This window comes from Paenibacillus xylanilyticus (genome assembly GCF_013359935.1).
Classification (GTDB): domain Bacteria; phylum Bacillota; class Bacilli; order Paenibacillales; family Paenibacillaceae; genus Paenibacillus; species Paenibacillus xylanilyticus.
On record NZ_JABMCB010000170.1, the window covers coordinates 1 to 57,671 of the forward strand.

Sequence of the window (57,671 nt, forward strand, 5' to 3'; positions counted from 1 at the left end):
GGGTTTACTAACTATAATGTAACTTTTAATTATGGAATAATTTCATTTACCAATTATAATGTCAATTGAATTTATGTCAGAATGCTGAAAAAGCTTGATAATACACGTTTTTTCATTTACCAACTATAACGTCACTGAACACGAGTTCGAATAATAAAGTAGTAAGATTAATAAAGCCTTTTAACTAAAAAAGTTATCTATAAGATGATATGACTTAGTCATATCATCTTTTTTAGTTGTATACTGAACGTAAGGTTTTTGATTATTGAATTGATAGTAAATCGTACAGTCTCAAATTAGAATGAATATACTTATTTCAAAATGAAAGAGGTTAAAAATGATGGGGACTAGTGCAGATGTGTTAATCGTTATCGATTTACAAAATGGTGTATGTTTCAGTGGAGAGCATTTATTTGACTTGGATAATTTACTCAGTAGAGTAAATAGCAGAATTACTTTTTATAGAGAATTACATAGACCAATCATTTTTGTTCAACACTGTGATGAAGAATTAGTACCTGAAGAAGAACCATGGGCTATTCATGCGGATCTGGATGTTCAAGAGCAGGATTTTTTTGTGAGGAAAGTACATGCGAATTCGTTTTACAAAACAAACTTAAAAAGTCTTTTAGACCAATTCGCTGTACATCGTATTGAGTTTTGCGGTGCCCAAACAGAATACTGCATGGATGCTACAATTAAATTTGCTCATGGATTGGGATACGAGAACGTTATGGTACCGAAAGCAACATCTACTTTGAATAATTCATTTATGTCTGCTGAAGAGACGATAGATTTTTATGAAAATATATGGAACCATAGATTTTTAAAATGGATAGGAGATGAATCCTAGTAGGAACAATTATTTAAAATCGATAATTGGAATCCTCTACCAGTCTAACATTAAACGCCTTAATCCTTTTATTCAATAACATCTAAATAATGTAGTTCAGGGTCCTGATGACAAAATATTGTCATTAGGACCCTTTTTGTTATGAAAAAATGACGAGTCAAAAAATTATAAGTATTTCATCCATACTGCTGTCACTTGAGAATAGCTGTGGATTATACCCAAGTCGCGATCGTTTCAACCGGAAGGCGATAGGAAGGATAGCCTTCTTTGGCTGCTTTACCTATGGAGATTAACATCACGGGTTGGAACCGTTCTTTGTCCAAGCCGAAGACTTCGGCGATCTGATCCTTATCATAACCGGCCATTGGATTGGTATCATACCCGTGGGCACGGGCAACGAGCATTAGCTGCATGGCAATGAGGCTTGAGTCGATGAGATTCATATCACGCAGATCAGATGGGCTCATGCTCGCATAATAGGGTTTCGCCTGCTGCATCTGCATTTCCTTGATGTCTTGTGGCATATATCCAAGTTCCACTGATTTGCTGAAAATCTCGTCCATATATTCAATGTTGTTAGCATCATAAAATACGGCAATAACAGCTGAAGAGGTAAGGGCCTGCGTTTGATTAAAAGAGGCCAGTGGTGCAAGCTTCTCTTTACCTTCAGTACTATCGATGATAAGGAAACGCCATGGTTGCATGTTGATGGCAGAAGGAGCCCTGGAGGCTTTCGCCAATATTTCAGTCATTTCCTCGCGGCTGATTTTCACTTCGGGGTCATAGACTTTCACGGAATGACGCTCCAAGACGATTGTATCAAAATCATTTGTTTTATTAAATTGGCCAGTAATTGTATTCATGTAGATATCTCCCCTCAAATTATATTTGTGAGTTGATTAAAGCTTCAATCCGTCTCACTATGAGGAGTGTAAACTATGAAGTATACTTTATAGCAAGAGAAAGAATCAGGGGTGATCCATATGAAAATTAGTGAAGTAGCCAAAATAGCAGAACTTCCGATATCAACTATTCGATATTATGAAAGTATAGGAATTATCACGGATGAGTATGTGCTAAGAGACCAGAACAACTATCGGAAATATGCTCCAGATATCATTCAATATCTTGAAGTGGTCAAACAATGCTTGGCTGTTGGTTTTACGATTCAAGATTTACAATCCATGATCTCAAAAAACGGATTCTCCAAAATGGAACAAACCTCCATTATCCAAGAGAAAATATCAGAAATTGAAGAGGCTCAAAAGAAATTGGAAATGTCCAAACAAAATCTGTATAACATTCTTGAATCGGATATTACGTGTGAGGATGGGTTTGGAAAATATTAAATCACGTGAATTAAATATGATTCAGCAAATCCAGATAATACTGTCTCAGTGCGTCCTTCAGACGGGCTGGCTTCACAATCTGAATTGATTTGCCATAGCCCGCAAGATATCGAACGATAAAATCAAGCTCATGGGGCTCATACGAACCAACAAGATACGTCTGTTCTTTACTCTCTTCGAGCTTCATCGATGGAAAGTGTTCCTGTTGAAAAAGCTCCATCCCCACTTCATCAATCTGACATTGAAATGGAATGGCATGCCTGGATGGCTCCCAGAGGGAGTGGGTATCCTGTAGGTTGAGTTCCTTGATATGGGCTAAGGGTTCAATGTCCGTCACTTCTGGCGATATAATTCGATCACATCGGAAAACGCGGTATGCATCTTTGCTCAGATCATAAGCCTGGCAATACCAGTAGCCTTTCATGGCATATAGGGCAATCGGTTGGATGGTGCGAACACGGGGTGTGGATATGCTTGAACGTGAACTTTTATCCTTTTCAGTGGTACGGCCATTCTGATATTCAATCTGTATCACTACATTCTGGACTGCAGCCATCAATAGAAACTCCAGGTTTTTACTATCCTTAATTTGTTCGGTATGTTTGAACGACACCCGGTGCTTTATGTTTTCAATATCCTGCCTTTGTTTGTCGGATAACGCGCTCATAAATTTCTCGTGAATCGTACGGAACGTCGCCTGAAAGGGCAAGCTGGAGAAGCTGCGGAGGGCCTGCATGGCAAAATAAAGGGCATGCAGCTCGCCCGTGTTAAACGAGATGGGAGGCAGCTGCATGTGCTGAAGCAGACGATAACCGCCATACCGACCATACTCCACATAGATGGGGGCACCAAGCTCTTCCAATGAGGAGATATCTCTTAGCGCGGTTCGCTTGGAGATCTGAAACTCCTGCATTAAATCTTGCAGAGTAAATTGCTGTTTTTGATTGATAAAGCGCAGCATCTGGTTCATGCGTTCTGATTTTTTCATTATGGAAGCCTCTCAATGGTGCCATGGATTGGCACCTTTCATGGTTATAGTGATAAGTGTAAACCAATCGAACCAAGGAGGCAAACCAATGAATTTTGAAGTAATTCCATTTTTGTCGATGAACGGGGACGCGGCAGCTGCCATTGCATTCTATGAGGAATATCTGGGCGCCAAGGTACTCTTCAAGAAAAATTATAAAGAGATGAAGGAAATGAATCCGGGTTTCGAATACCCTGCGGGCCAAGAAGAATATATTACGCATTCAGTATTGGAAATTGGGGTCAACAAAATCATGATTGCCGAGGATGCAATGGACACGGAGAGACCGTGGCAGCTCGGAAACAGTACGTCTCTATGTATTCAATCCAAAGATAAAAGTACAATAGATCAACTATATGCTTCACTTGTGCAGCATGAGGGTGTGAAGGTGCTTGTGCCTTACGAACAAAATGAATTTAGCCCGGGCTACGGCATTGTGCGGGATCCGTTCGGGATTGCGATTCAGCTCTGTGTGACCGTACATGATTTCTAAAATAAACATAAGGGATGAGCTCCACTCACTCGGTATGTAGATGTATGTAGACCATAATTAAAATGCAACAAAAAGAAGAGACATTGATCCCAATGTGCTCTTCTTTTTTTTGGTTTCTTTATTAGTGGCGTTCTATTAAGAACATTCAAGCAATCTGAAGATCACTTAGTCGAATCGGATACCGAAGTGTACCACTCATTTATTTGCTAAGCGTCGCCGATTGAGCTTCATCATGTTTTTCACTGAAAATTAAAGCCAGTGCAGCCAACATCAGTACGAGGGATACAGCCCGCTGCCAGGAGAATTCGATGAACTCACCACCGAAAAGGCCTGTTGCGTCGATAATAAAACCGGCAACAATCTGACCTACAATCGCGGTGAGGTTGGCGGGGGTCACACCCAGTTTATTTACGGCCAAGGTGGACAGAAACAGATATCCGAAGCCCATGAAAACCGCAGAGAGCTGCAATTTTGGTGCATGAAGCAAGTCGAGCAGATGCCCACTGCCAAAAAAGTTGATCAGTACCGCCAGAATTAGTGTGCCTGACGCAAATGTGAAAAAAACCGTCTCCAGCAAGCCGATATTCCGGCTAATGGTACCATTAATGGAGGACTGTGCACTAAGCACAGCTCCACCAATCAAAGTGACGACAACAATCAATAAACCTATGCCCATCGTAATCCTCCTCTAGAATAAAGTAAGAGCCAGCGCGCCCAGCATCAGTACCAAGGCGGCGATTCGTTTGCTTCCTACCGGTTTGCGGCTGCTGCCCAGCCATCCGTAGTGATCGATCAGAATACTGGTCACCATTTGCCCGACGACAATGGCAATCATGGAGATGCCCACACCCACAATGGGAACACCAATAACCAATGTAAGCAGGTAGGTAACTCCGAGCAAACCACCAAGCAGGTTCCACTTCGGAAATTTGGTGATGGCAGAGAGGTTTCCTTTTCCGAAGAAAATTAACAAAATCAGTGAAATAATCGCACCCATGAAGAAATTATAAAAATCAGCTTCCAGCGTGCCGACTTGTTCTCCAAGCTTGCCGTACAGTGCACCTTCAAAGCTTAGAAGTGCTCCTGTTGCAATGGCGATCATATAAAAAATCAGCTTTTTCAATCGATCCTCGACTCCTTGAAATGTGATGGATTTACAGGTGCATGACTCATCATAAAAAATTGGGGAGGGGAAGACAATGAAAGATCTTGCTTTGTTTTTCTGAAAAATTATAGATCTTGCTGTGGAAAAAGGGGTATATTAGTACAGCTAGAGGAGAATCATGCACGGATGAAGGGAAGATACAAGAATGAGTAAGACAAGAAAAGAAACATCCTCCCGATTGCTGTATATAGGCAAAGTGAACGGCAATCCGAATTGGAATTTTCCAAGTCACATGCATGAGGATATCAGTGAAATGGTGTATGTGTCTGATGGAGAAGGCATTATTAAAATTAATGAACATCCCTATACGGTCAAAAAAGGCGATCTCTTAATCTACAATCAAGGTGTCATTCATGAACAATGTACCTCTCCCGTCTGTCCACTCAGTCTTTATTATTGTGGAATAGCCAATATCTATTCGGATGGAACGCATACCAAACATTTAATTCCCGAAAACGCATCTCCGTATATCCAAACCAAAGCGTATGCTGGCAGAATCGGTGAGCTGTTCGAGTTCATGTATGAGGAATCCTCCAATCAAAAGACGGGTTACGAGAAGATCTGTGAGGCGTTACTTGATGTACTACTTGTCTTAGTTCAGCGGTTGGTTCAACCCAATGCCTCAAAAAAACAAGATTCGGATCATCTTGCCGTACGGATCAAGGAGTATCTGGATGAGAACTACCTTCAACACCTGAAGCTCCAGGATATTGCTGCACACTTTCACATGAACCCATACTACCTATCTCATGTGTTCAAACATAAGTACGATGATTCCCCGATCCGTTATATTGTCTATAGAAGAATGGGGGAAGCGAAGCGGCTGCTGAGCACAACGGACATGAAGGTGAGTGAGATCGCACATGTTCTGGGCTATCAGAACGCGAATTATTTCACCAATCTTTTCACCAACACGATGGGCGAATCACCTACTCAATATAAGAAAAATGAACGTGCAGAACGTGTGGATCTTCAGAAAACCTGAGCCTGGCCATGTCCCTTTGATGGTTGATAACACGGTCTGCTTAATTAATGCACATAGGTTATGTATAATTAGAGAAGGGCCTAACGTCAGAGGCAAGCCCTGAGTAGAGAGGGGGCAGAGGACTGGATTGCGAAAACAAGGGGTTATCGGTAAAGAGAGCAGACTTCGACTGCTGGAGGCTGCCGCAGAGGAATTCGCGCTAAATGGATTTTATCAGACGAAAATAAGTTCCATCGTTGCCCGTGCGGGGGTGACACAGCCTGCATTCTATCTGTATTTTGAGAGCAAAGAGGCTGCTTTTGCAGAGCTGGTCGATGGTTTTCGGACTGGATTAAGTCAGGTGGTTCGTAATAGTCATATCCAGCCAGGAAAGAACAGGGATGATCTCAAGGAAGCTGTTGTGGAATCATTGGGACAGATCTACCGGTATCTTGGAGAAAATCCGGCGCTGACCCGAATAGGACTGTACCAGTCCGCGGAGTCTGTGAGAATCAAGGCCGAGATTGCCGGACTGATGGAACAGAATCTGATTGCAGAACAACAAGCCGGATATTATCGGCATGATCTCGACACGGTCTTCTTCGCTGAATGTCTGCTGGCCATTGTGGAGCGGTTAACACTGATTAAGCTGTTGCCTGGAAATGAGACGCCATCACAGCTGGCCCGGATCACGCAGGATCTCTTTTTCTACGGTATATTGGATACGCAGCATCGGGATTAATATTTTTTGCAAGCAGCGAGATATCGTTACCCAATGACGTTGATCGGTCGTATTTTACGTTACGTTATATCATTGGTAGAAAAAGAGCCAGACTCCGTATTATCGAAGTCTGGCTCTTTTAGAGCTTCCTTTAGATCGCACTCGCAGCATAAAAGCCAGAGCGAATGGCAGTACCTACTTTGCCAATGTTAACGCAATCTCCTATAAGGCTTGTTTTGGATTCAAACTTGGCCCGGATCAGTTCGGCTATCGTTGTATTTTTCTTCATCCCGAACGCATTAATAATGGTCTCAGCCTCAATGAATACCTTGGTACCATCGCCCTTCTCTGCATATAAGCCATTTGCTTCAAAGGAAAGAACCTTGTGACCCCCGAGTATCGTAACCCCGTAGCTATCCAGCATGGGCATCAGAGCTGCACGGTTAATGTACATCACGTCCTGTCCCGCTTCCGGACGCATCTCCACGATGGTGACTTTTTTGCCTTCCATGGCCAGCTCAAGCCCCAGATCACAACCTGTTAAGCCGCCGCCTGTAATGACGATCTGTTCGCCGCGAACAAGCTCCTTCTGCAAATGAGCCTCAATGGCCCCAACGACGTTATCATTATCAATTCCTGGGATAGGCGGGATGAGAGGGACTGCCCCTGCCCCAATGAAAATATGATCTGCCGCCTGGAGTGCCGGATCATCCGGTGTGATCTCATGATTGAGCTGTACTTGCACATGAAGCTGCTGTAACTGCCGTTCATACCAGCCAATCAAGGCACGCAGCTGGCCTTTGAATTCCGGCGTAGCCGCACTGGTCACCTGTCCGCCAATTGCTGCCTCTTTTTCATACAGAGTAACGCTATGCCCTTTGAGTGCGGCAACACGAGCTGCTTCCAGTCCGGATGGACCCCCACCTACAACAACGATGTTCTTGGGTGTCTCTGCCGGCTCGATGGTGAAGCGTTTCTCGTTCGCAGCCTGAATGTTGACCGCACAGCTGATCTTGGTATTGCGTTCAATAATGCGACCGATGCATTCCTCGTTACACCGGATACATGGACGAATATCCTCCCGCATATCATCGCGCAGCTTGTTCGGAAGCTCGGCATCGGCAATGAGCGCACGACCAAACATGACAAAGTCGGCATCTCCGGATTCAATTAACCGGACTGCACTCTCCGGAGTATGACTGCCCGAGTTCAGGATCGGAATGTTGACCACTTGTCGTGCAGGTCCACACATGTAATCCATACAGGCATCACCCAGATAGGCTGGCGGGAAAATATAATCGATTCTCTCGTAGGAGCCTGCATCGATATCAATGGCGTCCACACCAGCCCGTTCAAGAATCTGAAGCATCTCCAGACTGTCTTCAACAGTACGACCGCCTTCGAAGCGATGATCCAGTGCGATTCGGAACAGAATAGGCATATTGGGACCTACTGCCTTGCGAATCGCCTGTACAATCTCAACGGCGAACCGCATCCGCTTCTCGGTACTGCCTCCGTACTCATCCTCACGTTTGTTCCAGATCGGGGACATGAACTGGTCAATCAGATAACCGGCATGGGCATGAATCTCGATCCCATCGAAGCCCGCCCGTTTCAATCTGGCTGCCGAATCGGCAAATTGATCCATGATCGTCTGAATTTCCTCCACCGTGAGAGGATGGCACAAAACCTCCGGATTGTAGATGGCAGGGATGGCTGAGGCTGATACCGGAGGCTTGCCCGAACGGTCTGGCAGCGCATTACGTCCGGTGCCGCAGCTTAACTGAGCGATGATTCGGGTGCCATAGCGCTGCACCGCATCTACCAGGTCCGTGAGCATTGAAACGACATAATCCTTTTCAACGATGCCTTCCAGCACGCCTTGAGCCAAATCTTCTGTCAGAAATTGTGCACCTAGGATGATCATGCCTGTACCCCCTTTGGCACGTTCTTCATAGTAATCAATCTCTTCAAGGGAGATCCGACCATCGGGACCGGCAGAGTTTGTACCCATGGGGGACATGACAATTCGATTCTTCACTTCCATGTTTCCGATGTGGAATGGGGTAAACAGCTTCGTATAAGGATGACTCATGTTTGTGTACCTCCTGTTGTTTGGGTTCATTCATGTACTTCATCGATAAATAGGAATGTTCATCATTTTAGGCTCATGTTACTCGTGAGTAATATAAGTGATAAAATCATCGTAATCGTTCCGGTTCAGAATAAAAGTGAAAAAAATCACAAATCTAGAAATCGGCGATGAACTTATTAATCCTGTGATGGTAGCTGAATTAAGTAGATGGTATTAGCGGCGGAGGATCTTACAATACACGGAGGACTTACATTATGAAACATAAAAAAGGACCTGCAGGACAGTTCCTGCAGGTCCAATTCATTTAATCGTATCATGCAATTGACTACACTTCCTGCAAGCTGGCGGCTTCGAGCTTGGCAAGACGTTTCATCACTTTTTTCAGCATCACCGAAGCTTTCACGCGGAGAGGAAGATCGGGGGAGATTTCAATATTGTAGCTTCCGGCAAGGATTAGCTCTTTGAGTTCGGCAACCGATGTACACGGGTGATCCAGAACATTGAAGACACTGCCGTATTGCAGACATTGGTGTGTGTCGCTTCCAGCTGTTACGGGTTTGCCAAGAGACTGGGCGAACGATTCAACCTGAGTTCGGCAGGTCTGGATGCCGGATTTGTACATATCCTTGGCGTTCAAGTCGAAAGCATCCAAACGTGCAAGCAGATCGCGGTCCAGCTCATACAGGGGAGTGGATTCCCTGAAGGGGTGTGCACCAATTTTGAGCAGGGGCCAGGCTTCTGCCAGATCAAGCAGTTCGGCAAAGGGGATGAAGGACCCCTTGGATGTATAATTCTCCAGGCGGGCACGAACGGCGAGGATATGTTCTTTTTGACCCATCAGCAAAATATGTCCTGTCTCCTGAATATCCACTTCCATCCCGGGAAAAATGCGCAGTCCGTCCGCATCATAATATTCCCCGTTGTAAGGGTAGAGGCGATCCAGTGTTTCATAGACATCGTAGAAGTGCCGAGTGTTGAAATGTTCGGTAAGCGCGAGGGCGTCCAGTCCGCTGGCTTTGGCCTCGGTGACCATTTCGGTGAAGTAATCGACGGAGAAATCAGAGTTTTTGGATAATTTGCCGTGGGTATGAAGATCAATACGCATATGAGACACTCCTTTTATTCCATGAATGGTTAAGTATATGAATTACAAAATTTCATAATGTCCGCCCAGCCAGAACAGCAGAGCCGCATAGATGGCTGACCCGGCAAGAAAACCGATGTCACGCGAAGTGATCTTCAGATGGGCCAGCTTCAGCCGTTTGGACTCAGGATGCTTCATCCCGTAAGAGAAACCACGGGTTTCCAGTGCTTCAACGGTGGTGCGGGAACGTTTAGCCGTAGCCAGCATTAACGGGAAGAAGGACACAACAAACAGTTTCATATAATAGACAACGAGCCGCCAGTATAGCCAGCCAGGTCTGGAAGGAACCTGACCCCGCAGTCTGTAGGACAGCATAATGTTGCGGAATTCACCAAACAGCACAGGCAGAATGCGGTACGCATACGAAAGGCTGAATGAGAATGCCGCAGGCATTCCGAGTGCCAGTAATCCATCCCCAATCCGTTCCGGGTCCATGCCGGAAAAGACAGTGATGCTTGCCAGCGAGACGATCGACAGCTTCAGGGTCAGCAGCAGCAAGGGGAAGGCGGATTCCAGGTTGCCTCCGAAGAACAGCGAAATAATAAACATCCAGCCCACCTGACCGATCAGCCCCAGACATAGAATGATGATAATGAAGGGAGCAGCCCGGGACAAAATGGTCGTGGTGACCATGAGCAGAAACATGCCAAGCAGCACCGTACCGTTATGAATAAACCAGGGCACGATGGCAAAGAAGAGGTACCAGATCAGCATGACACGGGGGTCAATTCGTGACAGGCTCGCATGACCGCTGCCGTACACGGTATTCATCAGCTCCAGCTGAATGCGTTCAATCGATATTTTGTCAAACCAGCTGCGGACAAGCTGCATGAATGTCATCCTCCTTGGTAAACGAGAGATTCCGAAGGTTCTCAACAAAAATCTCGGGTGTTGGACATAGTGCAGACAGACCCAAGCGATGCGAAAGTTCCATCATCTGAGTAAGCGAAAGTCCGGAGCGACGCAGAAGCGGTTCATCGGCAAACACCTCGGCAGGTGATCCATCGGCTTCTACTCGTCCATTGTGAAGCACGATGACACGACTGGCCCATTGGGTAACCAGCTGCATATCATGGGTTGCAATCACGGTTGTTCGCACATGCTGATCCAATTCATCCAATACTCCGATCAATTCTTCCCGAGTGGCCAAATCCAGATTGGCAGTAGGCTCATCAAGCAGCATAAGGGCAGGTTTCATGGCTGCACCGATCGCAAGGGTGACGCGCCGCTGTTGTCCACCGCTGAGGAGACGGGCGTCCCGTTCCTGCAGCGGCGTAAGACGGAAACGATCCAGCACATGTGTGATTTGCTCATCCGCTCCCTGGATGCGGCGGGTTCTCAGGAAGTACGAGACTTCTTTGCGGACACTGTCTTCGATAAACATCTCGGCCGAATGCTGAAAAATATAGGCGACCCGGCCTGCCAGCTGTTCCAATGATGAACGATGTGTAATTTCTCCAAGCACGCTGACACTGCCTTCCTGAGGCAGACTGATGCCGGCCATGAGTCTGAGGAGTGAGGACTTGCCCGCGCCATTGTTGCCGACCAGGGCGATCCGTTCTCCTTCATGGAGTGAAAAGTTAACCCCACGAATGACTTCATGCTCCTTTTTGCCAAGCCCCCTGTACCGCAGACGTGTATCCTTGAATTGAACAATCGGAAGAGAATTGGCATTCTCGTGTTCAGAACGTGACTGGACCATGTTCTCCGCGACTTTGGGTGGTCTACCCTGTACCAGTAGTGCTGATATCGCAGCAGGGTGTTGTTCCTTAAAATAAACGGCTGCTTCCTCCACCGTGGTGGGGAAGAGCTGACTATCCTCCAGAGGTTTGGAGGGGGATCTTGTGAATGATTGTGCAGCCTGAATGGCTGCACGGGTCACCTCAGGAGGCTGGATACCCATTCGCTCCAGATCTGCGATCCGATTCAACCCTTCTTGGACTGGCAGGTTCCACAGCACACTTCCTTTGTCCATCAGGACCACATTCGCACAGAAGTCGGCGATAAATTCGGTATGATGCTCGATGACAATAATGGTCTTGCCATGCTCTGCGTGCAAGCGAGACAGGCATTCATAGATCAGTCTGGCATGTTGTGGATCCAGTTGTGAGACAGGTTCGTCCACGATGAGAATATCCGGGTCCAGCGATAGTGCGCCAGCCAGCGCGAGCAGGTGCTTCTGGCCGCCGCTCAATTCCCAGATGTACCGATTATGGATGGAGTCCAGACCACACATCGCCAGCGCACGTTCACCCAGCTCCTTATAGTTGGCGAGCCCGTAATTCAGTGGGGCAAAGCATGCTTCATCCAGTACGGTTGGACGCACCAGCTGATTATCAAAATCCTGATAGACATAGCCGATTTTTCTGGATAAGTCTGCAACACTTTGTCCTGCCACTGGGACACCGAGCACATGGACTTCACCCGTGAAGTCTCCCGTGTAGAACTGAGGAATGAGGCCGTTGAACAATTTGCACATCGTTGACTTGCCGCATCCATTGCCTCCGATAATGGCTGTGAAGCTTCCACGGGCAAGCTCAAGTGATGCTCCGTTCAGAACAGGTTCTTCCGAACCCGGATAGGTAAAAGTAACGTTATGAATAGCAATAGCGGAATCCGATGAAGAAGCTGACTGAGAAGAATGTATATTAGGCATAAGGGCGGTTCTCCGTACCTGGTGCCGTTTTGTTTTTGCTCCGTTTGGCCCGCATGATCAACAGGGTGACTGCTGCAATCAATGCAGCGGCTCCGATACTGATCCAGATCGATGTGGAACCATATTGATCGGCATAATCCGTTTCCCATACCGCGAAGTTGATGTCCATCTCGGACAGGGATTCTGCGCCAAAGGCCAGTGCGAGCAGCAGCAGACCGATCAGAATCAGTTTCGGACGAAAAAAAACAGCCCCTTCATATTTCATGCCAGGATTACGAGGCTTTATGCCCAGCAGCGGTTCGATTTTGCCATAGAGAAGTGGAACGAGGTACAAGGTAGGCAGCAGAGCGAACAGGATACCCGAGAACAATACGTCATTCAGGAAACCAACCCCTTCGATGAGCACAACACTCTCGGCAAGCCCAGGAACGGCTTCGAGCTCTTCCACACCAATCCATACTTTACCGATATCGACCAATGAACTTAGAAACTGATGGATGATAACCCCAGTCATGGCGGCCACGCCGACCTGTCTGCGATTGCGCGGATCACTGACCATGCGGCCTGCGACATACATGGCGAAGGAAAAGGTAATGAATTTCTCCAGTTCACCGAGCCCGCCGAATTGCCCCAGCATCAGCTCACCGAAAATCACTTCTCCAAGTGCGGCCCCAAGGGCGGCAATCATGGGATGGAACAAAATGCAGAGTGTCAGTGGAATAAAAACAAAATATTCAACGGACAATTCAATCGGTCCAAGCTGAAGCTTGGGGATGAGCTCGGTGAACATGTTGGACAAGCCGTACAGTGACATGGAAAGCACAAACACCATCATTTTCTGTGAAGACGTCAGCGTATAACGCTCAGTCATCTTCTTCATCGATACATACCTCCCTGAATGTTGTTGAGCATAGCCACAGTCTAGGGGCAGAGTATTAACGCAAAGGGAGACATTTGTAAATCAGATGTAATATTTATTACAAAATAAAATTTAAATGAAAAATTTATTACATACATAAACCACTAGAGCCTGAGTCAGCTGTTATACTGATAGCAGAGCGAGAAAAGGAGTGTATCCGGAATGAATTTATTTGCCCAGAAAGAACAGCTGTCACCTGGTCATCTGAAAATTGCCGATTTTGTTGAACGCAACCCTGAAGAGATATTGTTCATGACAGAGCAGGAGATTGCCGATAGGCTAGGCGTCAGCATAGCAACGGTTTCCCGCTTTTGGCGCGCCGTTGGGTATGACAATGCCAAAGCGTTCAAAATACGGCTGCGCACTTCGGAAGACACCACACCTGCACTCAAGTTAAATAAAACGATATCCCGCATGGACACGAGCAGCTTGCCTTTGCAATTGCTGGAAGCCTCGGTGTCCCATCTGCAGGAGACCTTATCACATATGAAACAGGGAGATCTGGAGCATGCAGCTTCTATCCTCGCTGAAGCAAGAAGAGTATATCTTTATGCTCCGGGACCTTCAGCTGGTTTGGCGGAGCTGCTGTCATTCCGGTTATCCAGATTCGGATTAACAGTCATCCATCTTGCCGGGAGCGGACATGAACTGCTTGAATCCCTGATGCACATGCAGCAGGAGGATATGGTTTTACTGATGAGTTTCACCCGTCTGCTGCCTGAGGCGGAGGTCATACTGGATTATGCGAAGGAAGTAAGCAGCAAGGCTGTGCTCGTGACAGACCGGGAGGATCTGTTATATGGACTGGCCACCGAGTTGTCTTTTTATGTAAGCCGGGGGGAGCTGGGTGAATTCCACTCGATGGTTACTCCGCTTCTGCTTATGGAGCAGCTGGTGCTGGCTGTGGGATTGCTGCAGAAAGAGCTGGCTTTATCCAAGCTCGAGCGGCTCGCTGAACTGCGCAGCCGGTATGCGGACAAGCTGCCTCGAGGATGATTCTGGATACAGAGGAGAATCTGACCCTGACCCTGAAAGCGGAGATGGCAATCAGTTCGTGTATGGGCGATCACCGTGGGGCATGCTGATCGAGCTGATCTCTTACCCTGCAGGCATCCAGTATCCCAAAGACAGTGAGGCGAAGCGCTGGACCCCTCCAGTAAGCAGGACATAGCTTTAACATAGGCGTAATAATGAATTCGGATCTTAAAATTATAATAGTGAAAGGACCGTCCTGATGGAACGGTTCTTTTTCGTGTAGGTCAAAAGATTGTTAGGCGAACTTTTTTTTGAAAAAACCAGATGGAAGTGATCCAAATGTCCCGAATTGGGGTATCAATAGTAGAAGCTTTCAGAACTTTATTTATACATGTACATAACGGTTGGGGAGCCTGGTGTCTATTTTTTGGATATTTGATTTTGTAATAATCTATTATGCATTGAAGTGTGGGGGGAAATCAGGTGCTTACATTAGAGTTGGAGAAGAAAGACGCTGTCACTGATGAGTTGGTTATTAAGGCCATGGAAAAAAATCTGGCGATCATTCGTTTCGATCTGGACAAGCGAGTGACCTACGTTAATGAAGTTTTTGCGAGTACGATGGGGTACCAGGTAGACGAAATGTATGGGATGCATCATCGGCAATTGTGCTTTGCTGAATTTGCGAACAGCACGGATTATGAGCTGTTCTGGCAGAGCATTTTTAACGGGGTAAGCTTCCAGGACAAGATCGAACGCAAGGATGCAAAAGACAATTCGGTCTGGCTCGAAGCCACGTATATGCCTGTCTATGATGAATTCAACCAGAGGGTGCTCGGAGTCTCCAAAATTGCTACAAACATTACAAGCCGTCAGCGAAATATTTCGGCTGTGGTCCATGAATTGAAAACGATGTCACATGAACTGAATGAGCATGCTGATATCGGTATAGAACGCAGTCAGGAGCTGATGTCCAGCATTACGCAAATTTCAGAAGTATCTGCCCATAACCGGGCTACACTGACCCATCTGCAGGAGCAGGCAGGTTCCATCCAGGGTGTCGTCAAAACCATTCGGGAGATAGCGTCACAGACACAGCTTTTGGCGCTGAATGCTGCCATTGAAGCGGCACATGCGGGCGAATATGGACGTGGGTTCGATGTGGTAGCCAAGGAAGTCAAAAAGCTGTCGAGCATGGTGGAGAACTCCATTAATGAAATCCGGGACAGTGTGAATGGTATAACGAAAGAGATGAAGAACATTACCGGGGGAACACAGAAAGTTGACGAATATGTTGAACAGAGCCAGCAGCAAATTGAGATAGCATTGAATGATTTTACAACCATTGCTGCGTCAGCACAGCTGCTTGATGCCAAAGCTCAGCAAGTAACGAAGATTGTTTAATAGATAATTCACTCTCTATAAACGACCACTAACGATCTAACGAAGAGCAGGTTTCCTGAACAGGAACCTGCTTTTTATTACGCCAAAAAAACGGGAATTATTGTGAACAATCTGGGAAAGAATACTCAGGAATACCTGCAAGTATACAGCATAGAGAAATGTTGGGGTGAGGATGATGTGGTCCAAAATTTTATCGTACGTGCCTGAATGGTCCATGTGGATGCAAGCTTTTTTAGTGTTCAGTATCCCACTTGCGATATTAAAAGCAAGCCGCTGGATTCGATCCTCGATCAAAAGAGGAACATTCAGCAAACCCGATTCTCAGCAGAAGCAAGGGGCCGCTTCTTCCTCATCCAATAGTGCCGACCAAGCACAGGGAAGCGAAACCGGAGAATATGCAAATATTAAACTTACCGGAAACTATGCTACAGATCTGATTAGTTCAAGAGAAACCTTTGGTCAGAACGCCGATGTACACATCCGGGAGTTCAACATCTATGGTACGGATACACCTGCTGCTGTCATGTATGTCGATGGTCTGGTAGATCAGGAGATGCTTGATAATCATTTGATTAAGCCGCTAATGCTTAGAGGGGTACCTGGACAGAAACAGGATGCATTCATGCATCCGGATAATGCTCACCTGCTTAAGGGATATCTGAAAAATCATTTGCTGCCTGTCAGTCAGGTAGAGGAAACCGAATCATTGCAGGAACTTGCTCTGGCTGTGCTCTCCGGGAAAAATGCTCTGATTATGGAAGGGATGCCAGGAGCCCTCCTGATTGGGTCAGCGAAAGGGAAACAACGCAGCGTTGAAGAGCCGTTGTCTGAAGCCCTGCTCCGTGGTCCGCGAATTGGTTTTACGGAAAGTCTCAGTGATAATACGGGGGTACTACGGCGATATGGAAGTAACCAGAGCCTGTTCATAAAGAAATATGAAGTAGGTAAACGCATTAAAAAGGATCTGGTAATTGCCTACATACAGGATATCGCTAACCCCGAGATTGTAGCTGAAGTACAAAAGCGAATCGAAAAGTTGGATATGGACGCCATGTTGGAATCAGGGTATGTAGAGCAGCTTATTGAGGATGATCAACTGAGTCCTTTTCAACAGGTGCAAAATACCGAGAGACCGGACCGTGTTATTAGCGCATTACTTGAAGGCCGCGTTGCCATATTGCTTGATGGTACACCCTTTGCCTTGATTGTACCGACAACCTTCAGCATGCTGCTGCAATCACCTGAAGATTATTATGAGCGATGGATTCCGGGTACCTTTCTCCGCATGCTTCGTTTTTTGGCGGCCATGATTGCACTTCTTGCGCCTGCCTTGTATATCTCGTTTATCTCCTTTCATCCTGGTCTCATTCCGACCAAACTGGCTTTGACGATTATTGAGACGCGAAAAGGAGTACCGTTTCCCTCCATTATTGAAGCCCTCATTATGGAGACGGCCATTGAGATTTTGCGTGAAGCCGGCATACGTTTGCCGAAACCGATTGGACCTGCGATGGGGATCGTCGGTGGTCTCATTATTGGGGATGCGGCTGTACAGGCAGGGATTGTCAGTCCGTTTCTGGTTATTGTCGTTGCAGTTACGGCAATTTCGTCATTCTCCATTCCGACGTACAGCGCAGGGATTACGCTGCGGATTCTGCGTTTCATCGGCATGTTTAGTGCGGCTGTACTTGGCTTGTACGGGGTCGTTTTGTTTATCCTGCTGCTATGCAGTCATCTTGCACGGTTACAGAGCTTTGGCGTACCATATGTCAGCCCGAGTGTTCCTTACAGATTGTCGGACTGGAAGGACTTTCTGATCAGGTCACCAATGAACATGATGAAGAAACGACCTTTAATGATGAAACCCAAAGATCAGGATCGCAAGTAATAAGGACAAGGCTATGAAACTGATGAAGAGGTGAAACCGATGAAGTCTTCCTACACGCCCATAACAACAACTCAGGCTGCGATCTTGATCATCAACTACATGCTGGGAGCAGGCATCCTGACCTTGCCGCGGACAACCGTGGAAGCAGTGGATACACCTGATGTCTGGATTTCCATTATGATCTCGGGTTTGGTTATCATGCTCATTGGTTTTATGATGGTCCTATTATGCCGGAGATTTCCGGGAAAAACGGTGTTCCAGTTTGTCCCGGAAATTACCGGCAAGTGGATTGCCTTGTTGTTCAGTATGGCGATCATCCTGTTCTTTCTCATTATCTCTGCATTTGAAGTAAGGGTTTTGGCGGAGGCGACCAATTTATATCTGCTCGAGCGTACGCCGACATGGGCGATTGTGATGGGGTTTATGTGGATTGGGATCTACCTCATATCGGGCGGTCTGAATGCGATCGTCCGGTTGTTTGAGATTATTCTGCCTATCACAATTGTTATCTTTGTCATAGCGATCCTGCTTAGCAGCAAAGTATTTGAAATTAACAATCTGAGACCTGTGCTTGGCGATGGGTTTATGCCGGTTATAAAAGGATTGAAGCCTTCGCTTCTCGCGTTTACAGGTTATGAAATCATGTTTGTCATCATGGCGTATATGAAGAGTCCCGAAAAGGGAAATAAGGCGATTATTTGGGGAACAGCTATTCCTACGTTGATATATCTGGTTACGGTCGTTATGGTTGTGGGCAGCTTGTCCATTAATGGGATGAAGACCAGAACGTGGCCTACACTCGATTTAATGCGAAGTTTTGAGATCCAGGGATTGATATTTGAACGGTTCGAATCGTTACTGCTGGTAATCTGGATTATGCAGATCTTCTCTACTTTCACCATTACACTGTACGCCGCTTCCATAGGATGCGCTCAATTGTTCAAACGAAAGGAAATACTGGGAGTCATGTTTATATTAGTTTCTTTTATTTATCTTGTTGCCTTTCTTCCAAACGATGTAAACGAGACTTTCGCATTAGGAGATTTTGTGGGGAAAGCATCCATATATCTATTTGGAATCCTTCCAACCCTTTTATTGCTGATAAGTCTTGTTCGCAAGAAGGGAGGCGGGAAGCAATGAGTATACCTTGGAAGAAATTAATGCTGTTTTCTGTATCGTTATGTATGCTGTTTACGCAAACCGGATGCTGGAGCAGCAAAGAGATCGAGGATCTGGGCGTCTATGTGGCGCTGGGGATTGATGTCGCCGAGCAAACCGAATTTGAAAAGGATGTAAACGCCCGTGGGGGTCATTATCCCAAAGAGGATAATGTAACCGCCACTGTGCAAATTGTACCTAAGGATTCCTCTAAGCCAAATAGCCAACAAGGTTCTCCAGCATCCGGGAAATCCTATTTCAATGAACAATTGACGGGGGATTCTCTATTAGAAATTTTTCGTCAGTTTGCACTCCGAAGGGATCGCCCCCTTATCGGGCATCACTTGAAAGTTATCGTCGTTTCGCAGGAAGTTTCGCGGAAATACAGTTTGGAACAATTACTTGATTTTGTATTACGTGATAACGATATCCGGCCAAGCTGCCTGGTCGTCGTGAGTGATGGAAAAGCCATTGATGCATTACACTCCAATGATCCCAGTGAAATCCCGGCATTTTACCTGACAGGTCTTGTAGACAATTCATACTTGTCCAACAAAATCATGCCTGCCGTGTCACTGGCCAAGCTGGACGCAACCATGCAGTCGGGCCGAAGCTTTCTCCTGCAGAACGTGATCTCATATAAAGGAGAACATAAATTTTCAGGGGCTGGGATATATGACTCGAAGAGTAAACGCCTTATTGGAACGTTAAGCCAAGTAGATCTCGAAGGATTGTCGTGGATTCAGGAAAGGCCTAAGGGAGGCGTATTAAAAACATATGAGGAACGAACCGGGAGTACGATTGTATATGAAATTAAGCATACCAAAGGCAAAATTATTCCTACAGTCCATGGGGACGAGATCTCTTTTCATGTCAAGGTGGAATCGGAAGGTTGGTTTATGGAAGATTGGGCTGTTCCCGAAGTAGAGGGAAACGAAGAATACATTCACAAATTGGAGAATGATTTTAAAAAAATCGCTGAACAGCAGGTAAAACAGGCGCTAGATAAAATTCAGCATAAGTACAAGGTGGATGTTGGCGGGTTTGGCGAGAAATTGCGCATTAAATATCCAAAAGTATGGAAGAAGGTTAAATCGGATTGGGATAAAACATTCAGTGAAATCCCGATTACCTATGATATCAAAATCAAAATCAAGAACCAGGGATCATCGACAGAGTAATATCAGGACAAAAAGACAGCCTCTTTGGATCCTTAAAGGACCCCAAAAGGCTGTTTTTTTTGCATATTGTCAATGTTATTCAATAACCAGCATACGTGGCGATGTTTCATGAATCACACGGGAAGAGAACCAGGAGCCAAGGGCTGCTGCAATCATGCTTATGCAAGCGAATAGACCAATTCCACCCCAATGGAGAATAAGGGGAAGCTGAACAATACCGTAACCCGCAAGGACCATTTCAAGTAGAATAGGCAGCAAATACACTCCTACCAGGATTCCAAGTATAGCACCAATGGCAGAAAGGGCTGCCACTCCCATTGCAACGGACACTCGAATACGCCGGGATGTCATACCAATCGATTGGTAAATTCCGTAGGTTCTGCTTTCTTTGCGGATACTAATCCGGCAGGTACTGAAGATGATAATAAATGTAACCAGGAGGAATAGCAGCCCGATTAGGCTCATGGGGTAGATCAGGACGGCTGCCGCTTCTGCGTAGACCGAATCAAGCAGTGTCTTCTGAGTTACGACCGAAGCGGAATCTTTAAATTGGTCATTTAATTCCTCGGCGACCTGATTGGCTTGCATGGGATCATTCAGATTAATGAATACAGCATCAAAGTCACCAAAATTCGGATGTATGGCGCTCATGGCCGCCGTCGTAATCCGCCCCGAGATAGACATGTTGGCGATGGCTTGATAGATGCCTGTGATGAGGAATGTGCGCTTTTCTCCCTCAATATAAAGTTCCAAGAAGTCACCCGGCTCTTTGTTTAATGTTCTCGCTACACTTACCCCGATGGCAATTTCATTTTCCTGTTGTGGATTTCTCCCCTGCAGTGTTTCAAATCCAAGTTCCTGATAGCTTCCATCCAGTACACTTAGAGCTAGGCTGGTAGATTGCCCCTGCATATCAGCAGAAGAATCTGGATGAAGTACACCCGTGATGTTTCCTTGCCAGCCCACATTTTTAATTCTTGAATCTTCTTGTAACCTTTGCTTTAGTTCGTCTTTGGGAAAGGTGCTCTTATTCACAACTACAGCGGCAATGTTGGCATTGTCATAGCCCCATTTGGGAGATGTCTGAACAATTCCGGTGATACTGGTTAACAGAACATATCCTAAAACCAGTACGGATGAGGCAATGGTCGTCAGCAGAAGCATGAGAATGGAACTTTTGGTGTTTTTCAACAAATGGCGAAATCCGAGAACTGCAGCTACAGGCAGGCGTGTAAACCCGATTAAGCTTGCCAGCGGGGAATTCATTCTGCGTGCCAACCGGGTATGGTCCGTCTCCGACATGCCATAACGGATGGCCTGCACTGGCTGGATCTGACGTGCTTTTCTGGCATACAGCACAACGAACAGTAGGATCAATGCGAACAGAAATACGCCCACCAGCATGGCCGAGCCTATTCCTTCGACCGACATGTCACTATTACCCACGCGAAGAGAAGACACGGAAATGTTGATGATGAATTTGGATGCCCATACACTGAATGCGAGCCCTGGAATAATGGCTATTAAGGAAAGCAATAAATATTGAATCACATAGGTGCCGATCGTTTTGGCAGAGGTTAATCCCAATGATTTGAGTATGCCAATCGTTTTGTAGTTGGCCAGAATAGCATCCGAAATCGTGAATCCTATCGTAATAAGAGCAATGGCGAGCATGACAACCCCTAGGAAAATCATGATGAATCCAACGATCTGGTTAATGATCAGATAAAAAGAGGAAATGCCTTCAAACTCCATCTTGGTTTCCAGAAATGGTCCGCCTGCCTCAAGCGTGTAACGTTCCCAATACCTTGAATTCGAACTGTAATCGTCGAAATGGATCCCCATCATGTGATGATCGGTTCCCGCAAGTGACTGGACATCATGATGGTAATCCAAGGGATTCATCCAGATCCGTGCTGTATTGGTAAATGGTGCTCCATAAGGCACATCGACGACAATGGCGGACACTTTCAGATGCAAGGCAGTGGACCCGGTTTTGAAGCCAACTGTGTCTCCTACCGATATATCGTAGGCATTGGCCATGGATGTTGGAATCCAGACCGAACCTTGTTTTGGAGCAGCCTCAGGTGTTCCCTTGGAGAAAATAAGTTCATCTACAACCCATGGAGGAGAAGGGGTACTTATCATGTAGAGGTAAATATTAGGAATATCCATGCCATTAAAAGCAATCCCTGCTAACGCGCGATACGTTAGCAATGAGGACACTTCAACGCCATCCTGGGAAGCCCACCAGTCGTGCACAGCCTGCGGATCATTCAGACCTTTTTCAAATGTCAGAATTTGATGCGATCCATTGGTGCGGTTGTGCATATCCCTAAACTGGTTACCCGTGTTGGCCAGGATCATGACCGCCGTAGACACGAGGAGCGTGGATAAAAGAATGAGCAGAGCGATAAAACCATTTTGTATTTTGCTCCTGCTCAGGTAGGACAGGCTAAGTTTCAACATGGCAGCCATCGCTACTCCTTCCCCGATACAAACGCAAATATGATGGCTTCACGGTCATGCATCTGATGTTCATTATATTTATCAAATTCGAGAACGCCTCCAACCTTGCCGTCCCGGATCAAGATAAGACGATCGGCACGGCAGGCAGCCTGAATATCATGCGTAACCATGACAACGGACTGCCCTTTTCGGTTAATGTCGGTCAGGATGTCGAGAACAGCCTGACCATGCTCATAGTTCAGGCTGCCCGTGGGTTCATCGGCGAAGAGCACATCCGGTGTATTGATCAAAGCACGTGCAATGGCGGCTCTTTGCTGCTGACCTCCTGAAGTTTGGGAGGGGAGACGGGTGCTCTGTCCGTCAATATCCAAGGCTTTCATCAGTTGGGCGGCCCGGATTTGAATTTCATTCTTTTTGGTTCCGGCAATGTATCCCGGCAATGCAATGTTCTCTTTGATGGAGAGATCCGGTACCAGATTGATGCTCTGATAGATATAACCAATACGGCGAGTGCGGAAATCGGACATTTCCCGTTCGCTGTAAGCATCAATCCGTTGATCGTAAAAATAAACCTCACCGGCAGTCACATGATCCAGACCACTCAGCAGATAGAGCAGGGTGGATTTGCCTGAACCCGAGTTACCCATGATGACCGTGAAGTCTTCTTCATAGATATCGAGATCCACATTGCGTATGGCATGATATTGCTCTGGGCCAGTGCTGTATGTTTTGCATAGGTTATGGGCACGAATAATGGTTGTTTTGGTCAAGCAGATCACTCCCTCAGGTGCAGTATACGATTTATTCTAGCGGGGTCATGTTGAGGAAGTCTTATCAAATTATGAATAAAGTATTACAGGGCCAGATGTCAGCTTGAACGGTTTATGGAAAACTTAGCAGATCGGCAGACTGAATTGAAAGATGGTTCCCTGCCCCTCTTTGCTTGAGAAGGAAATACGTCCGCCGTGTGCCTCCACAATATTTTTGCAAATGGATAAGCCGAGGCCTGCGCCATCCTGCACACGACTGTACACAGGAGACGCCTGTCCCCGGAAATATCGTTCGAATACAAAAGGCATATCCTGTGGCTGTATTCCCTGGCCGGTATCCGCGATCTTTACAATGAACTGATCCGCATCGAGCTCTGTAAGGACACGAATGACATCTCCGGGACGGGTGTTTTTCAGTGCATTGGATATGAGATTGGACAGAACTTGCTCGATCCTTGTCGTATCCATACGGACTAATACATTTGGGACGGAATCTGGTGTTTCATACGTTAGGCCTTTAATTTTGACAGCATGTCCAAACGATTCAAGCATGGCTTCGAAGACGGGACCACTATAAACTTCGCGCGGCTCCACGGATATCTGACCTAGCTCTTGAAGCGCATGGATTAACAGATCCTCAACCAGCTGGGCTGTTTTGTCCGTGTGGGTTTGCATGATTCTCATATATTCCATGAGTGTTTTCTCATCTGTACATATGCCTTCGATTATGGCTTCAATGTATGCCTTAATCGTTGTAATGGGCGTTTTGATATCATGAGAAATGTTGGTGATGAGTTCCTTTTGTGCCTGTTCCTGCTGAGTGCGTTGTTCACTTAAGAACTTGATTTCGGTCCGCATCAGATCAAACATTGCATATAGTTCGCCTATTTCATCTGCATGTTGATATTGAATATGTTGATCGTATTGTCCTTTGAGAATGGACTCGGCATGATGCTGAAGCATGTTTACAGGAGACAGTAACCGCTTATGCAGATTGCGATGCATGGAGATCAGGAGAGTCCCCAAGATAAGAGCAATAATGAGTGAGATGCCTACAGCCAAAAGGGGAAGCATTGAAGAAGGCTGTACCGTAACCATCGCTTTAGGAATAGTAAAAATGGCATTACCGATCTGCTTTCCCTCAGCAGCAGGTATGACAGGGAAAGCAATATCCAACAGATCCTCTCCATCCTTGGCATATGCGGCATGGTTCAGATCATAATGCAAAGCGGATGCCAGTTGAATATGCTGCCCTTCAGAGGATGGGTTGGAAGATAGCATGATTTTCCCGTCCAATCCGGCAAAGGAAAGCCGCAGGCCTTGTTCTCTGGCCATGGAACGAACGCTTTCCTGAATTTCGGGTGTGTTTAGTTGATGATAATTACGCTCTATAGCAAGCATAACTGGATTGACCCTGAGTCGGACCTGATTAATAGATAAATTAGACTCGCCTGTATCGTTAACTAATCGATCCACCGCAAGTGTCAGGCTGCTTCCAAGCAGCAGCATAAGCAAAATCAGTGTAGTGGTCAGCCAGCGTTTGGACCCATTAAATAATGACATGCAGGTTGTCGTCTCCCATCTTTCTTATTCATGGTTAAATTTGTAGCCAACACCCCAGACTGTCTTCAAAACGGTTGGATGGGAGGGGGAAGCCTCAATTTTTTCTCTCAGTCTTCGAATATATACCGTAACGGTATTTTCATCTCCGTAAGCATCATACCCCCAGACTGCATCCAGTAACTGTGACTTGGAAAACACCTGATTTTTGTGGCTGGCCAGGTAGTACAGCAGCTCGAATTCCTTGGCAGAAAGTGAAACTTCATTTCCGCTCAGCGTAACCTTGTACGCTTTTTTGTCGATCACCAGGTTGGACAGACGAAGGAGATGTGCCTCATCACGTTCGGATGCAAGACTGTCATACCGTCTGAAATGGGCATTGATGCGCGCAAGCAGCTCACTCAGGGAAAAGGGTTTGGTCATATAATCATCTGCCCCAAAACCCAAACCGAGCACCTTGTCCGTATCGCTTCCTCTTGCACTCAGGATGAGAATGGGAATGTTATTTCTTCGTCTTATTTCACGACATACATCGATACCGTCCATATCCGGAAGCATTATGTCCAGAATAATATAGTCCGGTTGAAGCATGTCCATCATGTATAATCCATCTTGCCCAGTGGCTGCTACTGCGGCGTCGTATTGATTTTTGTTCAGATAGTCTCTTATAATGCGTGAAATGTCCTGCTCGTCTTCAATAATGAGTATTTTCCGTGGAACATGCATATGTATCGCTCCAATTAAGGTTGATGGAAATTCCGCTAATGATGTATGAATCTGTAAGTTGCTATGGTTTTAACTATACAGGGTTATGTGAGAGGAGTCATGAGTAAATTTAGAGCATTAAAAATGGTAAAGAACCCATAAACGTTACCTGTCTACAGGTCGTCATGGGTTCGTGATTTGAGATCATTATACACGCTCTAGATCAAAAGAAGGGTGAGACTGGGACTTCAAATATTCCAAGGGAGACATCCCGAAGTGAGCCCGGAATACCCGGTGGAAATAGGAATAGCTGGCAAAGCCGCATGTCTCGGCAATATGCTCCAGTGTCATCTCACTGTACTTCATGCGTTCCAGAGCCACATTCAGACGAATTTCAATGGCGTACTGGATCATGGTTTTGCCGTAGTGCTCCTTGAATAGCCGCACTGCGCGAGACAGGCTTAATCCTGCATAACGAGCGGCCTCTTCGAGTTTGAACGTGACAGTTGCGTGTTCCTCAATGAAACGCTTCAGTTTCAGGGCTGAGGAGACACTTCGATCCGTCTGAAGATTTTCATTGATAGCCCGGTCGATGTATAGACAGAGTCCGCGCAGCAGCACATCTTTTAACTCCGCGTTCTCCTCAAGAGGTCCCCGGCGCTTTTCCAGCAAAAGATTACGCCAGAGGCTGACCAGCTTATCATCCAGACCAATGCGGTTCACGGTAGGGCGCTGGATTCGTTTCCACCACTGATCAATCCATGATCCTTCACAGAACAAATAATAATCCCCGCTGGATAATCGGCCTTCCTTGTGCGGTTCTTCGACCACGAGATGATAGTCATCACCTGGTTTCAATAAAAGCAAATCTCCGCTGGTCATCTTAAATTCCTCATCCTGCACATATACCTTGCAAGAGCCTTCGGTTTGCAAACGAAACAGGTAAGTCTGCAGCTCGCCCTTCATGTTGTGGTTAAATGCCTTGTAGTGATAAGAGTAGTCACAGATCAGTACTGAAGTCTCCATTGGTTCCAAAGATGCAATCCTCCAATATACGTATCCTGCATGCACCCTGATGGATGATATTTGAGTGATGCAAAATACTGGAATAAAAATTCGATCAGATAGTTCATGTTCTGACGATATTGTATATGTTCATTCTAGCCTGTTTTGAGGTAGGATGATACCAGATAGAGCAATGAAAGCAAATTTGAGAGCAGAGGTGTATCATTCATGAAAAAACTTAATATTGGTTTGCAATTGTTCACCCTCCGTGATGAAACTGCAGCAGATTTCCGTGGAACATTGCGCAAGGTAGCAGAGCTTGGTTATGAAGGTGTGGAATTCGCTGGTTATGGTGACATTCCTGCCGAAGAAATGAAAGCATTGCTGGATGAGCTTGGCCTCAAAGGCTTTAGCAGCCACGTTTCCTTGCACGCGATGCGTGAAGATTTGCAAAAACAAATTGACTACCTCAAAACCATTGGGGCTCAATATATGATTTGTCCTTACCTCATGCCTGAAGATCGTCCTGACAATGCGGAAGGCTGGACCAAGCTGTTCGCTGAACTGCAACAATACGGTGCAGAAGCAGCCAAGCAAGGCCTGATCTTTGGTTATCACAACCATGACTTCGAATTCCATGGCCAAGTGGGCGACAAAAACGCGTTTGATGCGATGTTCGCAGAGACTACACCTGAGGCTGTACAAGTTGAGATGGACGTATGTTGGGTACAATTTGCGGGACAAAATCCGATCGAGTATATTAATCAATATGCGGGCCGTCTGCCTCTTCTGCATCTGAAGGATTTCAGCAAAGACGAACAGGGACAGATGAAAACACTGGAACTGGGACAAGGTTCGGTTGACCTGCCGGCTGTAATTGAAGCATCGACGAGTGCAGGTGTGGAATGGCTGATCGTTGAACAGGACGTATGTCAGAATCCTCCACTTGAAAGCGTAGCCAACAGTTATAACTGGCTGAAACAGAATTACCTGAACCAGTTTTAATTGAAGCGATTTGAATTGAATCCATGCAAAATGCTGAATTTATTTGTCAAAGGAGACCTTTAAACCATGAGTAAAATTAAAGTTGCTGTCTTCGGCTGTGGAGCCATTGCTGAACGCAGACATATTCCAGAATACGCTGCTAATGAAAACGTAGAACTTGTCGCTTTTGCCGATCCGATTGTGGAGCGTGCGGAGAAAATGGCCGAAACTTACGGCGGTAAAGCTTATTCCAGCTATGAGGAACTGCTTGCAAACGAAACGGTGGATGCCGTTAGCGTGTGTACGCCTAACTATCTGCATGCCCCGATGGCCATTGCTGCTGCGAATGCAGGCAAGCACGTGCTCGTTGAAAAGCCGATGGCTGTTACAACCGAAGAAGGCGAGCAAATGATTGAAGCCGCGAAGAAAAACGGTGTGTATCTGATGGTTGGTCACAACCAGCGTCTGATGCCTCCACACGTAAAAGCAAAAGAAATTTTGGATTCCGGTAAACTGGGTAAAGTGCTGAACTTCCGTACTTCCTTTGGTCATCCAGGTCCGGAAGCATGGAGCGTAGACGGGGCTGAGAGCTGGTTCTTCCGTAAGGAAGAAGCCATTATGGGCGCCATGGGTGATCTGGGCGTGCACAAGTCCGACTTTATCCGTTATTTGCTGAACGATGAAGTGTCCGAAGTGGCAGGATTCATCAGCACACTGCACAAAGAAGGTACTCAGGTCGATGACAATGCAACTTGCCTGCTGCGCATGAAGAGTGGTGCAATCGGTACACTCGTTGCCAGCTGGACTCAATACAGAGCTGGGGATAACAGTACGGTTCTATGGTGCGAAAATGGCGTCATGAAAATCGGAACAGTCGAAGGCGACGAAGTGATCGTTGAGCTGACTAACGGTACGGTTGAAACGTACAAAGTTGGCGCCATGGCTACCAACGAGAAACAAGTACCAAGTGGTGTCATTGATGCATTTGTGGAATCCATTGTGACTCAAACACCTCCAACCATTTCCGGTGAAGAAGGTCTTCGTTCCCTGCAAGTTATTCTGGCAGCGTTCGAATCCGAGAAAACAGGTCAGATCATTAAATTGTAATGACAGGGTAAGGCTGTTCAGATAACAAGACTCTTTGAATTTGTAACTTGTGGTCAAAAAGGGGCTAACGATCCAGAATCCCATCTGGATCGTTGCCTCTTTTTTAATTGTTCATATTGTAGTTGCATTGAAATTTCTGGTGTGAAAAGGAAAAAAAAGGACCACCTTACCCTACATGTAGAAGAGGTGGTCCCTGATAAAGCTGTTTTATGTGATTATTCATGTGCTGACTAGTGAACACCTACTTATAGTTTTACACGACTGCCGGTTTCACATCACTGCCGAGGTCCAGCCAATCCAGCTCCTCACGAGTCAGCGTAATCCGTGAACCTTCATCACAGGATAGCAGTTCCGCCTGATTCTGGGCACCAATCAGTGCGCAGGTTGGGAACGGCTGATTTAAAACATAGGCGAGTGCAATCTGAATTGGAGAAGTTTTCTTCAATTCGGCGAGCTGCTCGGCGCGATGCAGGCGTTCCCAGTTGCCGTCACTGTAGAAGACACGAACCAGATCGGCGTTGTCCCGCACCTCAGGCGTGAACCGGCCAGTGAAGAAGCCACGTGCCTGGGAGGACCAGGACAACAATGGAAGTTTGGTCCGCTCATGCCAGGCAAGTGTCTCCGCATCTGCCGACACACAGCCTGCCCAGAACGGTTCGTTCGCCTTGGCGAGACTGAGGTTCGGGCTGCTGAATGTGAATCCTTTCAGACCATGGGCAGCCGCATATGTGTTTGCTTCCTCTAATCGCTGCCAGGTCCAGTTGGAGGCACCGATTGCACCGATTTTGCCAGATTCAATATGCTCATTCAGTGCTTCAAGAATTACACCAACAGGGATATTGGGATCATCCCGGTGCAGTGCGTACAATTCCACATGGTCGGTTTGAAGACGCTCCAGGCTGTCAAGCAGATCACTGCGAATGGCATCGGCATTGACACGCGGCCCGTTCATGTCGTGGTGGGCACCTTTGGTCAGGATGACAACCTGATCACGATTGCCGCGCTCTTGCATATAGCGTCCGAGAACCTCTTCACTCTGCCCGCCGCAGTAGATGTGAGCCGTATCCACAGTATTGCCGCCGATCGCCAGAAAGGCATCCATGTTTGCAGCCGCTTTTTCGTAAGCATCGTGTACAAAATAATCGGTACCTTTAATCAATCGGGAGATTTGTTTGCCTGCACCATCAATCGTAATGAATTCCATGTTATCCACCATCCTCGCTTATAGTGTAATCCGTGTACGTTCCTCAGCAGAACGAAGACAAGCTTCGAGTACCTTCATATTAGCCACAGCATCGGAAGATGCGAAACGCAGATCTTTACCTTGGAGTACTGCCCGTGCCATATCATCTCCCTGAAGGGAATAATGATTGACCTGTGGTACCTCAATCTCCCTGCGCTCGCCTCCAGCCGTTACATAGAAGTTCGAGCTGCGGTCCGGGTTGCTGATAAACGCAGACGGTACCTCGATAATGCCATCTGATCCAAGCACCTCCAGCGTATTGCGGAAGGCTGCCCACATGCTGCTGTCAAAGGTTACGCCAACATGGTCATTGAATTCGAGCAATCCGGAAGCCATCATGTCGACATGGTCATGTTCAGGGGAGAACATGCCAATGACCGTGACCGCAGAGGGTTCCTGGCCCAGCAGCAAACGCGCTGCACTAATGGAATAACAGCCGATATCATAGAGAGCGCCGCCGCCCCATTCACGTTTGAATCTGACATTGCCCGATGAACCGGAATTATTAAAAGAAAATGTACTATGAATGCCGCGGATTTCACCAATTTCGCCGCTGGCGATCACGTCTCTGATCTGGTCATAACGGGGATGATGCCGATACATAAAGGCCTCAGCAAGCAGTACTCCTGCATCATCACAGGCTTGCGCCATTTCACGGGCTTCCTGCTCGGTTAACGCGAGCGGTTTCTCGCATAAAATATGTTTGCCCGCCTCTGCCGCACGAATCGTCCACTCCCGGTGGAGATGATTGGGGAGGGGGATGTAAACAGCGTCAATGGTGTCATCCGCCAGCAGTGCTTCATAGCTTCCATAAGCCTGGGCAATTCCAAGCTGATCGGCGGTCTGTTTCGCTTTTTCCTCGTCCCGGCTCGCGATCGCCGCCACTTCATTCAACTCCGATTGTTGCAAACCAGGAATGACAGAACCTTTGGCAATGCTAGCGCTACCAAGAATGCCCCAGCGCAATTTTCGATCTGAATTCATGAGTTGTTTCCTCCTGTGGATGAATGTATATTGTGATTATAAGGAATAGATCAATGAATGAAAATGATAATATATTGAGATCTCTTAACACAATATTGCTGGTCAAGGAGAATTATTCATGAATAGACAGACCGTATTGCTTACCCTTCAGGATATTCCATATTTTTGTTATCCCGAGTCGGTCGGGCATTATATGAATCATCCGCAGCACTCCGTATTGCGGGAGGCTGGTGCACTTAACAATTTTAATATTCACTATGTAGCTTCTGGTAAGGGATATGTGGAAGTGGACGGGATTATACACGAGCTTCGTGCAGGTCAGGCGGTACTTTATTTCCCCCAGCAGCGGCAGCACTATTACAGCAGTGAGGATGATCCGTGGGATGTGCGCTGGGTTCATTTTTACGGCGAGCGTCTTCATGACTATATGATTGAACGGGGGCTGCATCGCAATCTCCTGTGGACGCTTCGGCAGCAGGCCCCTTGGGAAGAAGCACATCTGGCCTTGCTCGACGAAGCCGAGCAGAACCGGATGCTGCGCCCGGCCCAGTTATCCACTCTGACGTATGCGGTCCTGGCTGAGTTCGTACAGCATGCGGTGCCACTGAAAAATACACGTACCAGTCAAGCGGAGAATCGGATCCTGGGATTGCTTCCGCAGATGCAGCAGGAGGCATGTCAGCCGTTTCTGCTGCAGGACTGGGCTGATCTGGCGGGGGTTAGCTCGTACTACTTCTGCAAATTGTTCAAGAGTGCAGTCGAGATGACGCCGATGGAATTCGTAACCCGTTCCCGGCTGCAGATGGCGAAGCAGTGGCTGCTCGAGCGTCCAACGGCCAACATTGGGCAGATTGCGGAGGAGGCGGGATACCCTAATGCCAGTTATTTTAACCGACAGTTCATGGCACATGAAGGTATGACACCCACAGAGTACCGAGGACTCTACCACAATTAGAATGGGTGGGTCTGTTGTGACCGCGAGATCGATTCATCCCGGGGTTTGACAGCGAGCCCGATCAAGTCTATTATGGATAAATTAAATCCGTATACAATGAGGTGACCTCATGAAATATTCAAAAGCAACGAACTATGCCTTGCATACCATGCTCCACCTTGTCATTACTGAACCGGAGCAGCTGGTTAGTGTACATCAACTGGCTGATTTGCAGAAAGTATCTCCAACCTATCTGTCCAAAATATTGACCAAGCTGGTCAAGGCCGGCATGATCGAATCGACTTCCGGAGCCAATGGTGGCTATCGTCTGAGTCGCAAAAATCCGGATCCTTCGTTTCTGGAGATCATTCATGCCATTGAAGGACAGGCTTCCCTGTTTGAATGCTCACAGAACCATAATGAAGGCTGTTTGATTCAGCAGGTCATGGTTCATGCCGAAGAACAGATGGAGCACTATCTGAACAATAAGAAAATGTCCGAGCTGGCTGCCCAGATGAAAGAAGCACGTAAGGTGTAGCCTGCAGAGTTAACGAATAACTGAATCTTTGGTTGTAAAAAAGTCTGAGAGTGGGCATGAAGGTACTCCGGACTTTTTTCGTTGGCATAATTTATGAGTGAATGGGACTATGAAGTTGAGGATGTACGGGAAATAGGGTGATAGCCGTATTTCAAGGCAGGGTTAAGGGTTAATATGCAGGCGTATAATAAGCCGTTGTGCCTAATCCAAACGTAATGGTACAATAAGGAAGATTAATAGTACATATTTTAAACGAATTACATCTCTGGAGGGACAACACATGAGCCAATCAACCATCACAGGACTGGAACAATTGCTTGCGCTGGAAAACATCCGCAACACCAAAGCACGCTACTGCCGTTTTATTGATACGAAGCAATGGGACGCACTGGGTGATGTGTTTGCTCCGGATGCAGTAGCTGATTTCAGTACAGAAGGTAACCCCATCCCGGTATTAACGGGCCGCGACACTATCGTGCAGGTATTCCGTGATCTGGTAGATGTTGCTGTCACTGTACATCACGTGCACAGCGCCGAGGTTGAATTTGTATCCGAGAACGAAGCCAAGGTCATCTCTCCAATGGAGGATTGGGTAACGTTCCCTGAAGGCAATGAAAACAAATCCTTCCATGGATTTGGGCATTATCATGAGACGTTTGTCCAAATTGACGGTCAATGGTACATCAAGCATACAAGCCTGAAGCGTCTTCGTCTGGATCTGTTTGAATAGTCATAATAGATTTATAAAAGTAAAATCAGAATAGTAAAAGCCCCAAGAACATGATGGATATGTCCTTGGGGCTTTCTTGTATTAGGCAACCTGCCTGCAGCTCTTACGAGCTTAGATTAGACGAAGCAGAAGAGTCTTTTTTGCGGGACTGCATGCTCAGATATACCCAGGAGAACATAACGGAGGCCAGAGCAACCACGGTCATGCCCCAGAAAATATTCGTGTAGGCTGACGATAATGGCAATTGCTGCATCGCAGTCAGAGCCACGCCCGTTACGGCAACACTGAAGGCACCGCTGAAGAACTGGCTGAGCTGGAACAGACCCATGCCTGCGCCCACCTGATCCATGGTCAGGTTATTCGACAATTCGTTGGAAACGCTGGTTGTGAGAGCAGAGAAACCTACGCTCAGCAGGATATAGACAACCATAATGGCGTAAATGCTGTTGTCTGCAAACAGAGCGAACAATCCGGCGGCTGCCAGCAGCAGCCATGGTGCGAATCTGAGCAGCAATGTATTGCCATGGCGGTCGATCATTCGGCCAATCCGGTTGGATAGCAGCATGGATACCACTGCACCAGGGAAGATGACCAGTCCGGATTGGGCTGGAGTCAAGGCATACAGGTGAGCCAGAATCTGCGGCAGCAGGAACAGGGTTGAGAAGTTGTTGATGTAGGATACGATCCCGAGCGAGCTGAGCATCATATATTTTTTATTTTTGAAAAGGGCAGGCTGAACAAATGGATCAGCTGCACGGCGAATCCGGAGCCAGAACAAAAGAAGCGCTACGACACCAACGACAAGGGTAAGCCATTCGCGTGAGGTGAGGAATAGAAGAACGCCCGTTGTTCCGATCGCCAGAAGCAGTGCACCCAGCAAGTCGAACGAACCCTTTTGCGGCATTTCACTCGGAAGCAGCTTGAAAAATACAGGGATCAGGAATAACGTCAACCCGGTGACGATAAAGAGATCATGCCATCCGAGGAACTGTGTAATACTACCGCCGATGACTGGACCGAGTCCAAGTCCAAGGGAACTGGCGGACATGATGACGGCCATGGACTTACCCCGGCGGTCACTCGGAACATAACGGGTGATGAGTACGATCGCGAGTCCCGGTACAGATGCGGCACCCGCTGCCTGAATCAGGCGCGCACAGAGCAGGATAATAAAATGATTACTGAAGAATCCCAGAACGGATGCAGCCCCCAGCAAGGTAAGACCGGTTGTAAACAGGGACCGAATCGGGACAAAGTCCGATAGGCGTGAGAATGTGATCGACGATATGGCAAAAACGATGGAATACCCTGTTACAATCCAGGAAGAAGCAACGGATGAGAGCTGGAATTCGGCTGCGATCTTGGGCAGGGCGAGATTGAACATCATCGTATTCATGACGACGAGGACTACCGTGAAGCCAAGCAAACTTACAATTAAACCTTCCTGTAGCCCGGTCGTCCGTTCCCCGGATGATGCGGTTGCCGTGTTGTTCATGAAAACCTCCTTGAGAGAATAAGTAATTTCGCAACATTTCAGAAACGGTATGTAACATTTGCAAAAGGTGGTATACAGTGAGCCCCATGCCAGACAGCAGGGGGTACATTGACGAAATCATTGGAAAGTTCGATTGATATCGAACATTAGAAATATATCATGGAACTGTGTTAAAATACAATGGATAGTCTGAAAAAAGGAGACTACAGCATGAAAATTTTGCATCATCCTCAAGTGGAGGATATCGAACTTTCTTCTGTGTTGTACGCTTTGAGCGATCCAACCCGTCTTGGCATTGTTGCGGAAGCAGCCAGGAGTGGAGAGCAGCCCTGCAGTCATTTTAATGCACCTGTTGTGAAATCCACGATGTCACACCATATTCGCACACTGCGGGAAGCCGGAGTCATCCGGGTGCGTGTGCAGGGTACCCAGCACTTCCTTACACTGAGATCGGAAGATCTGGAAACACGATTCCCGGGCCTCCTGCAGCCTTTATTGCAGGCCGCTGCTCAGGCGTCCACCCATCATTCCTAAGATTTGTCCTTTCTTCAGGCTGAAGAGGGGACATTTTTTATTTTAAAAGATAATCATACTGCTGCGACATTCTATGTCGTACCATGTTCTCTATAATAACGGTGAACACACAAACCATATCGAAAAGAGGTTCACACACATTGGCAAAAACCAAAAGAGGACGCGTCCTGTGGAGTCTTCCTTCCAGAGGGCGGGGAACATGCCCGGTATGTAGCAGTACCCGGATTAAACTGTTGTACTCGCAAACGAAAACGGATGGCACAAGTCTGAAAGTTTGCAAGAAATGTTCCAAAGCTGTGCAATCCAGGGTGGATAAGGTGATCGTATAACATGCAGGCCTGTTCTTCGGAACGGGCCATGTCTTTTGATATAATGGATTTAAGATTTGCTCATTATAGAATTAAAGGGGGCGCAGAAGATGAGCAACATGCATCGCATTCACTGGTTTGACGAGCAGATTCGAAACGGACATTTTCCGAACAGCAGCTGGCTTGCCCGTGAATTCGAAATATCCCGGCGTCAGGCACAGCGTGATATTGAATATATGGCTATCTCCCTACGTGCCCCCTTAGTATATATTGCAAAGTATCGGGGGTATTGTTACGAGAATCAGACCTATCGACTACCCCATTTATATATGACCGAAGAAGAACAACGAGTGCTTAAATATCTGGCTCATCGTTATCGCCATTATGATCACGAACAATCAGAAGTGGTGAAGCGTGTGTCTCATCTGCTGGAACGTTTTACGCTGGAAGATCAGGAAACATGGAAGAGTCCACTTCCTGTATTCGCAGCACCTCCTAAGCAGCTTCAGCACTTTGAATTGCTGTCCCACGCCATAACAGAATCACGTAAAGTACATATGCATTATAGGGATCACGCCGGGGAACGGCAATTTTCGTGGTGCCCATTAAAGATGATATCCCAGTACAACGCTGATTACGTCGTTGGCTATGAAACAGATCCTGTTCAGCAAACAGCCATCCGTCTGGAGGGCATCATTCATGTGCGGATTACGAATGAGACATTTGAGTGCAGATCAGATTCATTGTTGGGTGGGTGGGAAGAACCACTGCCTGTTCGTAAACCGTTTGTAGCTGAGATCCGACTAAAGGAAGTGCAGCAAACAGAGCTATGGCAAGGGTATCGAATTCGAGCAAGGCAAGATCAGATTCATTCCGTTGAGTTTTATGACACGGATGCTTTCCTGCAGCATTTGTTTGTTAACGAGTGGGAGGAACTGTTATCTCCTGGGTGGCTCAAACGCAAGCTTCAGCAAAGTGCAGAAAGAATGATGGACAGACTTGCCATGCCAAGTAAAGCGAATGTGGAGTAGACCAACACCTTAGAAAGGAGAGATTCCTTTGGCTGAAGTATGGTTGGATAATCTAATGGTCAAGCGGGAGTCCAAATCGTATGTGGATAGCCTGTATGCTATATTGACCCACACGGGTCAGTTTCAGGGTACCAAGTATGTACTCGCCGGATATACGGGCATGGCTTTCAAACTTTCGGTGCATCGCAGGTTACTTCCCATGTCGGTTACAACGTACGGACAATGGGGCGAAGCACATCGACCCGGAATCGATAACTTGGGAATATTCACGATTTGGGATGGGGGACGTACACGCCATGCCACATTCGAATATTACCAGCGGGAGGCAGTCAATTGGGTTAAACGCAGTCTTGATGAGGGCAAAGGGGTGATCTACTGGATTCCTGAATTCGGTGTCATCCATGGATATGATGACGCTGATCGCATCTTTTATGTACAAGACGGGTGGAATAAGGAACCGCAAATTTTGCTGTATGACAACTTCGGTCTAAACTTCACGGGGTTCTGGTATTGTCAGGTTTTTGGTGAGCAGGTCCGTATCTCCGAAAAGGATATGTTATTGGAATCCTTACGACTCGCGATTGAGGATTGGGATATTCCGTATCGTCTGCTCCCTGATCGAAATATTGCTTCCGGGAGAATGGCATATGATGTGTGGGTGCATGCCCTTCAGAGTGGGGATTACGATGAATCCGGTGCAGCTTATCTATTGGAATCCTACTGTCAGTCCCGGACTGAAATTCACATGTATATGCAGGATTTCCGAGGAATATGGAACGAACTAGATCAGGCCTGCGCTTGCTATGACCAGCTTGGAACGTTAATTCACCGGATGAAGGGATGCATGGTTCAGCAGGATAACAGAAGGATGCTGCGGCCAGATGCAGTAGACGAACTGATACAGGATCTATTAAAGGCGAAAGAACTGGAGGAGCAGGCGATCCATTATTTTCGCATAATATCCCTAAAGTTTCCTGATCGTAAACGTTCTACTGTGCCACGCTGGGGGGCGCACTCGGCAAGATAGGAAGAGGGAGGGACGGAAGATGGCAAACCGAGAACTGCTGGATTTGATTCAATCCCCATATGCTCAGTACTCTGCGGGTGAACACGCATCTTGGCATGGTATGGGTTCATATACAGATGTGATGTATCGCATTTTAGTGCACAAACAGTGGACGGATTTTCCACGTCACATGATTGCGGGCATGACAGCAAGTGGATTTCGATTGGTGGTGGATCAGCACCTAACTACAGAATCAATCTCGGCGTACAACTGGATGGCAGAGAATTTTGTAGCGGCTGATTTTATTGGTGTGACGGCGAGTCAGGCAGCTGGATTTTCGTTCGAACCGACCTTTCCGTTGTATCAGAAGCAGGCTGTGCTGGATATTAAGGCATCCATTGACCGTGGTGTGGGAGCCATCTTGTGGCATGATCAATTTGTTGTTTGTGTTGGGTATGATGATCTGGAGAAGGTACTGTACATCTGTGAAAGTGAAGGGCGTGAAGTCTCTCGTTTGCCGTATGATTCTTTTGGACAAAACAGTACGCCCTATTGGTACTATCAGGTGCTCGAATCCCATCAAACCGTGGATATGTGGGAGGTCTGCAAGGAATCGTTGATTCAGGCTGTGTACAAATGGGAGACCCATGATTATATGCTGCCGCCCCGGGATTACACCTGTGGAGCTGCTGCATATTCGACCATTGCTGCGGTCCTGCAATCTGGAGTTTATGACACCGATCAAGCTGCCATCGTTCTTCGATATTACGCCAAATCAAGACAGGATATCGCTTCCTATGTCACAGGGCTTGGGCACCTGTCGGATCAGATGGTTCATGTCATGCGGGAGTATGTGTCCCTGTCAGATCTTTATTCAGAGATAATTGAAATGTTGGAGCATTCAATCTGGTGGAATACTAAGGAACCTGGATGTGTGCAGCGGGTGATAGCGCTTATCCATCAAGCAAAAGAAACGGAACAACGCGCCATTGATGCGATTAAGCATGCATTTCCAGAAACGATTGGCAATCGCTTTGAGGATATCGGACTGAGATAAGCCTGAACACTGTGGAGGGGAAATTCATACAGAAGTAAAAAAACCGGAGAAGGCTGAATGCAGCCTATCCGGTTTTATTTGTATTGTTATAGAATTACACATACTTATTTCAGCCTCTACAAGAAAAAATATACAAATTTTAAATTTGGGGTAATCGGCAGCCCCCTTTGTTCCGAATATTATAATAGATGGTCTTTTTTGGGTGATGGATATTGAAGGACAACAGGGGGCGGGAGTATGGTGCACAATCCGGAAACCATTCAGGAATGTATCGAAAAGGCACGGCAGAGGCTCTACCAGATTGCAAATACACATGCAGAATTGTGGCATCCGGAGGTCATTCGTCAATCGATGGTTCTGGATGAGTTAATTAATGAATATAACAAGGCCATTCGCATACACGGCAAAACAACCCGAGACGAAAGCCCCGGGATAAGATGATGCGGAATATTCCGCGTTCGTTCTATTCTTTTACCGCCCCAAGCACAATCCCCTTGACGAAGAAACGCTGCAGGAACGGATACACGAGCAGAATCGGCAGAGCGCCGATGAAAATCTGTGCGGCATTGACCGTACGCTGTGACATGTTCTGAAGCTGCGTAGCATCCACGTTCATATTGGAGAAGTCCTGCTGGACGATAATGGTCTGCATCAACGTAGCCAGTGGATATTTGGAAGCATCATTCATGTAGATCAGCCCGTCAAACCAGGAGTTCCATTGTCCTACCATCGTGAATAGCGAGATTGTTGCAATCGCAGGCATGGACACAGGCAGATAGATTCGAAACAGAGTTGTGATATGGTTAGCACCATCAATGAAAGCCGCCTCTTCCAGCTCTTTCGGAACGTTACGGAAGAAGTTCATCATAAGAATCAGGTTCCAGACCGCCACTGCTCCCGGCAGAATCAGTGCCCACAGCGTATTGATCAGCCCGAGCTTTTGAATCAAAATGTAGGACGGAATCAGCCCGCCGCTGAACAGCATCGTGAATATGAAAAACCAGGCATACATAGAACGTCCCTTAAAATGAAGACTCTCCTTCGATAAAGGATAGGCAGTCAGAATAACCAGCACCATGCTGAGCAGTGTGCCCAGAACGGTACGCTGGACCGAGATCCAGAGCGCACTCAGGAAATTGCTGTTACCAAACGTTTTGGTATAGGCATCTACCGTAAAATCAATCGGCCACAGTGTGACGAGATTGGCAGAGGCGGCTGCCTTGCCGCTGAACGAGACCGCCAGAATATGAACAAGCGGCAGCACACAGAGCAGCGAAACGGCTGCAATGAAGAACAGGTTAAAGCCGTTAAATATCCGATATCCGGTTGTTTTGTGATACACCTTGATTCCCCCTTAATGCAGTATGCTAAACCCCTTAGAAAATGCGGTAATTGGCGATTTTGTAAGCCATCCGGTAGGCAGTAATGACCAGGAACATCGCGACAAAAGACTTGAATAATCCAACGGCCGTTGCGAAGCTCATTTTGCCATTCAGAATACCCATCCGGTACACAAACGTATCGATAATATCGCCTTTCTCATACACGAGCGGATTGTACAGATTGAAGATCTGGTCAAATCCTGCATTCAGAATATTACCAAGGGAAAGTGTGCCCACCACGATAATCATCGGCACCAGGGCAGGCAGTGTAATGTGCAGCGTCTGTTTAAGTCGTGTTGCCCCATCCACTTCGGAAGCTTCATACAGAGCCGGATTAATCCCCGCCAGTGCTGCCAGAAATACGATCGTGCCAAATCCAAATTCCTTCCATACATCACTGATGACTACCGTTACCCGGAACCAGTCGCCATCTCCGAGAAAGAAGATCGGTTCAATCCCGGCAGCCGCCAGCACCTGATTCACCAGTCCGCCCTCGGGTGAGAGCATGTCGAGCAGAATGCCGCCAAGTACAACCCAGGACAGGAAGTGGGGCAGGTACACCAGAGTCTGTGAAAAACGTTTAAATGTAGAGTTCCGTACCTCATTCAGCAAAATGGCGAACACGACCGGGGCCACCAGGCCGGCCACAATTTTCATCGAAGCGATGAGTACGGTGTTCCAGATCACCTGTACACTATCCGGATACTCGAACATGAACCGGAAGTTATCCCATCCCACCCATTTGGAGCCAGTGAATCCCAGCCACGGTTTAAAATCCTGAAAAGCAATAATAATGCCCCCCATAGGCACATAGGCGAACAGCAATGTGAGCAGTACAGCAGGCAGCAGCATCAAATGCAGCGGCCATGTACGTTTGAAGTTCCAGCGGGTGCGTTTGCGTGGATGATGTATCGCCTGCCGCACCGGCGTGTTGGTTGTTAACGGTTGTTCCATAGCCATCAGGGTCCCTCCTTTATCTCGTCCAGCCTCTGCATCGTGAGGCATCTCAGCCTCTGCAAAAAGTGGAGCAACTGAATTATAGCAACGGAAAAAGGCGGCCTATAGACCAACATTTCAAGGCGAATGTTGATTTATTAACCTGTTGAAGCAAACGATGATTACAAAATCAATATAGATATGAAAGGGTTTTCAATATAAAATAGGACTTCGGTAACATTTGATACTATTTCGGGACAGGGTGAAACAATGAAATTCACAGTATTTGCGAAAACGGTTATTCTGCTCATCTGTCTGCTGGTGCCAATCTTGCTGCTCTATACATACGCCAACCAGGCAAATGTGGACATGGTGGTGGAGGAGAAACAGCAGTCGAGCTTGAATCAGTTCAATTATTTCAGTTCCCAGGTAGATAAAAATATTGAGCAGCTCTCGCTCTACGGGCTTACCCTCCTCAGGGACCCCAGCATATTACACTACCGTTACATGACGGAAACGACGAGCCAGTATGAAAAGAACAGCATTTATCTGGATATTCTCGACAAATTATCGTTGTACCAGTCTACCAGCCGCTGGAAGAACGATATTACAATCCTGCTTCCGCAGGCAGAGCTTGTGTTATCCACCAAGGCAAGCCGCACCGTCTTTAATGAAAATATGCTGAAGTTTCCCCAGCCTGGACAATGGCAGCTGGAAGACGGGAGTTTTACCTTTTTCTTCACGGATAACTATGAGTGGAGTGCCAAACCCGTAACAACGGGTGTTCGAACCGTAATGGAGATTAATTTTGATCCGATGAATATTGTAGCCATGCTGGACGACTTCAAGGAGGCGCAGGGAGGAGATCCTTTTCTGTTTGTGCCGGGCAATGAACCCTTATTAAACCGCAGTGCGGACCCCGAGTTGGTGAAAGCCATTATGGAGGAGATGCCTTTGGACGGACTGGGCAGTGAGGGCAACCATCAGCTGGAGGCGGGTGGCAAGCAGTATCTGGTCAGCTATGTTCGCTCCAAACAGCTTCATGGCGTCTATGTGAACCCCGTTGTGCTGGATGATCTGCTCACCCCGATGGACAAGAGCCGGAACATGTTTATTACGTCCATTCTGCTGCTGCTGGTTCTAAGCATTGGGGCGGCACTTCTGCTCTACCGTAAAGTCCAGATTCCGATCTATCGCCTGATGCAGGGGCTGCAGCAGATTCGCAAGGGCCAGCTGTCGACCCGGATTCCGGTGGATCATTCACGTGATGAATTCGCGTATCTGACCCAGAGCTTCAACCATATGGCGGAACAAATTCAGGAACTGATCGAGAAGGTATATGAGGAACGAATTCGTTCACGGGAAGCAACGCTTAAGCATTTGCAGTCACAGATTAATCCTCACTTCCTGTACAACTGCCTCTTTTATATTAAAAATATGACCCAGCTCGGCCATTCGAAAGCCGTAATTGCGATGTCGCTGAGTCTTGGTGACTACTACCGGTACATCACCCGGGATGAGAATGACATGACGTCAGTGGAAGGGGAGATTCGGCTGCTCGACAATTATTTGTCCATTCAACAGATGCGGACCAACCGTTTATCCTATGAAATTGCCGTTCCGCAGGAGATGATGCAGCAGCAGATCCCAAGACTACTCATTCAGCCGATTGTGGAGAACGCCGTAATTCACGGTATTGAGCCGAGTGAGGGCAGCGGTCATGTCGTGGTGACGGGGATGTCGGCAAAGGAGCGGATCAATGGCAAACAGCTTATACGATACAGTCTGTTTGTAGATAACGATGGTGTTACGTTGACACCTGAAGAAATTGCAGAATTGGAACGAGAGGTCAATGAGCCTATGGGCGAGGAGATCGGCACGGGCACCTGGAACGTACATCAGCGTCTTGTTACGCGATATGGGCATTCATCGGGGCTTCATTTTGCAGCGATTCCTTACGGGGGACTTAGTGTGGAAATACGATGGTTTGAGGAGGAACAGTCTCATGATGAATCTGATGGTCGTGGATGATGAACATTCGGCGGTGGAGTCTATCGCATCCTCCATTGCTTGGAGAGAATATGGAATTGGTCAGGTATACAAGGCGTATTCGGTCAAGGAAGCTTTGCAGCAGATGGCTTCACATCAGGTCCATATTATCATTACGGATATCCGCATGCCGGGTTTGTCGGGGCTTGATCTGGTGAGTCATATTCGGCAAAAGTGGGAGCGGACCAAATGCATTATTTTATCGGGTCATGCCTCTTTTGATTATGCGAAGCAGGCACTGAAGCATGGAACGGTAAGTTACCTGCTTAAGCCGGTACGGGATGAGGAACTGATCGAAGCCGTGCAGCAGGCCTCTGTACAGATCCGACTGGAAGGAGAGAAACAGCAGCTGCACCAGCGCGCAATGTATTCGGTAAGGGAACATCTGCCGGAAAAACGGGCGGAATTAATGAAGGATGTGCTGCTCGGCCGCAAATTTGCCGAAGACGAACTCGTGAGCAAGCTGGAACAATTGGAGATCGGCTTCCGCCCCCAGGATAAAATGCAGCTTCTGCTCATCCGCTATGATGACCCGCAGCCAACCCACAAGGCATTCCGATTAATGAAATATGCCATTTCCAATGTGGTGGAAGAAATCTTCAGCAGCAGCTACCATCTCTGCCATACCGATGATGCATATGATGATCTGGTGTTCATGGCCTGTCCGAAACAGGCACAGTCCGATCCCGAATTGCTGCTGAGCCGGCTTGGCGAACGATTAATTCACAGTGTGAAACAGTACTTGAATGCCACCATCTCACTGTCGGTCAGTCGGACTGGTCGTTTTCCGCACCAGGTTCCGCAGCTGTATCATCAGGCCGTAAGTGCCCTGCGGAAGCAGGCTGAAGCAGGAAAAGGATTGCATCTTAATGCCGCTGCCAGCTCACATGGAGCTACATTGAAATCACTTGCGGCGCTGTATGAACCACCAAGCCTGACTACGCTGTTGGAAGCCGGGAGGATGGACGATGCCCATCACAAGATTGATCAGATATTTGCCGAGTTAGCGGACAGTGTGTTTCCGGAGCATGTTTACGTTGCCTTTCATTATCTGGCGGCTGCGTTCTCCTACATGGCTCACCGGGAAGGCAAACAGCTAACGGATGTGCTTGGTGAACAGTATCAGCAGCTGCTGAAGGACGGTTATGGCGTATCGCTGCGCAGTCTGGAGGCATGGACCCGAAACGTCATGCATCAGTGGACAGAGCGTACCCAAGACTCGGGTCAAGAGAGTGGGTCTACCTTGATTCGGCAGGTACAGCACTGGATTGACCATCATCTGGGAGAAGACCTGTCCCTGCAGGTGATTGCGGGAGAGGTGCATCTGCATCCGGTGTATTTGTCCAAAATGTACAAACAGTCCACTGGTGAAGGAATCAGCGATTACATTATCCGTTCCAGAATGGAACGCGCCGTGCACTTGCTGAAGCATACCGGGATGAAGATCTATGAAGTCGGCCAGGAAGTGGGATATAACAACACCCCCTACTTCATTCAGGTGTTCCGCAAACATTATGGCCTGACACCACAGGATTTTCGGAACGGTTAACAAATCAATATGAACATTGAAATTGTGATATATGTTTGCCTCCCCGGCTGCACTATCCTTTTCATGTAAGGTGCATTAAGCATTGAATGATGCAAAATGCAGAAGGGTATTCAAAGTTACCTGAGGAGGGGTTTGTTCATGTATAGAAAGATGATGACGGCGTTGCTTGCATTGACGATGGTTGCTGTAACGGCATGCAGTTCGGGGGCCAAGGAGGAGCCGGCCAAGGAAGCGGCTGCGCCACTTGCGATGCAGGACGGGAAGTACGAACCAGCCGTGCAGATGAGCTATTTGCGGGCCTGGAACGATGATACAAAGTTCAAAAACGGCGAAACAGCACAGAGCAATGTGCATACCAAATGGGCCAAGGAACGGCTTGGCATCGACCTGACCACACCGTGGGCTGTATCGGTGACCAATGATGCATTTTATACGAAGCTGCGCCTGTCCCTGTCGGCCAACGAAGAGCTGCCGGATATTGTCTCCATCCGTGGGGACTACAATCTGGTGCGTGAGTTGATCGAATCCGGCAAATTTGCCGATGCAGGTGAACTGTTTGATCAATACGCTTCGGACACGTGGAAACAGGCGTCCGAATCGGCACCCGAAGAATGGTACCCCTACATGTATGAGGGTAAGCGTTACGGCATTCCGATTTTCGATTATGCCTATAACGGCGATCCGGTGATGTTTATCCGGGAAGATTGGTTGAAGAAGCTGGGACTGGAAGAACCAAAAACGATCGATGAGCTTGTTGCGGTCATGGATGCATTTACGAATCAGGATCCGGACGGTAATGGGAAGAAGGATACGTATGGTCTGACTGTTGGCATGAAAAATGCCCTTAATACGTGGATGACCGAGTCCGGCTGGATCTTCGGCATGTATAACACGATGCCTGGGCAATGGAATGAGGCAGAGGACGGAACACTGCAATACGGCTCGGTACAACCGGGAGTGAAGGAAGGCCTTGCCACGATGAAGGATTGGCTGTCCAAAGGCTATCTGCCTAAGGAAGCTGGCGTATATGATGAGATCAAGGCGGCAGAGCTGTTTACAGCAGGCAAAGCCGGAATCATTGTGGGTCCGCACTGGATGCCGAACTGGCCGATTGATGATGTGAAGAAAAATGTGGACGGTGCCACATACAAAGCCATTGCCCTGCCAACCGGGCCAACGGGCGAGAGCCATCACCATGGTTCCGGCGCAAGCAACGGGGTTGTATTGATCAACAAGGATATGGCTAACCCGGAAGTGTTCTTCACATATCAGAATTATCTGTTCGACAACTTTGCCAACCCGGAAGTCGGCAGCGAATTTGAGCATGGTTTTGCCCAAGGGTATGATTTTGACATTGTGGACGGGAAAGTCGTTGGCGAAGCTGAAGTAAAAGATGGCGTATCGCCGCTGAAATACACGATTACCTATGATGGTGCACGGATTCCCGACCTGATGATGGATACGCTGGCAGAACTGGCGACAGGTAAGGAGCCTGAGACACCTTTTGAGAAAAATACGAGCATTGCCAACAAACCGGAAGTGTTCGCAGCGGCTCAAGTCGTGGTAGCTCATAAGGACGATGCCATCAAGAACAAGTTCACGGGTGCACCGACCGAGACGATGAAGATGAAGAAGGATGCACTCGACAAGCTGGAAAAGGATACGTTCAGCAAAATTATCTACGGCCAAGTCGGCATTGAGGAATTCGATGCCTTTGTAACGAAGTGGAAGTCCATGGGCGGCGATGATATTACCGCGGAAGTGAACGAATGGTATAAAACCGTGAATTAATACGGTGAATAGTTCATGGTATGAATTGAAATGTTGAAATTGACATGAGAACGGAGAGGACAGAAAAGACCTGGAGAAGCGAAGCGTTTGCCTTTATCACCGGATTTCTTCCTCTGGTAATCGAATCAAAGAAATCTGGGGATAACAGCAATCGGAAGGTTTTCTGTACTCGCAGTGGCTATATGTACAATCTGTTTCTATTTATGCAGATGGAATCATACTAAAGTATTAAAAGAGGGAAGAACGTTTCGTGAATACACCGGATTTGGGTGGGAAATCGCCTAATTCCGGTGTATTTTCTTATACGGGAAGAATGGAGAAGACGAGATAGAGAGTTCTGTTGTATCTCAATAGGTTTAACAACCGTGCCTAGGTCTTATTGTTCCGGCCGTGTATGAGAGAGTAAAATAATAGGTGTTATGCGAACATCAATACGCATTTTGAACATGCATGGCTATGGAGCGATCCTGGATGAATATAACAATGAATATTACTCAGGGAATTTAGATGTTGAAAGGCAGGGAGAGTAGATGAGCACACTTTATGATCAGGCGATGGAAGAGATGATTGAGGCCATTCATGAATGGTTTGACGAACAGGCGAAGCGGAACGACCTAGAGAAGACCGTGAAGCGAACCACGCTGCAGATGGGTATCTTCGATGATATTCTACTGGAATACAAGCCGGGGCGTACCATTGTTGACAGTGTGGATCTTGGTTTGGATGACGGCTTGAAATCAAAGAACACGGGCCCCTTTACCGCAGAGCAGGTGCGCAATGAATTCCAGCCTCGGCTTGTAAAAGTGGTTCAGGAAAGGTTGGACGAGCTGACGGACTCACCGTTGATCGACTACCGCTTCACCTTTCGCGGAAAATTCCCGACAACGGAAGGAAAGCTGCAATTGACGCTGCTTGAATATATCAATGAAGAGAAGAAAGAGCAGTTGCTTGAACGCATTCATACGTACGTAGATACAAAGCTGGAACACGGTACATATCCAACGAAGCCGCTGGAATCCTTTTTTCTGACGCGTCATCTGGTTGATCCGGAACTCTTTCCAGAACTGGATATTGCTTGGGTCATCGCTCAATATGAGCGCATCCAGGAATTAAATAAAGGGCGTCAGGATGCCTTGGCAGAGCATCGCGGTAACATTATCCGTGCGTTGACGGATTGGGCGGAGAATCGGTTTTTGCCTCAGTATTATGATGTCCAGTCATCGGCGTACAGGTCCAATGAATATACACTTAAGCCAGGCGCAGTACTGGAACAGAACGAGTCTCAGGCTGGAGGTGAGAGTCAACAGCAGGCAGCACAGCCAATTGATCTGCTGCTGTACGCAGCTGTCATGATTCTCCGTTATGAACCCAGCTACAGCAAACCGAGAGGGCTTACATTTTTGGAACTGGCGAAACAGCTGGGCAGCAGCCGTGCAGCCCGGATGATGACGGAAGGCAGCGGCACCTATGCGGAGGAAGATATTCATGTGAAAAATGAACAGGTGGAATGCACTGCCAACGATGTGTTATCCATCATGACCATCATGATTCGCAAGGAGGAAGCATCTGCCTATGAACAGGCTCTTGCTTTTATGATTGGTTTGCTGAAGCAAGGCTTTCCGAAAAATTACAAGATCAAGCTCAAATCCAGCGTGAAGCAGTATTTGCCGGTTAAGGGACTCGCGAAGTCGGACACTCACCGATTTTTCGCAAATGCACTGGCGTACCCGGACCTGCATCCTCTTCTCGAAGAGTACGCTCGTGAAGCCATCGAGGAATTTGAATGGTACGCAGATACGGAAGGCGAAAAGAGCTGCATGCCGGGCACCTATGCCGCATTTGGTCTTGGACTCGCAGATGAGCGGTATTTCCCGTTGGTTGAATTTTATATGGGAAAAGTGGACGATGAGCACCAGTTGGTGCAGGACAAATTCACCGTTGCCTTTGCTGAAAAACACGGCATAACTGCCAGCTCTGTACCTGCATTGGTTGCCTGTTTACGGCGTTCAACGGATGACTTGAAGCTGAAAATTCAGCCGGAACTGGAAAACGAAGAGAAGCTGGCGCTTTATGTGCAGCAAATAAGTGGATTGGAAAAATATGAAGTAGAGCGTGTGTTATATCCAATCTGGGGCAAGGTGGAGAAGCTTGCAGCTCTGGCCCGCAAGGCTGAAGGGAAACGGAAAGAGCTGCTGCTGGAGCTGCTGCAGGCCGCAGGAAAGTAGACTTTTCCAACATTGGATACTGGGTAACTTGCACAGGGAGAGGGGAGAGCAATGGCTTTATTGACTCGTGGCATATGGGCGGGGTTATCTGTTCTGGCAAAAGAAGAACTGCTGCGCAGAATGGTCGACCGGGGTCCAGCAGGTATGGAATATGCAGGTGTACGAGCGTTCGAACGATACGGCCAGCGAATCGAGACGGGGATGTTTTCGCACGCAGGGCGAAGCTTTGTCTTTGTACCGGGAGATCGTGTTATCTTAGGGTGGAATCGGTGGCAGGATGGCATGAATCAAGAAACCTCAGCAGATCTGCATGAGACGGTAAGCGAGTATGGCGTTGAGGACGTGGATTCTTTTCTGGCAAGCCAAATGTCTCCTATGAGAGAAGTAGATATCGCCCCCATGCTGGTGGAATGTGGTACACAATCACTTGGGTGGATTGAAGTTACGGAAGAAGAAGCTCTGGCACAAAATGAACCTGATTTTGCAGCAGAGTTGGAGAAATTCAAGCATTCTGGACTGGGTGGATTCGAACGGTCTCAGGCGTTCCGCCTGGTTCGTCTAGGTGAGGATGTGCGGATTCTATTATACAATGAAGGGCTCACGTTCGAGGACTTGCTTGAAGAAAATACTGAAGCGGGTTTTGATTTGCTTACCGAAGATGAATGGGAGTACCTGTATGGGGGCGGCTGTCGTACGTTGTTCCCCTGGGGGGACAGTTTTGATTACACGATGAAGTTGAGGCATTTTGGAAGTATGGAAGGGCTGAATGAGATGGTGGATGAATCCGCAGAGCTGCCCCCCATGTTATTTGAAGAAGATGACCGCCCGTATGATCTGGAGCTGCCTAACTTTTTTGGCGTCCGGTTTGCCGGGGATCCCTATAAGTATGAATTGACGATTGGCCATGCTGGAGAGATGTTCCCTAAAGGCGGAGATGGTGGTGGAATGATCTGTGGCGGCATGGGGCCATTGGTCGGTTTTCTGCCAGCTGCAGCCGTTTATTATCGTGACAGCAATGCCGGTGAACTGGATTGGGAGGATCTGATGGATTCCATGTACTATAGACGAGTCATTCGTTTAGCAGATTTGACCGTGTAGTCGCCCTGAACGTATTCATGGTTCAACCCTGTGCCGTTCCCCGGCTTAGTGGGTAAATATAATCAGGTTTAACGTCCCAATAACAGGAGTGGGGGCGCATTGAGCCTGATTGTCTATCCTTTTACAATAAAAAGATAGGCTCTTCCCTTGGAGTTGGCTGTACATTTCATGGAAAAGAGGAATGACTGTGCCTACATATACATCGTTTACCTGCTCTGGCCGGGAGGCCCTGTTTCTGTTTCAGTTAATGAATATTCCGGAAGCTGAGGTACTCTTGGCACATCTGAATGATACGGCATTACAGGGTGAGCAGGCCGAGCGCACTTATGAAAAAATTAAAAACGATCTGATCAAGGATGGAGTTATTGAATCCGAGAATAACGAGATTATCATACATCCACAGGTGAATCAGCTGCTTCAGAGCTGCAAGCTCAGTAGTGCAGTGATCAAGCTCCACCTGCATACAACAAACGCTGAGCAGAGTGATCCATCGATGACATATGGATTCATATCCGGTACAAACATTGTTGAATGGGTTTGGCGCCCTGCACGGGACCAGGTAACTCTGACTACGTTTGAGAGCCTGCAGGATTTGTACCACATCATGGGAAATCGAATTGAATTGCCTGACTCTGCCGAGGAATCACTGGATACCTCCATTCAGAAGGACACATTACAGAAGCTGCTGACACTGAAACAACTAGGGATGGAAAGGATAACATTCGCGCTGCGCCAGGATCAGCATGTGCATTCAAATGCAATCCAGGAACTGGCCCAGGCATTTGCAAACATCCAAAAACACGGGCAGTTTGAGGTATCCACACGGGGGATGCAGGACAGTCCACAAATGATTTGTTTTATCGGCAGCAGTACAGGTAACTGGTTATTCATTGAAAACAAGGAAAACAAACAAAGAGAGACGTTTACAGCGTTCAAGATAACGGAAGAAGAACTGATTCAAAGCCTTTTTCTGCTGACGACTCGTACGTTATCCATCTTGCCTGTAGTTTAATCCCATAGAACGTAGGTAAGCTAAAAGGGGGAAATCCAGTTGACCAAAATTGTCATGAAGGCAGAGTACTTGAATTCGCTCGCACAGCAGATTGAACAGGTTACTGCACAGCTGCAGCAGGTAGATGGTGTTCTTCAGCGCTCCATCCAGGGAGCAGCCTGGCAGTCGGGGAATCGGCAGACCATTATCGGTCTGTACCAGTCCCACCAGCAGCGGTTTCAGACCGCTGGACAGAGCATGCAGCAGCTGGCTGCATATGTGAAAACGACACGTGAGCGAATGGAGCAGGAGGACCAATCCGGGGGCACATTCGGGCTTACCGGCTTTAATCCACTTGCTCCATTTGATGGGCCGGGGAGCACGGTAGGGACAGTGACCGCTGCTGCGGCCGTTGCCAAGCTGGGATATCGGGTCAGGAATGGTTATATGGTGAAGCAGCAGCTCGATCGGAATACACCTCGTATTTTGGTTCGTGAAAGTTATGATTCCGTCAAGGGCAACACGGTAGTCAACGGCAGACCAAGGGATTACAAAATCCATTATGTCCGTGACATTGAAGCCAAAATAGCAAACGGAACAGCTACGCCACAGATTAAGGAAATTGCCTCGATGATCAAACCAGGTTATGCGGTCAGGTCAGCATTAACGGACAAACTGGGCTGGGCCAGCGTAGGGATTGATGTTTTTACGGATACCCAGGAGAACATCAGCCAGAATGCATCCAGTGACAAGATCGCCGGGGATATCATCGGAAACGTTGTTGTCGGTGGGGCGACGACGGTAGGGGCAACGCTCCTGACAGCTGCCATTCTGCCTGCAGCAGCACCCGTGCTGGCTGTAGGTGCAGTTGGTTTGGGCGTATCCGTAGGTCTGACTTATCTCGCGGAAGGGGTAACCATGAACATGGACCTTGATGGCGATGGACAGGATGATTCCGTGAAAGATGTGGTGAAACACGGAGCGAAGAAGGCCTGGTCTACCGTCTCAGGATGGTTCAAATAGATGGCGCGCCAGAAACGTTCCACGTCATCGACGACCACTTCAGTTACAAAAAGGGCTGAAGGAACCTCCTTCCATCAGGATGCGTTTGAGAATTATCTTGCTGTATATGCAGTGGATGGAATACGTTTCAGTGCAGGTACGCTTGTGCTGTTCTTTCTTAACGTATTCCTTTTGATCCCTGTGTTCAGTGTTCCGTTCCAGTCCTTATACGTCTATATTTTGCTGCCTCCTCTGGCGGTAATGAATGTGTGGGCTGTAGCCCTGATTGTGGCCCCGCGCAGGCTGCAGTTGAATTATGTTCTGTTCCGGGGAGTATTCGGGATTGTCTGTTCCTTGGGATTCATGATTATCGTGCAAAAGTTTGCCTATGGCATGCTCGGACTGACAACTCCGTGGTATGCGATTGGGTCGTTTGCCGTGTACGGTTTCGCCTTGTATCAATATGCCAAGTTTCACCTGCGTAAACTGCAGCAGTCCCCGCATCGCCCAAAAGCGGGTGCAGGTTCACGCATGCCTGTGGCCACGCTGACCATGTTAACCGGAGCCGGGTATCTGCTGGCCAACCTATCACTGGCCTTTGTAACGCAGCAAACGGTTGCGGTTGTCCTCATGTGCGTATATATTATGCTGGCTTTTGTTGTATTTCACTTTATCATGGATGTGCATCGTTATTACTGGCTTCGCCGGGTAATGAGCATCGCCCAAGGAACTTCTGTCCACAAGACACAGAATAGTTAATGGAGGTTAAAACATGGAAAAAGAAACACCGACCTTATTGCCCAACGGCTCCGTGATCCGGCTGAAGGAAGGCACCAAAAAGCTTGTCATCTATGGACGCAAGCAAATGTTAATGACCGAACCGCCTCGGCAGTTCGACTATATTGGTTGTTTGTATCCGGAAGGATACATTAATCCGGATTATACGTATGTGTTCAATCATGAAGATATTGAGGAGATTATTTTTAGAGGATATGTGGATGAGGAAGAAGAAGTGTTTGCTGCTAGCTTGAGTGAGTGATTTACTTGGAGAAAAGAATGCTATCTTTGCAAAGGCTAACGGCTGCAAATTCTTTTGAATACAACCTAACGGATCAGCACTATCGTGACTGATCCGTTTCACGGAAACGGGTCGCGGTCTGCTGCAGGCTGGTGCTGGTTTCCTGCAAACCGAGCAGGTAATTACTTATCGATGTCATGCTATCATTGATGCGCTGCATGAATTCACGCTGCCGTTCACCTTCCCACTGGCCTTCGGCCTGCTCGACCATCGTTTTGAGCTGAGCGAGAATATCATTACCGTTCTGGGATGCCTTGCTGAATTCACCTGCTAGCTGCTGCAGCTCCTCAGGCGATAGATCGATTCGCTGGTTCATCGGGTTCACTCCTTATCTGTTATACGTCTGCCAATCGTACATATACCATTCATTATAACCCCTTTTTTTACGAAATGAAGCTGGACGAAAGCCTTGTTTTCTCAGTAGTTGCTACGTCTTGAATAGGACAAAACACACATCAAATGAGCCCCAAGCATATGGGGAAGCAAAATGATGTGTGCTTGATGTGTTTATTTTATTTCAACTTTTGCACGGATACAGCCATTTGCTCCAGTTGTGTGTGGGTCAGTGTGTTATTTGGTGAGCTGAGCGTAACATAGCGATCATCGAGTTTGAACGTGAGCATATCTGTTTTGTCCGGTGTATACCATTTCGCAGTTACGCCATTGGACAGTTTTACTTCTTTTCCATCATAGCTGAAGGAGTAGTCTTTCGGCGATACCGTAACATTCATTTGGTTAAAGACGAAGTTCACGCCGTCACCACCAGCACCCACACTTTTGAATGCATCACCGGCAATCATATGCTGAGGTGCGTAAGCTGTCTCAATATTGCTGTTTACTTTCTGTACAGATACAGCTACTTGCTCAAGCTGTGCCTGAGTCAGCTTATGATCAGGGGAGCTGAGCGTTACATAACGGTCATCCAACTGGAACGTGAGCATGCCCGTTTGATCCGGTGTGTACCATTTGGCGGTAACGCCGTTAGTCAATTTTACATCCTTGCTGCTGTAACCATCCGAATAATCTCTCGGAGATACACTTACTTTCATATGGCTGAAGATAAAGCTTACACCATCGCCACCAGCACCTACACTTTTAAAAGTATCACCCGAGACGCTTTGCTGAGGTGCGTAAGCTGTCTCAAAACCATCAAACTGTGCAAACGCTTTTTGGATGGCTTCCTTTTGTGCAGCGCTATAGGATACATTGGTTAGCGTCGAGGGATTGCTTGTCGCTTCGCCGATGGTGACTTGGCCTTTTTTGCCGTCATACGATACAGGTACGTGCAGCGCATCCGCAATGGCACGTACAGGCAGATAAGTTGAATTGTTGTAGGTGATCGGAGCCAGTTTGTTGCCGTTGCCATCGGTTGGTGTATAAGCTGCACCGTCTACATTGAAGCTGATGCCGTGGTTAAGATAAGCCGAGATTTTTTCCAGTTGAGTACCGGCAAATACACCAGCAGCTCCTGTTAGTGTCATGCCGAGTACCATCATCGTTGCTGCGGATTTCTTCAGGTTTTTTTTCATATTATATCTCTCCTTCAGATTGGTTCTGCACTCTACGTTTTAGTGTAAAATGTCAGGATCAACTTCTATGGTTGTAATTTGAATGGGCTCGCTGTCCCTTATGGCTTTATATTAAACCTGGAAGGTATCCATAATAATTCTGAATTATCTCCAACTTGTAAACATCGACCATTTATCATCCGGACAAGACTCCAAAGAAAAGCAAAGGAGGGAGGAGTCATGACTGACCTTGATTTTGTGGCGGATCATTATGATATTGGCAAAATTTTAAGCAGAAAGGCCTTACAGAAAGGCAGCAGTTCGAACGCAATGCTGATCCATGCCACCACGGGCAAATATGTGCTGCGTGAGCTCAGGAATGAACAGCAGGCCCTGTCTGAACATGAACTTTATAAGGTACTAGCATCCGTTCGTATTTCTCCAAACATGCTCCAAGCTAGAGGAGGTCTGCCCTATATTCTCTACAACCACAAGATTTATAATTTGCAAACCTACATAGACCATACGATTCCGCATGATCAGGTTCGCGTTGATTTTGCCCGGTTAGGAAAGGTGATCTCCAACTTTCATCAATTCACGGAACATCTGGATGTCCCTCAACAGGAAGATCGTTTTGCATTACCCCAATTATGGAGCGAAGTATCCGCTAAAGTGAACAATTCATTATCCGAAGAAATACGAGCACTAGCGGGGCATACCGAGCAATGTATGGAGTACAACATGGAGTACAGTGCGGTCATTCATGGAGATCTGGGGATTTGGAATCTTCTGTTTACAGAGGAGGCTGTTCAGATTATTGATATGGGCGAAGTAAGAAGGGGCAATCATCATTTTGATCTGGCTGCTGTGCTGACTTCCACAATACGTCCGTCCGTAACTGTAAGAGAATTGGAAACCATCGTGGCAGACTTTGAACGCGGATATGTGCAGGGTGATGTTGTGTTTAACAGGGGAGAATTATTTCAACAAATCCATGTATGGATGCTGCGGGGCTTGCTGGCGGTAATCAGGGAGAGGGGAATTGTTCCCCAAACCATCCCATATGTACGACGGAATTTGGAAGTATTACAAACGTTTAACGCCATACTTAACTGAACCCTTGCTGGTTTAGTTCACTAGGTACAGGATCAGTCCGCCCATGCCAAGCACGATTGCACCAACGTATACATAGGTTAATCGACTTAAGTTTTGCTTGGTCCGGCGGTCATATTCAGGGTTGCTGGTCTGATTGGCTTTGGAATTTCCGATGATTACTGTAGCAATTCCACCGACCAGCGCAATACCAATAATTAAAATATAAGGCAGCCATGACATGAGTAGACCTCCTTCAAAAAGGGTTGATCTTTATGTTTTTATTGTACCCCAGGATGACCTGTGATGTAAGGTGTGATTGTGAGATAAAGGAAAATAAAGTGCCTGTCTTAGCCATTAAAAACAACGATTCGGCAGCCCGTACAGCTGTAGCTGTTTTTTAATTGGGCGGAATCATAACCTGACATGGTAATGGTTTCAAAACCGGATTCGTTTGCCAACAGAATAAATGACATCGATGCCAGGCTTACATCCCGGCCTAACTCGAGCTTCAGCTCTTCATTCGATTTATTTGCATAATACTGTATTGCAGCATTTGCGAGATAATCTCTGAGCGCTTCAGACCATCTCCATCGTTGTTATTTAAGACTCTTTTGAATTATAGTAGGCAATAACAAATGAGAAAATAACGCACAAAAAGGTGGTATAGGCACATTAAAGTATCTATTGGGGAGTGACGGCTCCTAACCGATCAATTGAAACAATTGGAAGGCGAGGGACTTGTCCGTAGGGAAATATTTAAAGAGGTGCCGCCCAAAGTGGAATATAGTTTGACTGAACTTGGATAATCATTTATTCCGGTATTAAACACGATGTGTGAATGGGGAAATACGTACGCAAGAACCAAAGGAATGGAGCAGGATGAACACATTCAATGTGATCCTAAATGAACTCAAAATATCAAATATTTGGTATAATGATCATCATGTAACACCCTACATAATGGTTTGGTTAGCCCTTCGAGTCACGAATGAGGTATGATATTTCGGTATGAGCAAAATGCAAAGGAGGCCAGATGAATGAGTGCATCATCAAAACCCGAGCGTCCGGCAAGAAATGTGGATACCCGGCTGTTTATCGCTTGGGCCGTATCCGTCATCGCGACGGGAGGAAGCTTGTATTTCAGCGAGATCAAGGGGTATATCCCATGTGATCTATGTTGGTTCCAGCGGATTTTCATGTATCCACTGACTGTGGTGCTCGGTATCGCCTACTTTAAGGATGACGTGGGCATTACCAAATATGTGCTGCCACTAAGTTTCATTGGAGGCGGGATCTCGTTATATCATGTTACGATTCAGCGCATCTATTCGGCCACAGGAAATTCCGTGGCTTGTGGACAGATTCCTTGTTACACCGACTATCTGAACTGGTTTGGTTTCATCACGATTCCACTACTTGCACTGATTGCTTTTATCATCATTATTGTGATGTTGTGGGGGATTGGCAAAACACCAAAATCTTCTTCATAAGAAAGGACAGATGATAGATGAGTGGACAAGTCCGTTGGTTCATGCCCGTAATCATCCTGCTCCTCACGATGGTGGGCTGCTCCAACGAAGAGCAATCCCAGGGGACGGAACCGCTGGAGATGATTAAGGTGCAGCTCATGGTGCCGGACGAGGTGTCAATCAAGGAAGATGTCGCGTTGCAAATGAAACTGACACAGGGAGATCGACCTGTGGATGATGCGGATCATGTGCAATTTCAGGTGTGGAATGAAGAGAATGAACCAGCTGCCCCTGCTGCAGATAAGGGCATGATGAGTCCTGAAGATCTGGAAGCTCAGGGAGCAATTACTGCTGCATCAGCAGGAGATGGGATATACGAAGCCAACTATACGTTTGAAGAAGCGGGCGTGTATGTCGTTCAGGTCCATGTTACCGCAGGGTCAATGCATGCGATGCCGAGAACCAAGGTAACGGTTGTCTCAGGCGAAGCAGCTGCTCAATAAGATCCTTATCCGTATATGCGTAAGCTTCCAACCCGATAAATGATGAGCATCAGCCTTCTGGCTGTATGGCGTCGTTTACCAGGAGCAGGCACTAATCGAGGATAAGGATAAACGAATAACCTCCCTTCCACGCACACAGGTGATGGAATTTGGGAGGTTATTTCATTTCATACAAAGCCTGCTTCCCACAAAAAGTGACGTACAATTCTCGTCTGATACTTGATCCGTACCGAGCGCTTCAGGCTCCAGCAGGTCTCGACGGTAACCGAACGGGCCTGCAGCAACCTGGCGGCAGCTGTGCGGGCAGATCCCGGTAGATCATGCTGCTTCAGATTGAAGTGCCGATCGCGATTTGCGATTGAACGATTCATTTGACCAATAATTCTTTTGCATACCGGAACGGCGCGGCTTCCAGGATTGGTGATCAACGTTTGCCCCAATACACGAGAACTGAGCTGGGACAATCCGTTGGCTTCGTGCAGGTCAATCCACCAGTCCGGTCCATATTCACGAGCGATGCGAAAGACAGCAGAAGCAAGTGGG

The 57,671-nt window shown here is 47.2% G+C and carries 56 protein-coding genes and 1 pseudogene (1 of these 57 running past the window's edge); 34 read left to right on the forward strand and 23 right to left on the reverse strand.

The window, feature by feature from the left end:
* Window positions 1-340 precede the first annotated feature (340 nt).
* Window positions 341-853 (forward strand): cysteine hydrolase family protein, encoded by a 513-nt coding sequence (locus tag HP552_RS09125; RefSeq protein WP_175395361.1) that lies wholly within the window; start codon window positions 341-343, stop codon window positions 851-853.
* Between the two features lie 212 nt (window positions 854-1,065).
* Here HP552_RS09125 and HP552_RS09130 read toward each other — a convergent pair whose 3' ends face one another.
* Window positions 1,066-1,716: a nitroreductase family protein gene (locus HP552_RS09130; RefSeq protein WP_175395220.1), complete on the reverse strand. Its 651-nt coding sequence runs from the start codon at window positions 1,714-1,716 to the stop codon at window positions 1,066-1,068.
* Between the two features lie 120 nt (window positions 1,717-1,836).
* Between HP552_RS09130 and HP552_RS09135 the strand changes: the two genes are divergently transcribed.
* Window positions 1,837-2,202 carry a MerR family transcriptional regulator gene (locus HP552_RS09135; protein WP_175395221.1) on the forward strand — a complete coding sequence of 122 codons (366 nt, stop codon included), beginning with the start codon at window positions 1,837-1,839 and terminating at the stop codon, window positions 2,200-2,202.
* A gap of 10 nt (window positions 2,203-2,212) precedes the next feature.
* Here HP552_RS09135 and HP552_RS09140 read toward each other — a convergent pair whose 3' ends face one another.
* The gene (locus HP552_RS09140) at window positions 2,213-3,190 is read right to left on the reverse strand and encodes a helix-turn-helix transcriptional regulator (RefSeq protein ID WP_175395222.1); all 978 of its coding nucleotides are present in this window, start codon (window positions 3,188-3,190) and stop codon (window positions 2,213-2,215) included.
* A gap of 88 nt (window positions 3,191-3,278) precedes the next feature.
* Here HP552_RS09140 and HP552_RS09145 point away from each other — a divergent pair, with 88 nt between their 5' ends.
* On the forward strand, window positions 3,279-3,722 hold the full coding sequence (locus HP552_RS09145; RefSeq protein WP_175395223.1) for a VOC family protein: 444 nt from the start codon (window positions 3,279-3,281) through the stop codon (window positions 3,720-3,722).
* A 199-nt stretch (window positions 3,723-3,921) separates the two neighbouring features.
* Here the strand turns inward: HP552_RS09145 and HP552_RS09150 are convergent, their stop codons facing one another.
* Both HP552_RS09150 and HP552_RS09155 read right to left on the reverse strand, forming a co-directional pair.
* Entirely contained in the window at window positions 3,922-4,398 is a 477-nt protein-coding gene (locus HP552_RS09150; RefSeq protein WP_217506369.1) for a DMT family transporter, read from the reverse strand.
* 12 nt (window positions 4,399-4,410) lie between these two features.
* Window positions 4,411-4,845, reverse strand: coding sequence for a DMT family transporter (locus HP552_RS09155; protein ID WP_376768950.1), 435 nt, complete (start codon window positions 4,843-4,845; stop codon window positions 4,411-4,413).
* Window positions 4,846-5,032: 187 nt separating this feature from the next.
* Between HP552_RS09155 and HP552_RS09160 the strand changes: the two genes are divergently transcribed.
* Together HP552_RS09160 and HP552_RS09165 are read left to right on the forward strand one after the other, a co-directional pair.
* The gene (locus HP552_RS09160; protein WP_175395224.1) at window positions 5,033-5,872 is read left to right on the forward strand and encodes an AraC family transcriptional regulator; all 840 of its coding nucleotides are present in this window, start codon (window positions 5,033-5,035) and stop codon (window positions 5,870-5,872) included.
* Window positions 5,873-5,999: 127 nt separating this feature from the next.
* Entirely contained in the window at window positions 6,000-6,593 is a 594-nt protein-coding gene (locus tag HP552_RS09165) for a TetR/AcrR family transcriptional regulator (RefSeq protein ID WP_175395225.1), read from the forward strand.
* A 130-nt stretch (window positions 6,594-6,723) separates the two neighbouring features.
* On the opposite strand, the gene HP552_RS09170 is transcribed toward HP552_RS09165, so the two are convergent.
* The 5 genes from HP552_RS09170 to HP552_RS09190 all read right to left on the reverse strand — a co-directional run bounded on the left by HP552_RS09170 (window position 6,724) and on the right by HP552_RS09190 (window position 13,347).
* Window positions 6,724-8,667, reverse strand: coding sequence for an NAD(P)/FAD-dependent oxidoreductase (locus HP552_RS09170; RefSeq protein WP_175395226.1), 1,944 nt, complete (start codon window positions 8,665-8,667; stop codon window positions 6,724-6,726).
* Between the two features lie 325 nt (window positions 8,668-8,992).
* Window positions 8,993-9,772: a PHP domain-containing protein gene (locus tag HP552_RS09175; RefSeq protein WP_175395227.1), complete on the reverse strand. Its 780-nt coding sequence runs from the start codon at window positions 9,770-9,772 to the stop codon at window positions 8,993-8,995.
* Window positions 9,773-9,814: 42 nt separating this feature from the next.
* Window positions 9,815-10,642: an energy-coupling factor transporter transmembrane component T family protein gene (locus HP552_RS09180; RefSeq protein WP_175395228.1), complete on the reverse strand. Its 828-nt coding sequence runs from the start codon at window positions 10,640-10,642 to the stop codon at window positions 9,815-9,817.
* On the reverse strand, window positions 10,617-12,467 hold the full coding sequence (locus HP552_RS09185; RefSeq protein ID WP_175395229.1) for an ABC transporter ATP-binding protein: 1,851 nt from the start codon (window positions 12,465-12,467) through the stop codon (window positions 10,617-10,619). The genes HP552_RS09180 and HP552_RS09185 overlap by 26 nt, the downstream gene beginning before the upstream one ends.
* The gene (locus HP552_RS09190) at window positions 12,460-13,347 is read right to left on the reverse strand and encodes a DUF8171 family membrane protein (RefSeq protein WP_175395230.1); all 888 of its coding nucleotides are present in this window, start codon (window positions 13,345-13,347) and stop codon (window positions 12,460-12,462) included. The genes HP552_RS09185 and HP552_RS09190 overlap by 8 nt, the downstream gene beginning before the upstream one ends.
* A gap of 201 nt (window positions 13,348-13,548) precedes the next feature.
* Between HP552_RS09190 and HP552_RS09195 the strand changes: the two genes are divergently transcribed.
* The 5 genes from HP552_RS09195 to HP552_RS09215 all read left to right on the forward strand — a co-directional run bounded on the left by HP552_RS09195 (window position 13,549) and on the right by HP552_RS09215 (window position 19,992).
* On the forward strand, window positions 13,549-14,382 hold the full coding sequence (locus HP552_RS09195; RefSeq protein WP_175395231.1) for a MurR/RpiR family transcriptional regulator: 834 nt from the start codon (window positions 13,549-13,551) through the stop codon (window positions 14,380-14,382).
* Window positions 14,383-14,904: 522 nt separating this feature from the next.
* On the forward strand, window positions 14,905-15,765 hold the full coding sequence (locus HP552_RS09200) for a methyl-accepting chemotaxis protein (RefSeq protein WP_175395364.1): 861 nt from the start codon (window positions 14,905-14,907) through the stop codon (window positions 15,763-15,765).
* A 175-nt stretch (window positions 15,766-15,940) separates the two neighbouring features.
* On the forward strand, window positions 15,941-17,653 hold the full coding sequence (locus HP552_RS09205) for a spore germination protein (RefSeq protein ID WP_175395365.1): 1,713 nt from the start codon (window positions 15,941-15,943) through the stop codon (window positions 17,651-17,653).
* A 39-nt stretch (window positions 17,654-17,692) separates the two neighbouring features.
* Complete coding sequence (locus tag HP552_RS09210; protein WP_175395232.1) at window positions 17,693-18,793, forward strand: spore germination protein; 1,101 nt, start codon at window positions 17,693-17,695, stop codon at window positions 18,791-18,793.
* Window positions 18,790-19,992 carry a Ger(x)C family spore germination protein gene (locus HP552_RS09215; RefSeq protein WP_175395233.1) on the forward strand — a complete coding sequence of 401 codons (1,203 nt, stop codon included), beginning with the start codon at window positions 18,790-18,792 and terminating at the stop codon, window positions 19,990-19,992. Before HP552_RS09210 ends, HP552_RS09215 begins: the two co-directional genes overlap by 4 nt.
* A 75-nt stretch (window positions 19,993-20,067) precedes the next feature.
* On the opposite strand, the gene HP552_RS09220 is transcribed toward HP552_RS09215, so the two are convergent.
* The 5 genes from HP552_RS09220 to HP552_RS09240 form a co-directional block, all read right to left on the reverse strand.
* The gene (locus HP552_RS09220) at window positions 20,068-22,470 is read right to left on the reverse strand and encodes an ABC transporter permease (RefSeq protein ID WP_175395234.1); all 2,403 of its coding nucleotides are present in this window, start codon (window positions 22,468-22,470) and stop codon (window positions 20,068-20,070) included.
* A 2-nt stretch (window positions 22,471-22,472) separates the two neighbouring features.
* On the reverse strand, window positions 22,473-23,231 hold the full coding sequence (locus HP552_RS09225) for an ABC transporter ATP-binding protein (protein ID WP_175395235.1): 759 nt from the start codon (window positions 23,229-23,231) through the stop codon (window positions 22,473-22,475).
* Window positions 23,232-23,354: 123 nt separating this feature from the next.
* On the reverse strand, window positions 23,355-24,794 hold the full coding sequence (locus HP552_RS09230) for a sensor histidine kinase (RefSeq protein WP_175395236.1): 1,440 nt from the start codon (window positions 24,792-24,794) through the stop codon (window positions 23,355-23,357).
* A 24-nt stretch (window positions 24,795-24,818) separates the two neighbouring features.
* Window positions 24,819-25,517: a response regulator transcription factor gene (locus HP552_RS09235; RefSeq protein WP_175395237.1), complete on the reverse strand. Its 699-nt coding sequence runs from the start codon at window positions 25,515-25,517 to the stop codon at window positions 24,819-24,821.
* 186 nt (window positions 25,518-25,703) lie between these two features.
* On the reverse strand, window positions 25,704-26,522 hold the full coding sequence (locus tag HP552_RS09240; RefSeq protein WP_175395366.1) for a helix-turn-helix domain-containing protein: 819 nt from the start codon (window positions 26,520-26,522) through the stop codon (window positions 25,704-25,706).
* 207 nt (window positions 26,523-26,729) lie between these two features.
* Here HP552_RS09240 and HP552_RS09245 point away from each other — a divergent pair, with 207 nt between their 5' ends.
* Window positions 26,730-27,506, forward strand: a complete 777-nt coding sequence (locus HP552_RS09245) for a sugar phosphate isomerase/epimerase family protein (RefSeq protein ID WP_095292272.1) — start codon at window positions 26,730-26,732, stop codon at window positions 27,504-27,506.
* A gap of 66 nt (window positions 27,507-27,572) precedes the next feature.
* Window positions 27,573-28,592 carry a Gfo/Idh/MocA family protein gene (locus tag HP552_RS09250; RefSeq protein ID WP_175395238.1) on the forward strand — a complete coding sequence of 340 codons (1,020 nt, stop codon included), beginning with the start codon at window positions 27,573-27,575 and terminating at the stop codon, window positions 28,590-28,592.
* 253 nt (window positions 28,593-28,845) lie between these two features.
* Here the strand turns inward: HP552_RS09250 and HP552_RS09255 are convergent, their stop codons facing one another.
* Together HP552_RS09255 and HP552_RS09260 are read right to left on the reverse strand one after the other, a co-directional pair.
* Entirely contained in the window at window positions 28,846-29,796 is a 951-nt protein-coding gene (locus HP552_RS09255; RefSeq protein ID WP_175395239.1) for an aldo/keto reductase, read from the reverse strand.
* A gap of 18 nt (window positions 29,797-29,814) precedes the next feature.
* Window positions 29,815-30,819 carry a Gfo/Idh/MocA family protein gene (locus tag HP552_RS09260; protein ID WP_175395240.1) on the reverse strand — a complete coding sequence of 335 codons (1,005 nt, stop codon included), beginning with the start codon at window positions 30,817-30,819 and terminating at the stop codon, window positions 29,815-29,817.
* 118 nt (window positions 30,820-30,937) lie between these two features.
* On the opposite strand from HP552_RS09260, the gene HP552_RS09265 reads away from it, so the two are divergent.
* The 3 genes from HP552_RS09265 (at window position 30,938) to HP552_RS09275 (ending at window position 33,021) form a co-directional block, all read left to right on the forward strand.
* The gene (locus HP552_RS09265; RefSeq protein WP_175395241.1) at window positions 30,938-31,774 is read left to right on the forward strand and encodes an AraC family transcriptional regulator; all 837 of its coding nucleotides are present in this window, start codon (window positions 30,938-30,940) and stop codon (window positions 31,772-31,774) included.
* A 109-nt stretch (window positions 31,775-31,883) separates the two neighbouring features.
* On the forward strand, window positions 31,884-32,291 hold the full coding sequence (locus HP552_RS09270) for an RrF2 family transcriptional regulator (protein ID WP_175395242.1): 408 nt from the start codon (window positions 31,884-31,886) through the stop codon (window positions 32,289-32,291).
* A 280-nt stretch (window positions 32,292-32,571) separates the two neighbouring features.
* On the forward strand, window positions 32,572-33,021 hold the full coding sequence (locus HP552_RS09275) for a nuclear transport factor 2 family protein (protein WP_127539728.1): 450 nt from the start codon (window positions 32,572-32,574) through the stop codon (window positions 33,019-33,021).
* A gap of 103 nt (window positions 33,022-33,124) precedes the next feature.
* On the opposite strand, the gene HP552_RS09280 is transcribed toward HP552_RS09275, so the two are convergent.
* Window positions 33,125-34,516, reverse strand: a complete 1,392-nt coding sequence (locus tag HP552_RS09280) for an MFS transporter (RefSeq protein ID WP_175395243.1) — start codon at window positions 34,514-34,516, stop codon at window positions 33,125-33,127.
* A 210-nt stretch (window positions 34,517-34,726) separates the two neighbouring features.
* Between HP552_RS09280 and HP552_RS09285 the strand changes: the two genes are divergently transcribed.
* The 6 genes from HP552_RS09285 to HP552_RS09305 all read left to right on the forward strand — a co-directional run bounded on the left by HP552_RS09285 (window position 34,727) and on the right by HP552_RS09305 (window position 38,893).
* Entirely contained in the window at window positions 34,727-35,050 is a 324-nt protein-coding gene (locus tag HP552_RS09285; RefSeq protein WP_175395244.1) for an ArsR/SmtB family transcription factor, read from the forward strand.
* 140 nt (window positions 35,051-35,190) lie between these two features.
* Window positions 35,191-35,379: a hypothetical protein gene (locus tag HP552_RS34940; protein ID WP_246310822.1), complete on the forward strand. Its 189-nt coding sequence runs from the start codon at window positions 35,191-35,193 to the stop codon at window positions 35,377-35,379.
* An 89-nt stretch (window positions 35,380-35,468) separates the two neighbouring features.
* Entirely contained in the window at window positions 35,469-36,389 is a 921-nt protein-coding gene (locus HP552_RS09290; RefSeq protein ID WP_175395245.1) for a helix-turn-helix transcriptional regulator, read from the forward strand.
* A 28-nt stretch (window positions 36,390-36,417) separates the two neighbouring features.
* Window positions 36,418-37,416, forward strand: coding sequence for a cysteine peptidase family C39 domain-containing protein (locus HP552_RS09295; protein ID WP_246310823.1), 999 nt, complete (start codon window positions 36,418-36,420; stop codon window positions 37,414-37,416).
* Between the two features lie 19 nt (window positions 37,417-37,435).
* A complete protein-coding gene (locus tag HP552_RS09300; protein ID WP_175395246.1) occupies window positions 37,436-38,452 on the forward strand; it encodes a hypothetical protein in 1,017 nt (338 codons plus the stop codon).
* 237 nt (window positions 38,453-38,689) lie between these two features.
* Window positions 38,690-38,893, forward strand: coding sequence for an aspartyl-phosphate phosphatase Spo0E family protein (locus HP552_RS09305; protein WP_175395247.1), 204 nt, complete (start codon window positions 38,690-38,692; stop codon window positions 38,891-38,893).
* Between the two features lie 22 nt (window positions 38,894-38,915).
* Here HP552_RS09305 and HP552_RS09310 read toward each other — a convergent pair whose 3' ends face one another.
* Window positions 38,916-39,794 carry a carbohydrate ABC transporter permease gene (locus HP552_RS09310; protein WP_095292286.1) on the reverse strand — a complete coding sequence of 293 codons (879 nt, stop codon included), beginning with the start codon at window positions 39,792-39,794 and terminating at the stop codon, window positions 38,916-38,918.
* A 34-nt stretch (window positions 39,795-39,828) separates the two neighbouring features.
* Window positions 39,829-40,686: an ABC transporter permease gene (locus tag HP552_RS09315; RefSeq protein ID WP_167301747.1), complete on the reverse strand. Its 858-nt coding sequence runs from the start codon at window positions 40,684-40,686 to the stop codon at window positions 39,829-39,831.
* Between the two features lie 354 nt (window positions 40,687-41,040).
* Between HP552_RS09315 and HP552_RS09320 the strand changes: the two genes are divergently transcribed.
* The 9 genes from HP552_RS09320 (at window position 41,041) to HP552_RS09360 (ending at window position 52,514) form a co-directional block, all read left to right on the forward strand.
* Window positions 41,041-42,801, forward strand: coding sequence for a sensor histidine kinase (locus tag HP552_RS09320; protein WP_175395249.1), 1,761 nt, complete (start codon window positions 41,041-41,043; stop codon window positions 42,799-42,801).
* Entirely contained in the window at window positions 42,776-44,368 is a 1,593-nt protein-coding gene (locus tag HP552_RS09325; protein WP_175395250.1) for a response regulator transcription factor, read from the forward strand. Before HP552_RS09320 ends, HP552_RS09325 begins: the two co-directional genes overlap by 26 nt.
* A gap of 138 nt (window positions 44,369-44,506) precedes the next feature.
* Window positions 44,507-46,159 carry an extracellular solute-binding protein gene (locus HP552_RS09330; protein WP_175395251.1) on the forward strand — a complete coding sequence of 551 codons (1,653 nt, stop codon included), beginning with the start codon at window positions 44,507-44,509 and terminating at the stop codon, window positions 46,157-46,159.
* 530 nt (window positions 46,160-46,689) lie between these two features.
* Window positions 46,690-48,384 (forward strand): DUF6138 family protein, encoded by a 1,695-nt coding sequence (locus HP552_RS09335; protein WP_175395252.1) that lies wholly within the window; start codon window positions 46,690-46,692, stop codon window positions 48,382-48,384.
* Between the two features lie 51 nt (window positions 48,385-48,435).
* A complete protein-coding gene (locus tag HP552_RS09340) occupies window positions 48,436-49,482 on the forward strand; it encodes a hypothetical protein (RefSeq protein WP_175395253.1) in 1,047 nt (348 codons plus the stop codon).
* A 187-nt stretch (window positions 49,483-49,669) separates the two neighbouring features.
* The gene (locus tag HP552_RS09345; RefSeq protein WP_175395254.1) at window positions 49,670-50,494 is read left to right on the forward strand and encodes a hypothetical protein; all 825 of its coding nucleotides are present in this window, start codon (window positions 49,670-49,672) and stop codon (window positions 50,492-50,494) included.
* Between the two features lie 39 nt (window positions 50,495-50,533).
* Window positions 50,534-51,496, forward strand: coding sequence for a hypothetical protein (locus HP552_RS34945; RefSeq protein WP_246310824.1), 963 nt, complete (start codon window positions 50,534-50,536; stop codon window positions 51,494-51,496).
* Window positions 51,497-52,234: a hypothetical protein gene (locus tag HP552_RS09355; protein WP_175395255.1), complete on the forward strand. Its 738-nt coding sequence runs from the start codon at window positions 51,497-51,499 to the stop codon at window positions 52,232-52,234. It abuts the gene before it with no gap.
* Window positions 52,235-52,247: 13 nt separating this feature from the next.
* Window positions 52,248-52,514 (forward strand): DUF4176 domain-containing protein, encoded by a 267-nt coding sequence (locus tag HP552_RS09360; RefSeq protein ID WP_175395256.1) that lies wholly within the window; start codon window positions 52,248-52,250, stop codon window positions 52,512-52,514.
* A 79-nt stretch (window positions 52,515-52,593) separates the two neighbouring features.
* On the opposite strand, the gene HP552_RS09365 is transcribed toward HP552_RS09360, so the two are convergent.
* The gene (locus tag HP552_RS09365) at window positions 52,594-52,869 is read right to left on the reverse strand and encodes a WXG100 family type VII secretion target (RefSeq protein WP_175395257.1); all 276 of its coding nucleotides are present in this window, start codon (window positions 52,867-52,869) and stop codon (window positions 52,594-52,596) included.
* Between the two features lie 196 nt (window positions 52,870-53,065).
* Complete coding sequence (locus tag HP552_RS09370; protein ID WP_175395258.1) at window positions 53,066-54,082, reverse strand: stalk domain-containing protein; 1,017 nt, start codon at window positions 54,080-54,082, stop codon at window positions 53,066-53,068.
* Between the two features lie 219 nt (window positions 54,083-54,301).
* Here HP552_RS09370 and HP552_RS09375 point away from each other — a divergent pair, with 219 nt between their 5' ends.
* On the forward strand, window positions 54,302-55,177 hold the full coding sequence (locus HP552_RS09375; protein WP_175395259.1) for a phosphotransferase: 876 nt from the start codon (window positions 54,302-54,304) through the stop codon (window positions 55,175-55,177).
* A 12-nt stretch (window positions 55,178-55,189) separates the two neighbouring features.
* On the opposite strand, the gene HP552_RS09380 is transcribed toward HP552_RS09375, so the two are convergent.
* On the reverse strand, window positions 55,190-55,396 hold the full coding sequence (locus tag HP552_RS09380; RefSeq protein WP_175395260.1) for a hypothetical protein: 207 nt from the start codon (window positions 55,394-55,396) through the stop codon (window positions 55,190-55,192).
* Between the two features lie 455 nt (window positions 55,397-55,851).
* Between HP552_RS09380 and HP552_RS35780 the strand changes: the two are divergent.
* The 3 genes and pseudogenes from HP552_RS35780 to HP552_RS09395 all read left to right on the forward strand — a co-directional run.
* A pseudogene (locus HP552_RS35780) lies at window positions 55,852-56,064 on the forward strand (winged helix-turn-helix transcriptional regulator); the annotation flags it as partial.
* Window positions 56,065-56,193: 129 nt separating this feature from the next.
* Window positions 56,194-56,646 (forward strand): disulfide oxidoreductase, encoded by a 453-nt coding sequence (locus HP552_RS09390; RefSeq protein ID WP_175395262.1) that lies wholly within the window; start codon window positions 56,194-56,196, stop codon window positions 56,644-56,646.
* A 17-nt stretch (window positions 56,647-56,663) separates the two neighbouring features.
* On the forward strand, window positions 56,664-57,128 hold the full coding sequence (locus HP552_RS09395; protein ID WP_175395263.1) for a FixH family protein: 465 nt from the start codon (window positions 56,664-56,666) through the stop codon (window positions 57,126-57,128).
* 167 nt (window positions 57,129-57,295) lie between these two features.
* Here the strand turns inward: HP552_RS09395 and HP552_RS09400 are convergent, their stop codons facing one another.
* A protein-coding gene (locus tag HP552_RS09400) for a succinylglutamate desuccinylase/aspartoacylase family protein (protein ID WP_175395264.1) crosses the window boundary here: on the reverse strand, window positions 57,296-57,671 show its 3' portion. It continues 302 nt past the right edge of the window; only the last 376 of its 678 coding nucleotides appear in the window; its start codon lies off the right edge, out of view — the gene reads right to left on this strand; its stop codon occupies window positions 57,296-57,298.

Excerpts from the sequence above, each read along its gene's own strand:
- HP552_RS09125 (WP_175395361.1), top strand. The coding sequence starts at position 341 with ATGGGGACTAGTGCAGATGTGTTAATCGTTATCGATTTACAAAATGGT.
- HP552_RS09130 (WP_175395220.1), bottom strand. The coding sequence starts at position 1,716 with ATGAATACAATTACTGGCCAATTTAATAAAACAAATGATTTTGATACA.
- HP552_RS09135 (WP_175395221.1), top strand. The coding sequence starts at position 1,837 with ATGAAAATTAGTGAAGTAGCCAAAATAGCAGAACTTCCGATATCAACT.
- HP552_RS09140 (WP_175395222.1), bottom strand. The coding sequence starts at position 3,190 with ATGAAAAAATCAGAACGCATGAACCAGATGCTGCGCTTTATCAATCAA.
- HP552_RS09145 (WP_175395223.1), top strand. The coding sequence starts at position 3,279 with ATGAATTTTGAAGTAATTCCATTTTTGTCGATGAACGGGGACGCGGCA.
- HP552_RS09150 (WP_217506369.1), bottom strand. The coding sequence starts at position 4,398 with ATGGGCATAGGTTTATTGATTGTTGTCGTCACTTTGATTGGTGGAGCT.
- HP552_RS09160 (WP_175395224.1), top strand. The coding sequence starts at position 5,033 with ATGAGTAAGACAAGAAAAGAAACATCCTCCCGATTGCTGTATATAGGC.
- HP552_RS09170 (WP_175395226.1), bottom strand. The coding sequence starts at position 8,667 with ATGAGTCATCCTTATACGAAGCTGTTTACCCCATTCCACATCGGAAAC.
- HP552_RS09175 (WP_175395227.1), bottom strand. The coding sequence starts at position 9,772 with ATGCGTATTGATCTTCATACCCACGGCAAATTATCCAAAAACTCTGAT.
- HP552_RS09180 (WP_175395228.1), bottom strand. The coding sequence starts at position 10,642 with ATGCAGCTTGTCCGCAGCTGGTTTGACAAAATATCGATTGAACGCATT.
- HP552_RS09185 (WP_175395229.1), bottom strand. The coding sequence starts at position 12,467 with ATGCCTAATATACATTCTTCTCAGTCAGCTTCTTCATCGGATTCCGCT.
- HP552_RS09190 (WP_175395230.1), bottom strand. The coding sequence starts at position 13,347 with ATGAAGAAGATGACTGAGCGTTATACGCTGACGTCTTCACAGAAAATG.
- HP552_RS09195 (WP_175395231.1), top strand. The coding sequence starts at position 13,549 with ATGAATTTATTTGCCCAGAAAGAACAGCTGTCACCTGGTCATCTGAAA.
- HP552_RS09200 (WP_175395364.1), top strand. The coding sequence starts at position 14,905 with ATGGAAAAAAATCTGGCGATCATTCGTTTCGATCTGGACAAGCGAGTG.
- HP552_RS09205 (WP_175395365.1), top strand. The coding sequence starts at position 15,941 with ATGTGGTCCAAAATTTTATCGTACGTGCCTGAATGGTCCATGTGGATG.
- HP552_RS09210 (WP_175395232.1), top strand. The coding sequence starts at position 17,693 with ATGAAGTCTTCCTACACGCCCATAACAACAACTCAGGCTGCGATCTTG.
- HP552_RS09215 (WP_175395233.1), top strand. The coding sequence starts at position 18,790 with ATGAGTATACCTTGGAAGAAATTAATGCTGTTTTCTGTATCGTTATGT.
- HP552_RS09220 (WP_175395234.1), bottom strand. The coding sequence starts at position 22,470 with ATGGCTGCCATGTTGAAACTTAGCCTGTCCTACCTGAGCAGGAGCAAA.
- HP552_RS09230 (WP_175395236.1), bottom strand. The coding sequence starts at position 24,794 with ATGTCATTATTTAATGGGTCCAAACGCTGGCTGACCACTACACTGATT.
- HP552_RS09235 (WP_175395237.1), bottom strand. The coding sequence starts at position 25,517 with ATGCATGTTCCACGGAAAATACTCATTATTGAAGACGAGCAGGACATT.
- HP552_RS09240 (WP_175395366.1), bottom strand. The coding sequence starts at position 26,522 with ATGGAGACTTCAGTACTGATCTGTGACTACTCTTATCACTACAAGGCA.
- HP552_RS09245 (WP_095292272.1), top strand. The coding sequence starts at position 26,730 with ATGAAAAAACTTAATATTGGTTTGCAATTGTTCACCCTCCGTGATGAA.
- HP552_RS09250 (WP_175395238.1), top strand. The coding sequence starts at position 27,573 with ATGAGTAAAATTAAAGTTGCTGTCTTCGGCTGTGGAGCCATTGCTGAA.
- HP552_RS09255 (WP_175395239.1), bottom strand. The coding sequence starts at position 29,796 with ATGGAATTCATTACGATTGATGGTGCAGGCAAACAAATCTCCCGATTG.
- HP552_RS09260 (WP_175395240.1), bottom strand. The coding sequence starts at position 30,819 with ATGAATTCAGATCGAAAATTGCGCTGGGGCATTCTTGGTAGCGCTAGC.
- HP552_RS09265 (WP_175395241.1), top strand. The coding sequence starts at position 30,938 with ATGAATAGACAGACCGTATTGCTTACCCTTCAGGATATTCCATATTTT.
- HP552_RS09270 (WP_175395242.1), top strand. The coding sequence starts at position 31,884 with ATGAAATATTCAAAAGCAACGAACTATGCCTTGCATACCATGCTCCAC.
- HP552_RS09275 (WP_127539728.1), top strand. The coding sequence starts at position 32,572 with ATGAGCCAATCAACCATCACAGGACTGGAACAATTGCTTGCGCTGGAA.
- HP552_RS09280 (WP_175395243.1), bottom strand. The coding sequence starts at position 34,516 with ATGAACAACACGGCAACCGCATCATCCGGGGAACGGACGACCGGGCTA.
- HP552_RS09285 (WP_175395244.1), top strand. The coding sequence starts at position 34,727 with ATGAAAATTTTGCATCATCCTCAAGTGGAGGATATCGAACTTTCTTCT.
- HP552_RS09290 (WP_175395245.1), top strand. The coding sequence starts at position 35,469 with ATGAGCAACATGCATCGCATTCACTGGTTTGACGAGCAGATTCGAAAC.
- HP552_RS09300 (WP_175395246.1), top strand. The coding sequence starts at position 37,436 with ATGGCAAACCGAGAACTGCTGGATTTGATTCAATCCCCATATGCTCAG.
- HP552_RS09305 (WP_175395247.1), top strand. The coding sequence starts at position 38,690 with ATGGTGCACAATCCGGAAACCATTCAGGAATGTATCGAAAAGGCACGG.
- HP552_RS09315 (WP_167301747.1), bottom strand. The coding sequence starts at position 40,686 with ATGCTGCTGCCTGCTGTACTGCTCACATTGCTGTTCGCCTATGTGCCT.
- HP552_RS09320 (WP_175395249.1), top strand. The coding sequence starts at position 41,041 with ATGAAATTCACAGTATTTGCGAAAACGGTTATTCTGCTCATCTGTCTG.
- HP552_RS09325 (WP_175395250.1), top strand. The coding sequence starts at position 42,776 with ATGATGAATCTGATGGTCGTGGATGATGAACATTCGGCGGTGGAGTCT.
- HP552_RS09330 (WP_175395251.1), top strand. The coding sequence starts at position 44,507 with ATGTATAGAAAGATGATGACGGCGTTGCTTGCATTGACGATGGTTGCT.
- HP552_RS09335 (WP_175395252.1), top strand. The coding sequence starts at position 46,690 with ATGAGCACACTTTATGATCAGGCGATGGAAGAGATGATTGAGGCCATT.
- HP552_RS09340 (WP_175395253.1), top strand. The coding sequence starts at position 48,436 with ATGGCTTTATTGACTCGTGGCATATGGGCGGGGTTATCTGTTCTGGCA.
- HP552_RS09355 (WP_175395255.1), top strand. The coding sequence starts at position 51,497 with ATGGCGCGCCAGAAACGTTCCACGTCATCGACGACCACTTCAGTTACA.
- HP552_RS09360 (WP_175395256.1), top strand. The coding sequence starts at position 52,248 with ATGGAAAAAGAAACACCGACCTTATTGCCCAACGGCTCCGTGATCCGG.
- HP552_RS09365 (WP_175395257.1), bottom strand. The coding sequence starts at position 52,869 with ATGAACCAGCGAATCGATCTATCGCCTGAGGAGCTGCAGCAGCTAGCA.
- HP552_RS09370 (WP_175395258.1), bottom strand. The coding sequence starts at position 54,082 with ATGAAAAAAAACCTGAAGAAATCCGCAGCAACGATGATGGTACTCGGC.
- HP552_RS09375 (WP_175395259.1), top strand. The coding sequence starts at position 54,302 with ATGACTGACCTTGATTTTGTGGCGGATCATTATGATATTGGCAAAATT.
- HP552_RS09380 (WP_175395260.1), bottom strand. The coding sequence starts at position 55,396 with ATGTCATGGCTGCCTTATATTTTAATTATTGGTATTGCGCTGGTCGGT.
- HP552_RS09390 (WP_175395262.1), top strand. The coding sequence starts at position 56,194 with ATGAGTGCATCATCAAAACCCGAGCGTCCGGCAAGAAATGTGGATACC.
- HP552_RS09395 (WP_175395263.1), top strand. The coding sequence starts at position 56,664 with ATGAGTGGACAAGTCCGTTGGTTCATGCCCGTAATCATCCTGCTCCTC.